This window comes from Halomonas sabkhae, assembly GCF_030409265.1.
Classification (GTDB): domain Bacteria; phylum Pseudomonadota; class Gammaproteobacteria; order Pseudomonadales; family Halomonadaceae; genus Halomonas; species Halomonas halmophila.
Window position 1 is genome coordinate 228,956 of sequence record NZ_JAUFPM010000017.1, and the last position, 55,501, is coordinate 284,456.

Sequence of the window (55,501 nt, forward strand, 5' to 3'; positions counted from 1 at the left end):
TCGTCCAGTGCGGCCGGGCCCAGGCGATGCATGGCCACCGCACGGGGGATGGGCACTGACTCGAAGCCGGCGAGCTGCTCGCCCTCGAGCGCTACCTCGACCACCTGATGCGGGTAGCCGACCTCGCTGAAGTCCAGCGGCAAGGGGCTGCCGCTGTAGCGGATGCGCGCCTCGCCGACCTGCTGGGCGCGATGCAGGTGGCCCAGCGCCACATAGGCGATGTCCGCGGGGAAAAGCGTCGCCGGGATGGACTCCTCGCCGCCGATCACGATGGGGCGCTCGCTGGCTTCCGAGACCGTCGCGCCATGCAGATGGGCATGGCTCATGGCGATCAGCGCCTGGCCGGCCTGCCGGCGCTGACGCGCGGCATCGATCAGTGCCTGATGAACCTGCGAGATACCGACGACATAATCCCGGGCCTCGCCACCGGTGACCTCGGCGGGGCGCAGAAAGGGCAGTGCCAGGCACCAGGCCTGCGTCTCGCCGCTTTTATCATGCAGCGGCACCAGCAGGTGGTCGGCATCCAGCTCGCCGTCGTCGCGCCATGCCACACGCCCCAGCGCATGAGTACGCAGGCGGCGCATCAGGGGCGCCGGCAATTCGATGCGATTGCCGCTGTCGTGATTGCCGGCGATCAATACAATGTCGAGTTGTGGCAGACGCTCATGGGCGTTGACGATGAAGTCGTACAACAGCTCCTGAGCGCGCAGCGAGGGATTGACCACATCGAAGATGTCGCCGGCCACCAGCAGGGCATCAGCATCGCGCTCGACCAGGGTCTCGAGCAGCCAGTCGAGAAAGGCACGATGTTCGGTATGGCGTTCCTGGCCGTGGAAGCTCTGGCCCAGATGCCAGTCAGCGGTATGGATCAGTCTCAACATGGGCGCCCCGGTGGCGGATCGTGAAGCAGTGTCGTCAGGACAAGGGCGCCCAGTCTAACGCGATTGGTGCTGGCGCATCAGGCGCTTATTGTCGGGCAATGCGTCGCTGGCGCCTCGCACCGACGGATCAACAGGACACGGAGGCCTCATGTCGCCAACCGCGCTGCACGACTGGAACCTTGACCCGGGCGAGGCGATCGCCCTGCAGAAGCAGCTGGCCGCCCGGGTCGAGCGTCAGGACCGCCTGGCCGAGGTGACGCGCATTGCCGGCGTGGATATCGGCTTCGAGCAGGGGGGCGAGGTGACCCGCGCGGCGGTGGTGGTACTCGCCTGGCCGCCGGGGGCCGATGGGGCCTTCGAACGGGTCGAGCAGGTGGTGCATCGCGAGCCGACGCGCCTGCCATACATTCCCGGACTTCTATCGTTTCGCGATCTGCCCGCCGCACTGGCCGCCTTCGATAGACTGACGAGCTCGCCGGAGCTGGTCATGGTCGATGGCCAGGGGCTGGCGCATCCGCGTCGGCTGGGGGTGGCGAGCCATCTGGGACTGTGGCTGGATCGGCCGACCATCGGCATCGCCAAGTCACGGCTGTGCGGGCATCACGTCGAGCCGGGCAACGAGCGCGGCGACCGGGTACCTCTGGTACACAAGGAGGAGACCATCGGCGCGGTGCTACGCTCGCGTGCCGGCGTCAAGCCGGTGTTCGTCTCCAGCGGGCATCGCGTCAGCCTGCCCACGGCCCTCGACTGGGTAGTAGCCTGCCTGGGACGCACCAAGCTGCCCGAGCCGACCCGGATGGCTGATCGCCTGGCGTCACGGCGTGGCTGAGCCTGGCAGCTGCTTTACTGGGGACCTTTTCTACCAGCCTTCTTGCGTTGCAGCTGCCCGCGCGATGCCCAGAATCGTTATACTGCTTGTCCCTTTTCCCGCCACCTCCGAGCCCTTCATGTCCGATCCCGTTGATCCCCTCCAGGTGACCCGTGCCTGGGTCGAGTCCTTTGTCGTTGGCCGCGAGGTCTGCCCCTTCGCCGGTCGGGAGGTGGCGCGGGATAGCGTGCGCTACGTGAACATTGAGGCGGCCGAGCCCGAAGCCGCGCTGATGCGCTTGATGGAGGAATGCTGGCACCTGGATGGCCATCCCGAGGACGAGACCACGTTGCTGGTGCTGACGGGGTGTCTGGATGACTTCGATGATTATCTGGATCACCTGGCGCTGGCCGAGACCTTGATGGAGGCGCAGGGCTATGAAGGTATCTACCAGCTGGCGAGCTTTCATCCGGATTATCAGTTCGAGGGCGAGGACGCCGACTCGCCGCGCAACTACACCAATCGCGCACCCTGGCCAATGTGGCACCTGATTCGCGAGGCCGGGCTGGAACGGGCACTGGCGCATTATCCTGACCCGGAGAATATCCCCGAGCGCAATGCCGCCAGCATGCAGGCGCTGGGCACCGAGCGGCTGGCGGCGTCCCTTACGGCATTGCGTGGCACAAGGTGAGCGGGCAAGGCTCCGTCCCTAGCCGACAAGTATCAGCACGCCCAGCGCCACCAACCCCAGGCCCAGCAGGTTGGCCAGCCACTGCCAGGGCGAGATGAGCTTTTCCAGCAGGATGATCAGCGTCAAGGCGGCCATCCAGGCCAGGCTCATCACGCCACCGACGAACATCAGGGCCATGAGCGCCCAGCAGCAACCCGCACAATAGACCCCCAGCCGCATGCCGGCGGTCAGGGTGCGCCAGGCTGTGCCCGGGAAGCCCTCGGCGAGCATGCCCAGCGGGCTGCGACAATAGCGCAGGCAGGCCTGCTTCCAGGGTGTCCACTGGAAGATGCCGGCGGCCGCCAGCATCAAGCCGGCGAGGAGCTCGCTGCGCAGCGCCTGGGCCGGTGTCAGCATGTCCGAGGCATGCAGCCCCCATTGTGCGGCCGTGGCCAGGGCCGAGTAAGCGACCCAGGCCAGCAGGTAGCCGAGCGTGAACAGGTAGGGCAAGAGCGCGGCATGCCGACCCTGGGGACGTGACGCCGCCAGCATCATGATGCCGGGTGCGGCACTCGGCAGCATCATGGCGATCATCATCACCACCCACATGCTCAAGGTGGCCCAGGGGCGAAAGGGCATCGGGGCCTGCATGGACGGCATGCCGTTGGCCATGTGCACCAGATACCACCAGCTGAGTAGTGTCGCCACGCTGAGGCCGGCGAGTAGCCAGCCTTGACCCTGGCGGAATGAGGCTAATGACAGCACGGTCATGGTGAATGTCTCCCGGGCGTATCACGCCGCCTCGTACTGGAAGGCCGAATAGAAGGCGGTGCGTCCCCCGAATTGCCAGTCGAGGCCGTGGCCCTGATGCGAGACATGTTCCGAGCATGCCAGGGTGCCGCTGTTGCCCGGTGCCACGGCGACCGGATGGCCGCTGAGCGTGACCTCGCCACCATTCTGTCCCTCGATGGCCGTCAGTGAAGCACTCGCGACGTCGCCGACGTCGAGCCGGTGATGGCGGCCCTCGATTAGATAGCGCATCGGCAGCGACTCGACGCCCAGGATCTCGCCGACGAAGCCTGCCAGGGTAGCCGGATGGCCGCCCACGGAACCGCCGAAGATCTGTATCAGTGCATCGTGTTGTGGCTGGCTGGCGTCTGCATCGACATAGACCACGACACGCCAGTCGCCGGCCGTCATGTTGCCCGGCACATGCAGGGCCATGGCCAGGTTCAAGCCGTCCAGGGCGAGGTCGTACATATGGCCTTGCGCGATGTGCCAGGCGACCAGCGCATCACAGCTGCCTTCGGTGGGGTCGCCGCCAAACAGGCAGGGGCAGGCCCCCTTGCAGGTGCAGGCCTCGAAATAGGTGCCTGCGACTCGCCATTGGGTAGTCATGATTCGTCCTCCTCGATGAAGGCATGAATGGCGTTGGGCGATCCAGGAGAAACCACTCCCGTGCCCTCTGCTTCAGGTATAGCGCCTGGAGGAGCTGCATTCACGAGGCGTCGATGAGAATTCCATGAGGATTGCTCCGGGTCAGGCGGACCTGGCCTTGCTAATCTGACAGGACACGGCAGGCGGTGAGAGGCGATGACACAACCGGCGGGACTCATCCCGGGCACCAGGGAGCTCATGGTCGGCCGGGATGTCGAACTCGAGCAATTGATGGCACTGCTGGATGAGCAGGGGCCCCGGGTGCTATGGCTGCATGGCGTGGCGGGTATCGGCAAGAGCATGCTGCTGGGACACTTCGTGCAGCAGGTCGGGCAGGCGGATGTGCCATGCCTGTGCCTCGATGGTCGCGAGGTGGAGCCGACACCCGATGGCTTCATGGCGGCCCTGGAAGAGGTGTCGGGGTGCCGGATGGCGGCATCGGGGCGGCTCGATGCGCTGCTCGGAGACGGCCGCAAGGGGCCGCTGATCATCGTCGTGGATGCCATGGAATCCTTGTGCCTGCTGGAGGTGTGGCTCCGCCAGTCGCTGATACCGCGGCTGCCCGAGGGCGTGCGACTGTTGCTGAGTGGCCGTCATCGCCCGGCCACCGGGTGGTTCGATGGCCATGCAGAACCCGTGCGCTGCTTGCACCTGGAGGCGCTGGCCGACGCGGCGGCGGAGGCGTGGTTGCGGCGGCTGGGCTTTTCCGCGGCGCAGGCTGGCCATCTGCGCCAGCGGTTGCATGGGCATCCACTGGCCATCCGGCTGGCCGCCGCACTATTGCCGGCGCACCCGGATGTCCGGCTGCCCGAGGCATCCCTGCAAGAGATCATGGATCAGCTTGCCGAGCTGTATCTGGCCGATATTCCCGAGCACTTCCAGTGTCAATTGCTGGAAGGCGCCAGTCTGGTGCGACGTGTCTCGGAGCCCGTGTTGCAGGCGATGTTTCCCGGCGCCTCGTCCGCTGCCGCCTACGCCAGCCTGCGTTCGCTGGACGTCGTCGAGGCCTGGCCGGATGGCCTGAGGCTGCATGACATGGTGCGCGAAGCGCTCGGTCGCAGCCTTCACGCGCGTGACCCGCAGCGCCACGCCGCTTACCGGGCGCGCGCCTGGCAGGCACTGGTGGCGCAGACGACAGCCTCGGGGCGTCGCGAGCTGTGGCGATGCACGGCGGACCTGCTGTATCTGATCGAGAATCCCGTGGTGCGCGAGGCCTTCTTTCCCTCCGACCGCAACGAGCTGGCGGTGGAGCCCGCCAGGGCCGAGGATGCCACCTCGCTGAAAGCGATCATCGATCGCCACGAGGGACCGCAGGCTGCCCGGGCGCTATGGCACTGGTGGCAGGCGATGCCCGAGGCCTTCCGGGTGGTGCGCGATGCCCGGGGTGAGTGCCAGGGCCTGTGTTGTTGCTTCGACCCGGCGCAGGCGCCGCCCGAGTGTCTGGCCGAGGACCCGGTGACAGCGGCCTGGTGCCAGGCCCTGGAGGAGGATCCGTTGCCCGCTGGGCAGCGGGTACTCTTCATTCGCCGGTGGCTGGGGCGCGAAGAAGGGGAGCGGCCGGGGGAGGTGCAGGCCGCCTGCTGGCTGGCGCTGAAGCGTGACTACATGGCCATGCGGCCGGCATTGCGTCGTGTCCATCTGGTCCTCGCCGATCTCGCGCCCTATGCCGCCGTGGCCGAGACGCTGGGTTTCAGGCGGCTTGCGGAGCGGGTCGTGACGCTTGACGGAATCCCCTATCACTCGGCGGCTCTGGATTTCGGCCCGCGCTCGGTGGATGGCTGGCTGGCACGCCTGGCGGCCGAAGAGCTCGGGGTGCCCCGGGATACGCTGATGCTCGATCGACAGGCGCACGAGCTGGTCCGCCAGGATCGACGCATCCGTTTGACGCCGCTGGAAGCCGGGGTACTGGCCTGTCTGCTCGATCACCCGGGCGAGGCGCTCGCGCGGGAGCGACTGCTGGCCATGGTATGGGGCAGCCGCTACACCGAGGGCAGTAACAAGGTCGATGCCGTGGTGGTCGGATTACGGCGCAAGCTGGGTGACCAGGCAGGGCTTGTCGAGACGGTGCCCGGGGTCGGCTATCGATTTCATCCCTGGTCCGCCGAGTGAGCAAACACCCGACCCGGCGCATGGCAAGCATGGGCACGGCCCGGGGCTGTCAGCCCGGCGCCATCCCACGCATCCTCTCGTTGCGACGACGCAAGAGCTCCAGGGTGGTCAACAGCAGCATCGAGAGCAGCACCAGCAGGGTGGCGACCGCCAGGATGGTCGGACTGATCTGTTCGCGAATCCCTGACCACATCTGAATCGGCATGGTGCGTTGCTCGGCGCCGGCGATGAACAGTACCACCACGATCTCGTCGAAGGACGTGATGAAGGCGAATAACGCCCCGGAGACGACCCCCGGGGTGACGAGCGGCAGGACCACCTTGAAGAAGGTCCGGGTCGGGTTGGCCCCGAGGCCATGTGCGGCGCGGATCAGGGTGGTGTCGAAACTCGACAGTGTCGCCGTCACCGTGATGACCACGAAGGGGATACCCAGTGCGGTGTGCGCGAGCACCACACCCAGGTAGGTCTGGGCCAGGTTGATCTTGGAAAAGAAGAAGAACATGGCGGCCGCCGAGATGATCAGTGGCACGATCATCGGCGAGATCAGCAGTGCCATGATGGCCCCGCGCGCCGGCATGTGGCGACTCGACAGACCCAATGCCGCGATGGTGCCCAGCACGGTGGCCAGAAAGGTCGAGGCAATGCCGATGATGAAGCTGTTCTTGATCGAATTGAGCCATTCGCTCGAGGTGAAGAACTCTTCATACCAGCGCAGCGAGTAGCCCGCCGGGTCCAGGCGCAGCATGGCTTCGGAAAAGGTGAAGTAGGGTTCCGCGTTGAAGGAAAGAGGAATGATGACCAGCAGCGGGCCGACCAGGAACAGAAAGATCAGCGAGCACAGGCCCAGGAACACGTAGTGCCAGATTCTCTCGCCGCGCGTGGCATAGGATGGAATGGCCATGACTTACCCCAGTTTGACCTTGTCGATACCGACCAGTCGGTTGAACACCAGATAGAACACCACCACCACGAACAGCAGGATCGAGGCAATCGCCGCGGCCAGGCCCCAGTTCAGCGAGGTCTGCATGTGATAGGCGATGTAGTTGGTGATGAAGCGCCCGGACTGTCCACCCACCAGCGCCGGGGTGATGTAGTAGCCGATCGACAGAATGAAGACCAGGATGCTGCCGGCGGCAATCCCCGGGATGGTCAAAGGGAAATAGACCCGTCGAAATGACAGGAAGGACTTGCCGCCGAGCGAGCGGGCGGCACGCATGTAACTCGGCGGGATGGTCTTCATTACCGAGTAAAGCGGCAGGATCATGAACGGCAGCAGAATGTGCGTCATGGCGATGATCGTGCCGAGCTTGTTGTGGATCATTTGCCAGCGAGCTTCATCGGCAATGATGCCGATAGCGACCATCATGTCGTTGAGTACGCCCTGCGACTGGAGAATCGCGATCCAGGTCGTGGTGCGCACCAGGAGGGAGGTCCAGAACGGCAGGAGTACCAGGATCATCAACAGGTTGGAGCGTCGCAGGGGCAGGTTGGCGAGCAGGAAGGCAATCGGAAAGCCCAGTGCCAGGGTCGCCAGGGTGATCACGGCACTCATCCAGAAGGTCCGCCAGAACAGCGTGCCGTGAATCTTCATGTAATCGGGAACCGAGACGATTTCACCGCTGGGGGAGTATTTCTTGTCGATCGCTGCCAGGTAGTAGGACAGGGTATAGGGAGAGGATTCGCGCTTGATGATGCGCCAGGTGTCCACATTGCCCCAGTCCTCGTTGACCTCGATCAGTGACTCGCGATACGGCGGCTCGAGGTTGCGCAACCGACGAGCGGTGCGGCTGATCGTCGAACGCATGCCGGATTGTTCGTAATTGAGACGGCTGGATAGCAGTCCCAGGTTGCGCTCGGCCTGGCCTTCACGCAGGTCTTCCGCCAGTGCGGCAAATACGGGTTCGCCGGGCAGTTCACCGCTGTCGCCTTGCCATTCCTGCAAAGCGCTAACGGTCCTGGGCAGCGTCGAGGAAACTTCGGGATTGTCGACGCTGCGCCAGAGCATTTCGAAGATGGGCATGACGAAGGCGATCATCAGGAAAAGCAGCAGGGGGGAAACCAGCAGAAAGGCCCTGATCTTCGAGCGGCGCACCGCCCGCTGCAGGCTTTTCCTGAGTGGCACGCCATCGGCCGTGGTCAGCTCGCTCGCCGGTGACCGGGTGGATGACTCAGCCTGGGTTGAGTCTTCCGATGCAGCGTTGGAAGCAGATGTGGATCGGGACACGCGATACCTCCAGCACATGATGGACAGGATGTCTCGGGACATGCCGGTGGCATGTCCCGAGCGTGTCGATCAGAGGGTTACTGGGCCAGCCAGGCGTTGAAACGCTGGGTCAGCTCGTCGTTATAGTCCGCCCAGAACTCGTCATCCTTGGGAATGGCGGTGGCGAAGTTGGGGCCGTAGGTGGGCATGTGCTCCTTCATCTCGATACCGGTCTCGGCATGGGTCGATACCATGGGGGAGGAAGACTTGCGCGCCGGTCCATAGGAGATGTACTTGGCCTGATCGGCTAGGCGCTGGGTATCGGTGGCGAAGTGCAGGTAGTCCTTCACCTTGTCGAGCTTGCCGGTGGGCACGACCCAACCATCCAGCTCGAAGACCTGAGCATCCCAGATGATCTCGAACGGCTGATCCTCGGTCACCATGGCATTGAAGATACGTCCGTTGTAGGCGGAGCCGAAGGCCACCTCCTGGTCGGCCAGCAGTTGCGGCGGCTGAGCGCCTTCTTCCCACCAGATGACCTCGTCCTTGATGGTGTCGAGCTTGGCGAAGGCGCGCTGGATGCCTTCCTCGGTCTCGAGCACATCATAGACGTCCTCGGGGGCCACGCCGTCCGCGACCAGAGCCCATTCCATGTTGTTGATCGGCTTGCGCATCAGGGTACGCTTGCCGGGGAAGTTCTCCAGGTCGAACACATCGGCGATGCTGCTGGGCTGGTTGTCTTCCGGGAACATCTCGGTGTTGAAGGCGACGATATTGGAGTAGACGATCGAGGCCACGAAACACTCGTCCAGCGCGCCATCGACGAAGTCCTCGCTGGGGGGAGTGCCATCCGGGGCGTCGGCCAGCAGCTCGTCATGATTGAGTGGTTCGATGAGCCCTTCGGCACAGGCGATCAGGGCATCGGCCGGCAGCATGTCGACGATGTCCCAGGTCACGTTGCCGGCCTGGCTCTGGGCGCGCAGTCCCGCCAGGGCATTACCGCTACGGTCGATATTGACGATCTCGTCGCCGGACTTTTCCATCCATGGCTCGTTGTAGGCCTTTTGTTGGCTCATGCTGTAGGCGCCGCCCCAGGAGACGATGTTGAGCGTTTCCGCATGCGCATGAATGGCCAGTGGCAAGGCGGCCAGTCCAGCAATGGCGACACTGGTTCCCTTGAAGATTCGGTTCTTGCTCATGGCAACTTTCTCCGCTTGTTGTTGTGCTTTGCTTGGTTGATGTCGAGCACGACATGACGTTGCTGCTCAGGTTCTCCCAGTGTTGTAGAGGCAATGCCGGGAGGATTTCATGCCCGCCGGGCCACCCTTAGATATCCAGGGCGCGACAGTTGGCTCTCGACCAGCCGACCTGAATGGTCTGCCCGGGACGCAGGTGATCGAATCCTTCGGCGTTCGGCGTCTTGAGGATGAATTCCTCGCTGCCGCACACCGACAGGCGCGTCCGCAGGTGGTCACCGAGATAGATCACTTCCTGGACACTGGCCGTGAACTGGTTGTCGAAGGGAGCAGCGGCATCATCGGCGATGCATACCCGTTCCGGTCGCAGGGAAAGGGTGGTGCGAGTGCCCACCCCCTGGGTGGCAACGGCCTTGGCCAGCACGCTTTCGCCGCTGTCCAGACGAACCGTGCAATCGTCGCCCTGCTGCTCGGTGACTTCTCCCTGTAAGCGGTTGTTCTCGCCGATGAAATACGCCACAAAAGCGTTATTCGGCTGTTCGTAAAGCGTTTCAGGGGAGGCCAGCTGCTGCACGACGCCATCGTTGAAAACGGCAATGCGGTCGGACATGGTCAGGGCCTCGGCCTGATCGTGGGTCACATAGATCATGGTGACGCCGAGTCGCGCATGAATGCGCTTGATCTCGTACTGCATTTCCTCGCGCAGGTTCTTGTCGAGGGCCCCGAGGGGCTCATCCATGAGTACCAGGTTGGGTTCGAACACCAGGGCTCGGGCCAGGGCCACGCGTTGCTGTTGACCGCCGGACAACTGGGCGGGGCGTCGGTCGCCGAAGTCCTCGAGGCGCACCATTTCCAGGGCCTGGTGGACCTTGTGCTTGATGTCGCTCTTGCTCAGATGGCGGACTTCGAGAGGAAAAGCCAGGTTTTCCGCCACCGTCATGTGAGGAAAAAGGGCATAGTTCTGAAAGACCATGCCGATGCCGCGCTTGTGGGGTGGCAGATCGTTGATGGGCTCGCCCTTCAGCAGGATCTGACCGTGGGTGGGCGTCTCGAAGCCGGCCATCATCATCAGGCAGGTGGTCTTCCCGGAGCCTGATGGCCCCAGCAGCGTCACGAACTCCCCTTGCCGTATATCGAGGTTAAAATCCTTGACGACCAATTCGAGGCCGTCATAACTCTTTTGCACGTTGCGAAAGCGCGCAAAGCACGCACTCTCGTCCGCCGCCTCCTGCGGTTCAACTTCGAGACTCTGACTCATGCAAGATTACCTGCGTAGGAATTGTTGTATGCAGCGGTCCTTGCGTTCGGAGCGTACCGGGCAGGTTCGTGTGATCAGCCTGCTTTGTTGTATTTTTCGACGCCCCGAACGTGCTTGACGTGACTCAGCGTCGACACTCCAACTCTTGAGCAAGATGTGGGTTTCTACAAGTCGAGAAGGGATAAATAGCGTTGAAGTACCGGGTTCGTAAAACGGCTCTTGACCCACAAGGCCGGCATCACCGGGCCCGGTGATGGAGAGGGCAATCGGGCCCGGATCAGGCTCGCTCAGCCGCGAAGGTCTCGGGGCGGCTTGCCGGCTTCACCGGGGCCGCTGGGGCGTGACGTCGGGTGCCAGCGCCATCCAGTTCTCGCACAGCCAACGGCCGCCGCGTTCGATGTCGGCGTCACTGGCGCCGGCATAACCGAGTACCAGCCCGGGGCGTCCGGAACCCTGCTGGTAATAAGCGGACAGCGGCGATAACAGCAGGTCGGCCTGCCTGGCGCGTTCGACCAGCTTGCGTTCGAGGGCGTGGCTCTCCAGGAAGGCCACCAGATGCATGCCGGCGTGGCCGGAGGACAGCCGCAGCCCCTGTTGCACGGCAGGGGCCAGGGCGTTGCGCAGCAGGGCCTGACGATGGCGGTAGCACTGGCGCATGCGTGCCACGTGGCGTGCGAAGTGCCCCTCGCTGATGAAGTCGGCCAGCGCGGCCTGGGCCACATACTGGCCCTCGCGATGCAGGCGGGCATTGAGGCGCTGGAAGGGTTCGACCAGAGACGGGGGCAGCACCAGATAACCGAGCCTGAGTCCCGGGTAGAGTACCTTGCTGAAGGTACCGACATAGATGACCGGTGCATTGTCCATCAGTCCCTGCAAGGACGCGATGGGCGCACTGCTGTAGCGGAACTCACTGTCGTAGTCGTCCTCGATGATCCAGGCGTCATGTGCCTGGGCCAGCCCCAGCAGGGCAGTGCGGCGCGCCAGCGAGAGGGTCGAACCGAGCGGATACTGGTGCGAGGGCGTCAGGTAAATCAGTCTGGGGGAGGGCGTTGCATCCGGCAGGGACGCCACATCCATGCCGGCGTCGTCCACCGCCACGGGTTCCAGTTGCAGCCCGGCCGAGGCGAAGCAGGCCTGAGCGCCTCCATAGCCGGGCTCCTCCATCCAGACGCGGTCGCCCTCATCGGCCAGCAGGCGTGCAATCAGTTCGAAGCCCTGTTGAGCGCCCTGGGTGATGAGGATCTGTTCCGGCCGACATTGCACCGAGCGCGAGAGTTGCAGGTAGTCGCACAGGGCGTCGCGCAAGGCGCGCACACCGCCGGCGCTCTGATAATCGAACCACTCGAGCGGGGCGCCTTGTTGATGGCGGCGCAGCAGGCGCTGCCAACGCTCGCGGGGAAACTGGTCCAGGGCCGGCACGCCCGGTGCGAAGGCGGCCGGACGCTCGTCCGTGCGGCCGGCGAAGTCGAGCAATCGCTGGCCGCGACGGGATAGCGACAGCTCGGTGTCGGGAGCGGCGTTGCATGACGGTCTGGGAGCCCACTGCCATTCGGCGACGAAGACCCCCGCGCCCTGACGGGACACCAGAAAGCCCTCGGCAAGCAGCCGGTCGACGGCGCTCAAGACAGTATTGCGGCCGATGCCCAGCTCGGTGGCCAACTGGCGGGAAGAGGGGAGTGCCTGACCGGCGCTCATCCGGCCCTGTTGGATACCGCTTCTCAAGGCATCGTAGAGGCGCTGGCTGAGGGGGCGCGCGTCGCGCGCGGCCAGTTCCAGGTTCAAGGCTTCCTGAATCCACAGGCGGTTGGCGTTGGGATCGGCCACTGGTTCCTTCCAAATGCGGGGTATTGGTTCTTCTTGAGGAACCATTATGGCGGCAGACTGAGGCTCCGTCACCCGAAAAAGCGAGTTGAGACATGATTACCATCGTTGCGGCAACATCCGCGGATCTCGACCAGTTGGTGCCCCTGGTCGATGGATATCGACAGTTCTATCGACAGCCAAGCGACCCGGAGGGTGCGCGCCGTTTCATGGAAGCGCGCTTTATCCAGGGCGACGCCCATGTCCTGATGGCGAAGGATGCGCACCAGCAGGCCGTGGGCTTCGTGCAGATGTTTCCGGTGCCCTCGACCACCGGCCTGTCGCGGCGCTGGCTCCTCAATGATCTCTATGTCAGTCCGGACGCGCGCTGCGAGGGAGCCGGCAGTGCCCTGCTGGAGGCCGCGCGGGCGATGGCCGCCGAACAGGGCGTGCCCCAGTTGATGCTGCGCACCCAGGTGGAAAACGCCCGGGCCAAGTCCCGCTATCACGCCCATGGCTGGCAGCATGACACGGCCTTCGATACCTACCTGCTCGCGACGGGGGCCTGAGAATGTGCAGTGACAGGATGGCATATACGCATAATGACTACGCCCAGCCGGTCGGGCTGGAGGTCGTGGCCTGGTCACCGCCGGATGCACTCGAAGCCTCATCGATCACCGGCCACTATTGTCGACTGGAGCGGCTGGATGCTGGGCGACATGGCGACGACCTCTGGGCGGCCTGGCAGCAGCCGGACTCCGCCATCGCGGCAGATGTGGACGGCCAGGCTCGCTGGACCTATCTGGGTGGGCGACCCTTCGCCGACCTGTCCGGCTGCCGGCGCTGGTTGGCGGAGATGAGCGCCGATTCGGCATTGCAGTGTTTTGCCGTTATCGACCAGGCCGATGAGCGGGCCGTCGGCATGGGCGCCTATCTCAATGATGTACCCGCCGATGGGCGTGTCGAGATCGGCCACTTGAGCTTCTCGTCGCGCATGGCGGGCAGCCGGGTATCCAGCGAAGCCCTGATGCTGATGATGGCCGAAGCCTTCGGCAAGGGCTATCGGCGTCTGGAATGGAAGTGTGATGCCCTCAATGCCGCGTCGCGACGTGCGGCCGAGCGGCTTGGCTTTCGCTACGAGGGCATCTTTCGTCAGCACTGCGTGGTCGCCGGCCGTAACCGGGACACGGCCTGGTATGCCGTGATCGACAGCGAATGGCCGGCGATCGCGGCGGCCCAACGACGCTGGCTGGCCCCTGACAATTTCGATGCGGACGGGCATCAGCGGCAGGGGTTAGCGTCGCTGATGCTGGCCCAAGAACAAGAGGGATGACCATGCACCAGCCATCCAGATTCCGCATGGAGCAGCGCGATGACTGTCATCGGGTTATCGCTGAGGCCCCCTTTGCGACCCTGGTCACCAACCTGGCTGACGGGCAGTTGAGTGCGGATCATCTACCGCTGCTCCTGCAGCCCGCCGAGGATGACCGGAGTCGAGACCGGCTCATTGGTCATGTGGCGCGTGCCAATCCGCTGGTTCCGTGCCTGGAGGCGGGGGATGATGGCGGTGATGCCCTGGCCATCTTTCACGGCCCTCACGCTTATGTCACTCCGGGCTGGTACCCGGCCAAGCGTGAACACGGGAGGGTGGTGCCGACCTGGAATTATCAGGTCGTACATGTCCATGGTCGACTGCGGTTGATCGATGATCCCGACTGGGTGCTGGATATGGTCACTGCGCTGACCGAGCGGTTCGAGGGCGGGCGATCATCGCCCTGGCGGGTCGAGGACGCGCCGGAGGATTATATTGCGGGCATGTGTCGTGCCATTGTCGGGATCGAGTTGACCATTGAACGGATATCCGGCAAGCACAAGGCCAGTCAGCACAAGTCTCCGGAAGAACGCAATGCGATCCGTGAAGGGCTATGCCGGGAATACGGCAGGACCGAGTGGGAAGCGGCCTGCCTGAGCGGTCGGCAGTAAGGCTGGCAAGCCACGTCAGCCCGGAAGCCACTGCTTGAATACCTGCGCCGAACATTGCGGCACTACCGTCGCCATCCCTGGCGACTACCCTGCGGGGCGTCCGGGGGCGCTGCCCATTCGCTGCAGGCGAATCGGGGCGCCAACTCGGACGAAAGTTCGCTTCACGACTCGTTATATGGCTTCTGCGCGGCGACGTGGTTAGTGGTTGCTTAAACCATGTCGAGGGGTTCCTTGGCCACGGCCGACGGGAAGATGCTGTTCAGGCGTGCCAGGATGTCATCGCCCAGGCTGGCATTCAGGGCGGCGGCGTTGTCGCGAACGTGTTGCCGCTGGGCGGCCTTGGGCACGGCGAGGATATTGTGCTGGTCTTCCACTGGACGGATGGTCCAGGCCAGCAGCAGCTGGGCCGGGGTCAGGTCCAGCTCGGCGGCCGTGGCCAAGAGATCCGGATGATCGAGCATGTCACGGCGCAGACGGCCACCCTGGGCGAGCGGGCAGTAGGCGATCACCGGTATGTCGTGAGCACGCTGCCAGGGCGTCAGGCTGTATTCGATGCCACGCGAGCCTAGGTGATACAGCACCTCGTTGGCGGCGCAGGCCTCGCCGCCCGGTCGGTCGATCAGGGCGCGCATGTCCTCGACATCGAAATTGGAGACGCCGAAGCGACGGATCTTGCCGGCATCGCGCAGGCGCTCGAAGGCTTCCAGTGTCTCGTCGATCGGGATGCCGCCCGGCCAGTGCAGCAGATAGAGATCGAGATAATCGGTGCCCAGGCGCTGCAGGCTATCTTCACAGGCCTTCATGGCGGTGTCGCGGCCAGCGTTCCAGGGATACACCTTGGAGGTCACGAAAGCTTCGTCGCGTCGGCCCTTCAGGGCATCCCCGACGACTTTCTCGGCCTGCCCCTCGGCATACATCTCGGCGGTATCGATGAGGGTGAGCCCGTGATCCAGCCCTTCCTTCAAGGCACTGACTTCTTCCTCGTGCGTTGCATATCCCTCGCCCATGAACCAGGTTCCCTGGCCGATGGCGGGGAGCGTAACGGCTGGCTCATGGGCAGTGGCGGCTAGCGTGACTTCGGGACGATTCGACATGTCAGCTCCTGTTGAAAAGCGTGTGCGCTTGAGCGCCGCATTCTGTGTTGCCGTTATTCACGATGCAATGCCCCTTGTGTCTCAGCGGCGTCATCCCCATTGTCTAGACTGCAAGGGCAAGATTGCGACCAACCCAGGATACGAGGAGTCGACATGAGCATCACGAAGAACGGAAACGCTGTCTGGCAAGGTGGTTTGAAGGATGGCAAGGGTACGGTCTCTACGCAAAGTGGCGTGCTCGACGAGGCGTCCTACAGCTTTGCCAAGCGTTTCGAAGGCGAGGGTGGTTCCAACCCCGAAGAACTGATCGGGGCGGCGCACGCCAGCTGCTATTCGATGGCGTTGTCGATGATTCTCGGCGAGGCCGGTTACACGCCGGAGCGCATTGCCACACAGGCCGACGTCTCGCTGGTCGAGGATGAGAGCGGCTTCAGCATCAGCAAGATTCATCTACAGACCCGTGCCAGTGTTCCGGGCGCGGATCAGGCGGCTTTCGAGGATGCGGCCAACAAGGCCAAGGAAGGCTGCCCGGTGTCCAAGCTGTTCAATGCCGAGATCAGTCTGGATGCCAAGCTGGAGGGGTAAAATACTGCCCTGAACCAGGACGTTATCAGGCCACCCCAGGGTGGCCTGTTTCGTGTGTGGAGGTTCAACGGCGTCGTGCGGCATCGACCAGAGCACGAATCAGGCGTTGCTGGGGGCGATTGAAGATCAGCCATTCAGGATGCCACTGCACGCCGATCAGGAAGTCGTGCCGCCGGGATTCGATGCCCTGCACCAGGCCGTCGCGGTCGCGGGCGACGATCTCGATGCCGTCGCCGGCTTCCTGAACCGCCTGGTGATGCAGGCTGTTGATGCGGCACCAGGTGACCTTGAGGATCCGATTGAGCTGGCTGGCGCCGACGATATCCACCGTCTTGCGGGGCAGTACGGTACGCCGCTGCTTGAGGCCTTCGTGTGTGGTGTAGATGTCCGGGTCCAGGGTGCCGCCCAGATAGACATTGATCAGCTGGGCGCCACGGCAGATGCCGAGCACCGGTGTGCCGCCTGGTATGAAGCGTTCCAGCAACTGCAGTTCGAGGTCATCGCGCTGCGGGTCGACCCGCACGTCGAGGTGCATCTCGGCGTCATACAGGTGGGCCTGGATGTCATCGCCACCGCCGATGATCAGGCCGTCGAGGCGTGCCGGCACTTCCCGGGAAGGCGAGAGGCGCAGCGGTCGGCCGCCATGACGCCAGATCGCGAACCAGTCGAACCACCAGGCGATGCGACTCTTGTGATCGGACGTGGTAATGCCGATCAGGGGACGTTCCGACATCAGCGCCCCAACTTGTGTCGCAGCATGTTCCAGCAGCGGCGCGGCCAGCCGGGGCGATGGCGCGCCAGGTACTGCGCACCGCGTTCGGCCAGCGTATCCGGCGCCGCGGCCAGCACCTCGACCTCGAGCCAGCGATTCCACTCCAGGCTGGCGCCCCATTCGGGTTGCGCCAGTTGGGCGTTGGGCAGCCGGTAGTGATAGGTGGGGCGCGGCTTGACCAGATGGTCACCGAGCAGCTCGTGCGGGTGCTCCGGGTCCAGGTAGGCAAAGAGCGGCAGCAGGTCGAGCTCACGATTACGCGTCGGATTGTGTTCCAGGTAATCGTCGATCAGGGTCCGCAAGTCCGGCTCATAGTCCGGGTCCAGCACCTTGAGCGCATAGGCGCGCGTGAAGGGGTTGGCGTGCGGCAGGACCTCACGGGTGATGTCGACGTGGATCTGTTCGCGCAGCCAGCGGGCGGTCAGCAGGTAGGCGCGCAGGCAGTCGAGGATGTCCCGGGTCTCGAGGCTGGCGGCCTCGGGGTTCAAGTGCAGGCCGAAGCCATACAGCAGGCTGGCATCGGTGCCCTTGGCGCCGCGCTGGCGCAAGGCGTCAAACAGGGCATCGAGCTGGTCGAGTTCGTCCCAGGGCACCGGCGGGCAGACGATTTCGGTGGGCACCAGGCCGGTCACCACGTCGCCGATCAGTTCGCGGGTACGGTTATGAAAATCCTGGCGCATGCGCTGCCATTCGCTGTCGGGATCCGACTCCGGGGCGAAGCGCTGTTCAGGGTGGGCGTATTGGGTGTCCAGCTCGATGCCGAAGTCGCCCCAGCGGGTGTTGATCACCTTGAGACGATGCGCGCTGATGGCATCGAGCTCGCCACCGAACAGCGACTGCACCAGTTCGGCGGTATCCTGGGGCGGGATTCCCGCAAACTCGATTTCGACGCCGACCCGGCGTGTCCGGCCGTCGGCATTGCGCGGAGTGGGTGGCGGTTGCGGCGTCATGACGTCATCCTGTTGTCAGGTGGTGGAACCCTAACACACCGTCCTGGCGTATTTATGTCATGATACCCACTTTTACGCCTCATAGTCGCGACTGGAGACCCGATGCTGTTTGCCGCGCGCCCCTGTTTGCTTGTTGTGCTGTTGTGTCTGACATTGCTGGGTTCGTGGAACGTGGCCGCTCAACCGGCACCGCTTTCCGCCCTGGCGGAGGCCCGCCAGGCCGAGAACCTGGATCCGGCCGAGCTGCAGGCCTCGCTGGATCAGGTCATCTCGACGCTGGAGAATGACGCCAAGCGACAGGCGCTGCTGGAAAACCTGGAAGCGTTGCGCAGCGCCAATCAGCCGGCCGCGGAAGAGTCGGGCATTACCTCGCCCCAGGGCCTGCTGGGGGCCCTGGCCGACACCTTCAATCAGTTGGGGGAGCAGGCCGAGGCCGGTGACTCGCCACTGGAAGGCTGGCGACTCAAGCTGACCGAGGGCTGGGAGGACCTGACCGACCTCATCGTCGGCACCGGCAATGCCGAGCTGGTCCGTTTTGCCATCGAGCTGATGGTGCTGGTGGCCATCTGGGCTGGCCTGCTGGTGATCCTGATTGCCCTGGGACGCATGCTGGCCAGGCGACGCGACTGGCCGCTGGACCTGCCGCGCGAGCCGCGTGCCTCCCTGATGGTGATCCATTTTCTGCGCCGCATGCTGCCCTGGGCTCTGGCCTTCGCCATGACCCTGGGTATCGCCCAGCTGGTGCCGGGGAGTGCCGGCCGCACCGCGGCGCTGGTGATTGCCTATGTCGCGCTGTGCGGCCGCGCCCTGTCCGTGGTGGTCGAAACGGTCATCGCCGTATTCACGCGCGGTCATCGCTTCATGGCCGTGCGCATTCTGCAATTCCACGGCCTGCGCCCGCTGTTCATGATCGGCGCCTTGATCGCGCTGGGCGATGCCTTCCAGTCCTCGCGGTTGACCAGTTTCATCGGCCTCGATCTGGCGAGTCTGTTCTCGGTGCTGGCCAATATCCTGGCGGCCGTGCTGAGCGGGCGCTTCATCCTGCGCTTCAAGCGTCCCATCAAGCATCTGATCCGCAACCGGCCCTATTCGCAGCGCCGGGAAAAGAGCAATACCTCCGAGGTGATCCGGGTGGTCGGTGGCCTCTGGCATGTGCCGGCGCTGTTGCTGGTGGGCGGTTCATTGCTGGCGATCTTCGTCACCGGCGGCGATGTGGGCACGGCGCTGGCGCGTTCGATCATTTCGGCGGCCCTGCTGGTGCTGACGCTGGTGGTCGCCGGGGTGCTGCGTCGACATGCCGAAAAACGCACCAAAAAACGTCGACACAGCGAGTATCGCCGCCGCCTGGAACGCTTCGGCTACGCGCTGGGGCATGTGCTGGCCTGGATCGCCTTCGCCGAACTGTCGCTGCAGGTCTGGGGGGCTTCCCTGATCGGCATCGGCACCCAGGGAGTCGCCAGCGTGCGCATCGGCCAGGCGTTATTGGGGATCGGCTTTACCTTCCTACTGGCCTGGCTGGCCTGGATCTTTGCCGACACGGCAATCCAGCGCGCCCTGGTGTCATCGGCCCGCTCGCGGGGGCGGCGGGTCAATCAGGCGCGGGCCCAGACGATCACGCCCATGATCCGCAATGTGATCTTCGCCACCATCGTGATCATCGCCGCCATCGTGGGGCTGGCCAACCTGGGCGTGAACGTCACGCCGCTGCTCGCCGGTGCCGGTGTCATCGGCCTGGCCATCGGCTTCGGGGCCCAGACCCTGGTGCAGGATCTGATCACCGGCATCTTCATTCTCATCGAAGACTCCCTGGCGGTGGACGACTTCGTGCAGATCAATGGCCATATGGGCACCGTGGAAGGGCTCACGCTGCGCACGGTGCGTCTGCGCGACCTGGATGGCATCGTGCACATCATCACCTTCAGTCGCATCGACTCGATTCATAACATGTCGCGGCAGTTCGGCGTGGCCCTGATGAAGATCCGCATCCCCTACGACATGAAGATCGACGATGCCATCACCCTGATGCATGAAACCGCCAGGGCGCTGCGCCAGGACCCGATGATGCGCCATCACATCTGGTCGCCGCTGGAAATGCAGGGCATTCATGCCTTCGAGGATGGCTGTCCGATCCTGCGCATGCGCTTTCGCACCGCACCGGAAATGCAGTGGGATGTGGCGCGTGCCTTCAACCTGCTGCTCAAGCAGTGCATGGAAGAGCAGGAGGTCGATCTCGGCGTGCCACGCCTCAGCGTCAGCATGGAAGGGCGCGGCGGTGGCCGGCTCGACGGCAGCAGCGAGCGCGGCGATGGACGCGACGCCGCCGGCCGGGATGCCGGCGAAGCCGGCGTGGCGGATCCCCAGCGCCAGACCAGCGCGACTGGTAGTTCGCCGGATCCCGGTACCTGATACGTGCCCCGCGTCGTCATGAGCTGAGATGCGACCATGGTGGCACTGAGTAAACGTTTACGTGCATGTCGTAAACCTTTACTTTGTCGTCATGTCGCCACTCTCGATAGTGGTTCCGATAGCCAGGTGAATCGCGCCCGCCGGGGCGTCATCCAGAGGAGCCAATTCATGACGATCAAGGTCACGGTCTGGGGCGAGAACGTCCACGAGCAGACCAACGAGGTAGTTGCCCGCCTCTATCCCGAAGGCATGCACGCCTGCATCGCCGCGGCGCTCAACCAGGATGCGCAGATCGAGGCGCGCGCCGTCACCCTGCAGGACCCCGAGCAGGGGCTGCCCGAGGCGTTGCTCGACGATACCGATGTGTTGCTGTGGTGGGGCCACGCGGCCCATGGCGAGGTCCGCGACGACATCGTTGACCGTGTCCAGGTCCGAGTGCTGCAGGGCATGGGCCTGCTGGCACTGCACTCCGCGCATTACTCGAAGATCTTCAAGCGCCTGATGGGCACCACCTGCTCGCTGCGGTGGCGCGAGGCGGGCGAGCGCGAACGGTTGTGGGTGGTCAATCCCGGCCATCCCATCGTCCAGGGGCTGGGCAGCTATATCGAGTTGCCGCACAGCGAGATGTATAGCGAGCCCTTCGCCGTGCCCAATCCCGATGAGGTGCTGTTCATCAGTGCCTTCGAGGGCGGCGAGGTGTTTCGCTCCGGCCTCACTTACAAGCGCGGCAACGGCAAGATCTTTTACTTCGGCCCCGGCCACGAAACCTATCCGATCTACTACGACGCCCAGATACAGCGAGTGCTCAGAAACGCCGTGAAATGGGCGTGCCCCGAGGGCTCGCGGTGGATCGACAGCTGCCCCAATGTGCCGCCCGACCAGGCGCCCGATCCCGTCGAGGTCAAGGGCGAGAGCCTGCACAAGCCCGGCGAGGAGGGCTTCAAGTGATGCGACTGGCGATCATCGGCGCCGGCGGCATGGCCGGCGAGCATGCCAGGCAGTTTCACGCCCTCGAAGGCGTCGAGCTGGTGGCGGTCTGCGACCTGGATGGCGACAAGGCCCACGCCTTCGCCGACGAGCACGGCATCCCGGCGGTGTATACCGACCTCGAGGCCATGCTGGCTCGCGACGACATCCAGGCGGTGAGCAACGTGACGCCGGATGGCGTCCACCGGGCGACGACACTGGCCGCCGTCGCCGCCGGCAAACACGTCCTCTGCGAGAAGCCGCTGGCCACCAACGCCGCAGACGCCGAGGAAATGGCGGCGGCGGCCCGTGAAGCCGGGGTGATCAACATGGTCAACCTCAGCTACCGCGACGCCCCGGCGATCCAGCTGGCCCGCGAGCTGGTGGCCGAGGGTCGGCTGGGCCGGGTGATGCATGTCGATGCCAGCTACCGTCAGAGCTGGCTGGTGAGCGACGCCTGGGGCCGTTGGGACCAGGACAGCCAGTGGCTGTGGCGCCTCTCCGAGGCCCACGGCAGCAAGGGCGTGCTGGGCGACGTGGGGGTGCATATCCTCGATTTCGCCAGCTTCCCGGTGGGCGACATCGCCGCGGTGACCTGTCGGCTCAAGTGCTTCGACAAGGCGCCGGACAACCGCATCGGCGAGTACACCCTCGACGCCAATGATACCGCCCTGATGCAGGTCGAGTTTGCCGGCGGCGCGCTGGGCACCGTACAGGCCACTCGCTGGGCTACCGGCCATCACAACTCGCTGACGCTCTCGGTCCACGGCGACCGCGGCGCGCTGCGCGTCGACCTCGATGCGGCCCGTGACCGGGTCGAGGTGTGCTTCGGCGAGGATGTGCATCCTGCTCGCTGGAGCGAACTCACGGCGCCGCCGACGCCGAGCATCTACCGGCGCTTCGTCGATAGTGTCGCCAGTGGCATCAACGACCAGCCCGACTTCGCCCGTGGAGCGGCCTTGCAGAAGGTGCTGGATGCCTGCTTCGACTCCGACGCCCGTGGCGGCGTCCTGCGCCTGGAGGAGCAGGGCACCTGAGTCGCACCCAGCGGCTCGATCGGGCACAATCCAGTGGTCGGCGGCAGTAGATGGCGATCGACGTGGCCGGCCACCGGAGACGAGGCAAGTAATGGGCAGAGCAGCGGCGAAGACGGCCAACATTCGGGAAATCGCGCGGCGGGCGGGCGTCTCCATCGCCTCGGTCAGCCGCGCGCTCAACGACAAGCCTGGCATCAGCGAGGCGCTGCGCGAGCGCATCCTCACCATCAGCCGCGACGTCGAGTACCAGCCGAGCGCCGCTGCCCGCCAGCTCATCAGCGGCAAGGCCGCCGTGGTGGGGATCTCGCTGGGACGCCGCGATTTCGAGCTGCGGCCCTACTACATCCTGCTCTACCAGCACCTGACCGTGGCGCTGCATCGCCAGGGCATGGTGCCGATCTTCTTCGCCCACGACCGCACGGCGACCCTGCCCGAACAGGCCGGCGCCGCCATTCTGCTCGGCGAGTTCGCCGACGACCCGCGCCCCGAGCTGATGGCCTCCCATGGCGTGCCCTGCGTGCGCATCGGTCTGGCCGGGGAGGGCTTCTCGGTAGCGCCGGAGGATCGACACGGCATCTACCTGGCCACCCGTCACTTGATCGAGGGCGGACGGCATCGCATCGCCTTCGTCGGTGACGACCTGCAGAGCCCCCACAGCCAGCATCGCCTGAACGGCTATCGCCAGGCGCTCGATGAAGCCGGCCTCGAGCCCGCGCTGATCGACATCCCGCCCAACCTGGACCCGGCGCTGACCGGTTATCGTTGGCTGAGCCGGCGCCTCGAACAGCAGCCGCACGTCTATGATGGTCTGGTCTGCGAGAATGACGAACTCGCCCGAGGCTGCCTGACGGCCCTGCAGGATCATGGCCTGAGCGTGCCCGACGAGGTCGCGGTTACCGGCTTCGACGACCTGCCGAGCCTGGCGGAATCCCTGACCACGGTGCGCCAGGACATCGCCGGCATCGCCGAGATGAGCGTCGAGCTGCTCGGCGAGGCACTGGCGGGCAAGCCACCACGCCATGTCTCGATGCCGGTTGAACTGGTGGTTCGCGAGACGGGATAAAGGGCGAGTCCCGAGGGATGCCGGAGCGACTTATTTTGAGGGCAGGAGGAACACCACATGCGAACCTTGATCCAGACCTTGCTGGCACCGCTGACCTGGGTTTCGAAGAAACTGGGAACGGCCCCTGAAGTAAACCGTGACGCCGCGGCCCAGGCCGAAGTCGACCGTGCCTGTGAAGCCCTGGCGCTCTACCAGTTCTGGAGCTGCCCGTATTGCGTGCGGGTGCGCCGCGAGATCACCCGCCTCGCCCTGAACATCGAGATCCGCGACACCCGCCTCGACCCCGAACATCGCCGCGCTTTGATCGAAGGTGGCGGCAAGGGCCAGGTGCCCTGCCTGCGCATCGAAGAGAATGGAGAAACGCGCTGGCTCTACGAATCCAGTGACATTGTCGACTACCTGCGCCGACGCTTTGCGGAGTAGGGGAGTCGGGTTCGTAGCCAATTACGCAGCCGATTTACCCGTTCCCGACCCAAGTCAACGAAACCCGTATCGAGTCTGGCCCTATGATTGATTTAGTGGCAGTCTGAAATACAAGATGAGCCATCGGGGTATCAGTATCTGGTGTTTTTCGCAGGGTGGAAGTGGGAACACAATGGCCGCTCACGACCCAAAGCAGACGTGACAGCAAAGGCAGCAGGCGCGTGTATTGGTATTATATAGCCACGCCAGCGGAAAAACATCGAAAAAACAATGGTTTGATGTGGCGGCATAAGAATGTTGAACGCGCCCGATCGTTCAAGTCAATCAACGAGCGCGCTGTCTAATACCTGTTAAATTTAGGGAACCTTCAGGTGTCATGAGCAACTGGGCTCCACATGGCAAACGCTTGATCGCATTATCCATGTGCGAGAAGGGAAAATCTTTCATCGGTGCCGCCTTGCTACTTCGAAAGCAAGGCGGTTACGAGTACGTAGTTCTGCACCTTTTATGTCAGGGAATTGAGGTCTTGGGGAAGGGTTACCTCTTGCTCCAGAACTACGATGAGTACGAACCTCAGCTACGAAGCATCGGACACAATTTGGAAAAATTGCTGAGAGAGGTTGAGCAGGTATCTGGAATCAATTTGCGAGCCAGAGGGGTGCAAGCGGAAGTCACAGAACTTAACCAGCTCTATTCTCAACATTTACTGAGGTATGGGTCAGGAATGGACGTTTTTATCGATCCAAAGACTATCTCCTCAAACCGGGTTCTTCGGCGTCTTGCTGCAGTTCTTCGGTATGCAGATCGCACAGGTGCATTAATGTAAACATTTAAAAATTCGCGTCACTCGGACACCCTTTACGGCGCTTCGCTCTATAAAGGCCGCCGGTGCGCTTCGCGTTAGCGCCAGGCAACGTGCCAAAAAGTTAAAGAAGAAGGAAAAATATGAGTCTGAATGCTGCCCTCAATATCTTTCTCGAAGAGTACCCAAAGGCTAAAACACAACCACTGCAGGGAAACTCAGTAGCGGAATTCATAAGAACAGAAATCCCTCAAGCGATCCACCAGGTCATTGGCGAAAACGACAGATATTTAGTTCATGGGAGTCCGGGAAAGGGGAATTGGGCGACAGTGCCTTGGGCTGCAATCTACGATAGGTTTATTACTGAGAGCGCGCAGAGCGGATTCTATATTGTCTACCTCGTCACAGAAGATTTTTCTGGGATATATATATCCTTAAATCAGGGTGTGACAGCTATTCGAAGGCTGTATGGTTCTCAACGAAAGTACGCCTTACGTACGAGAGCATCAGATTACGCCGCTCGTATCGGAAAAGTGGATGCTGACATCGAGCTTGGACCTATTGACCTTAAGGCGTCGAAAGGCTCAAGCCTCTCGGCAGATTACCAGCAGGGCTCCATTTGCGCCAGATACTATGAGCGTGGCGCAATCCCGGGGGATGTCGAGCTGGGAAACGATCTCCAGAGATTTATGGAGTTGTATGTGAATTTGGCAACAAAGGAGCTGGCGCCTCTCGGCTTGGCGTCAGCGGAAGACGATGAAGCTGGCCTTGATACTGAAGATGCTACGCTACTCCGAGAGCATAAGCGAATCGAGAGGAACCGCAAATTGGCTGAGAAGGCTAAGAAAGCCAATGGCTATACTTGCCAGGCCTGCGGGTTCAACTTCGAAGAACATTACGGAGAGATTGGTCGTCGTTTCATCGAGGCACACCATTTGGTACCGGTCCGTAACTTAAAGGGCCAGAAGGTAACGCTAGACCCAAAGAACGATTTTTCTGTTCTGTGCTCTAACTGTCATCGCATGATACATCGTTCGGAATTCGTGGATGAAGTTTCTGAGTTTCGTGCCAAATATGTAACCAAAGGCGAGCGCTAAAAAGCCGCTCAAGCGGGACAGCTTAAAGCGCAGCTCCTTATGTCACCGCGCTTTAAGCTGCCGCTTAGCTCCGCCGTTATGAGTAGGATGGAGTCTGTTAATGAAATTAGAAGGATTAGTCGATCTGTATCGGAGCATGAAGTCTAAAGATATTGATCGATACCGCTTCTCCTACAGGTCCGGGAAAGCACTGTTTGATGTTTTCTTTTTTGTTGATGAAAGCCCTTTTGTTCTTCTTTTTGGGGTGAAGTCTGAAAATTTCAGCTTTGAGATAGTGGTGGAGAGAGGTTTCGATATTGATACTAGGCTTGATCGCGATACCTACAAAGAGCTCTGCCGGGTCCTGGCTTTAGAATACGATCCAGATAGGCCTTTCAGTCCATGGAGCTTCTTTAGAGAATTCAACGAAAATATCCCAAATCAAGCGCTTGCAGCGCAAGAGGCGGCACCACACGAAGTTGCAGACTATCGCTCAGTTTCTGAAGAGGCTGACAAAATTTACTTTCTCGGTTGGCGAGACAATACCAAGCGCGAAGAGCAAGTAGGTGACTTGAATCTTGAAAAAACAAGAAGGCTGTTAGGGGAGAAAGCCTTTGAGAGGTGTAAACAAAAGAATATTAGTAGTTGCTGGACTGATAATAAGAAGATTGCAAAGGATGTTACGTTGCCGTGAAATTTACTCATAACAATTCGCTGTTGCCGGACAATTTTTACACCGCTGCGCAGCTCCAAAATTGCCGCAAAGCCAAGCGTTATATCAGCATGATCTAAACGTCAGCTCTTGGCCGAACGAAGACACCCGTCAGATGACGGTGCCGCCTCTCTCGATCATTTCTTCAGCTGAGTTATGTCCGGCATGCTGGTCCTATGCCTCATGGGACCAGCATGCTGGAGGTGGTAGGCGGCCTTACAGGGTTTCTTCCAGCAGCGTTGCCAGGCGTTTGTAGTGCAGTTCATCGGCTTCGGGGTGGTAGGAGCCGGTGGCGTCCTTGGCGGTGTAGCCGTGGGGGGCGCCCTTGTAGAGTTCGGTTGTGAAGTGCACGCCGGCGTTGGCCAGGGCTTCGTCCAGGCGAGCGATCTGGTCGGCGGGGAGCAGTTCGTCCTTGTCGGCGTGGCCGAAGTAGACACGTGCCTGGATATTGCCCACCACCTGAACGGGGCTGTTGTCGTCGTCGGCTTTGGCCAGGTTGGCGGAGTGGAAGCCGGCCGCGGCGACGATTCGCTCGGGGTGCTCGGCCGCCATGCGCAGTGCGAAGCCGCCGGTCAGGCAGTAGCCGACCACGGCGATGCCGCCGTCGGCGAATTCGGGGGCGGCGTCGATGCCGTCAAGCCAGGCGGTGAAATCGCGGGATTGGGCCTCGGGCGTGAGGTGGCCGGCGTATTCGACCAGGCTCGGCCGGATATCCGGGTCGCGGAAGGACTTGCCTTCCGGCACGATGATGCCGGCCGCGTCGCGGTAGTAGATGTTGGGCATCAGCACGGCGTAACCGTTGTCCGCGATGCGCTGGGCCTTCTCGAGGTAGCAGGGGCGCACGGCGCCGATATCGGAGAGGAGTATCACGGCCGGCAGGGGGCCGTCGGCGTCAGCGGGCGTGACGATGTGGGCGTCGATGGTGCCGTCGGCGGCGGGGATATCGATGACGCGAGACATGGGGGCTCCGTGGGGTCGGTGGTAAGGGGCGAATCTAACGGGAGACAGGCGCGCTTGGCCAGACCATTATGCGCTGGTTCCCATGTTCAGCTTAACCCGTGGGCCGCCAGCTACCTTCACGAATGGCTGGACAACCACTGACGTCGTGGTTGTAGAGATACAGCCAGGCTGGGCCGAAGGCGGTGGCATGAATGGCTCGGTCGTAATCGCCATGGGCCGGCGCGCGGACACGATAGCCTTCCAGACGATCGAGGCCGGTGAAGATGCGGGTGCTGACGCGATACACCTCCACTTCCACGCCGTGGGATGGTTCGGCCTTGGCGCCGGGGCAGTGGCCCAGATCATAGAGCGTGGCGGTGGTCAGTCGGTCCGTGCCTACGAAGGTCGCGCCGTCCAGCCAGTGGTGATTGCGCAGGCCGCGTTTCAGCGTGCCGTAGACGGCGACCAGGGGCGTGCGAGCGATGGCGAGAGCGGGACTCTGCATGAGGTCACTTCCGCGTTACAGGCTGGCCGGCCGGGCCGACCGGCCATGAGATCATCCGTCGAGTTGCAGATTATCGGGGCCAAAGGCGTCCGGCAGCAACTGTTCCAGGGTGTAGCGCTTGAGCAATCGGCCCTCGGCATCGACCACGTGAATGCGTGTCCGGTCGTCGGCGAATTCGCGGATGCGCTGGCGGCAGTCGCCGCAGGGCGTACACAGGTGCTCGCCGGGGCCGATGACATAGACGTCCTGCAGGCGCCGCTCGCCGGCACTGGCCATGGCGGCGATGGCCGAGGCTTCGGCGCACAGCCCCTTGTAGTGCGCCACTTCGACATTGGCGCCGCTGTAGCGGGTGCCGCTCTCGCTGACGATCAGCGCGCCCACCGGATGCCGGGAGTAGGGCACATAGGCGCGGTCGCGCACGGCGACCAGGGCGCTGACGATCTCCGCCTCCACTGATTCGCTCATGCCGCACCTCCGGCGTCATCGCGCAGCACGCTGTCCAGGGCGATACGCATCATGTCATCGAAGGTGGTGGCGCGGTCGTCGCTGGACAGGGAGTCGCCCTTGACGATGTGATCGGAGACGGTGCAGATGGTGGTGGCACGCGCGCCGAACTCGGCGGCGACGCCATACAGGCCGGCGGCTTCCATCTCGACGCCGACGATGCCGTAGCGGCGCATCATCTCGACCATCTCGGGACGCGGGTCATAGAACAGGTCGGCGGAGAAGATGTTGCCGACCTTGACCGGAATGCCGTGATCACGCGCGGCATCGGCGGCGTGGCGGGTCATCTCGAAGTCGGCGATGGCGCCCAGGTCGTTGCCCAGAAAGCGCGTGCGGTTGACCCCGGAGTCAGTGCTGGCACCCATGCCGATGACCACGTCGCGGACGTTGACGTCGTCGCGCACGGCGCCGCAGGAGCCCACGCGGATCAGTCGCTCGACGCCGAACTCGGTGATCAGTTCCTTGGCATAGATGGACACCGAGGGGATGCCCATGCCGTGGCCCATCACCGAGACCTCACGTCCCTGGTAGGTGCCGGTGTAGCCGTACATGTTGCGCACGTCGTTGACCAGGCGCGGGGCTTCGAGGAAGTTCTCGGCGATATAGCGGGCCCGCAGCGGGTCGCCGGGCATCAGCACGGTGTCGGCGAAGTCGCCGCGCTCGGCCTTGATATGAGGGGTAGCCATGAGTCAGTTCTCCGTCAGAAAGGTCTCGCCGTCGTCCATCGGCGCCAGGTCGAAGTAGTCGGCCAGGCTCTGGCCGATATCGGCGAAGCTGGTGCGCGCGCCCAGGGAACCGGCGGAAAGGCCGCCGCCCAGGGCGAGAATCGGGATGTGCTCGCGGGTATGGTCGCTGCCGTGCCAGGTGGGGTCGCAGCCATGATCGGCGGTCAGGATCAGCAGGTCGTCGTCGCGGAGTCGGGCCAGCACTTCCGGCAGGCGCGCATCGAAGTGCTCGAGGGCGGCGGCATAGCCGTCGACGTCGCGACGGTGGCCGTAGACCATATCGAAATCGACGAAGTTGGTCATGATCAGGCTGCGCTCGCCATCCTCGGCCATGGCGTCGAGGGTGGCGTCGAACAGGGCATCGTGGCCACTGGCCTTGATGCTGCGCGAGATGCCGCAGTGGGCATAGATATCGGCGATCTTGCCGATGGCGGTGACCCGGCCGTCGGCCTCGCAGAGCCGCTGCAGCACGGTGGGCGAGGGCGGCTCGACGCTGTAGTCGCGGCGATTGGCGGTGCGCGCGAACGTGGCGGCATCCTCGCCGTTGAAGGGGCGGGCGATGACGCGGCCGATGTTGTAGGGCTCGAGCAGGCGACGGGCGGTCTCGCAGAGGCGGTAGAGGCGCTCGAGGCCGAAGCTGTCCTCATGGGCGGCAATCTGGAAGACTGAGTCGGCCGAGGTATAGACGATCGGCTGGCCGCTGCGCACATGCTCTTCGCCTAGGCGGGCGATGATCTCGGTGCCCGAGGCATGGCAGTTGCCGATCACGCCGGGCAGCTCGGCCTCGGCAATCAGGGCGTCGAGCAGTTCGGCGGGGAAGCTGTCGTCGGGGTCGCTGAAGTAGCCCCAGTCGAAACGCACCGGCACACCGGCGATTTCCCAGTGCCCCGAGGGCGTATCCTTGCCGGAGGACACCTCGCGGGCATGGCCGTAGGCGCCGCTCACGCTCGTCGGTGGCGTCATGCCTTGCGCCCAGTGGCCGGTGCTCTCGTGGTGGGCGTGGAGCAGGCCCAGCTCGGCCAGATTGGGGAGCTGCAGGGCACCACGCTGTGTCGAAGCGGCGCATTCGCGGGCGATATGGCCCAGGGTGTCGGCGCCGGCATCGCCGAATTGCTCGGCGTCAGGCGCGGCGCCGATGCCGAAGGAATCGAGGACGAGCACGATAGCACGTGTCATGGGGCCTCCCGGCGAATGGTGTCGTGAATCAGGGTCGGTGAAGCGGCTGCCTCACCGAGTTCGATGGCGTCGAGCAGCTGGCGCTCGGCACGCTCGGCGTCCTCCTGGCGGCGGGCATGCAGGGTGGCGAGCGGCTGACCGGCTTCCAGGCGGGTGCCCAGCTCGGCGATATCGGCCAGGCCCACGGCATGGTCGATGGCATCGTCCGGGGAGCGTCGTCCGCCGCCCAGTTCGACCACTGCCATGCCCAGGGCGCGGGTATCCATGGCGCGCAGGTAGCCGCTGCGCGGTGCCAGGACCGGGCGGATGACCGGTGCCGTCGGCAGGTACTGATCCGGCGCGCTGACGAAATCCGTCGGCCCGCCCAGACCGGCCACCATGCGGCCGAAGCGCTCGGCGGCGTCGCCGGAGCTCAGGGCCCGCTCGAGCTGTTGCTCGGCACTCGCCTGATCCTGAGCCAGGCCCCCGGCCATCAGCATCTCGATGGCCAGGTGACGGGTCACCTCGAGCAGCCGGCCGGTGCGGCGCTCGCCGGTGAGCACGGCCAGGGCTTCGCGCACTTCCAGGGCATTGCCCGCGCACGGGGCCAGCGGCTGACTCATGTCGGTGAGCACGGCCGTGGTCGAGGTGCCGGCGCGGCTGGCGACCTCGGCAATGGTCTCGGCCAGTTGGCGAGATGCTTCTGGTGTGGGCATGAAGGCGCCACTGCCGACCTTGACGTCCATGACCAGGCCGTCGAGTCCGCAGGCCAGTTTCTTGCCCAGGATGGACGACACGATCAGCGGCAGCGACTCCACGGTGGCGGTGACATCGCGCACCGCGTAGAGGCGCTTGTCGGCCGGCGCCAGATCGGCGGTCTGGCCGATGATGGCCACGCCGACTTCCTTGACCAGTTGCCGAAAGGTGGCGGTATCCGGCGACACGCTGTAGCCCGGGATGGACTCCAGCTTGTCCAGGGTGCCGCCGGTATGGCCGAGGCCGCGGCCGGAGATCATTGGCACATGGCCGCCGCAGGCGGCAATCCAGGGGCCGAGGATCAACGAGACGACGTCGCCCACGCCGCCGGTGGAGTGCTTGTCGATGACCGGGCCGGGCAGGTCCAGCGCCGCCCAGTCGAGCACATCGCCGGAGTCGCGGATGGCCTCGGTCAACGCCACCGTTTCGGTGGCGTTCATGTCATTCAGGAAGATGGCCATGGCCAGTGCGCCGACCTGGGCATCACTGAGGCGACCATCACTGATGCCGGCGACCAGTGCATTGATGGTCGCGGCATCCAGGGCCTGACCATCGCGTTTGGCGCGAATGGCTTCCTGGGGCAGCATCAGTAATCGACCTCCTCGTCATCATCCAGGCCTTCCATGTCGATACCGCCGACCACGCCGATGGTTTCGAGTAGGTTGTCGAGCAGGCCGGAGGCGCCGAAGCGGAAGTGCTGCGGGCTGACCCAGTTGGCGCCCATGATGCGTTCGGCCAGTTGGATGTATGCCTGGGCATCCTCGGCGGTGCGCACCCCGCCGGCGGCCTTGAAGCCGACTTCGCCGCCATGGTCACGAATGACTTCGAGCATGACTTCGGCGGCTTCCAGGGTGGCATTGACCGACACCTTGCCGGTGGAGGTCTTGAGGAAGTCGGCACCGCCATGGATGGCCAGTTCCGAGGCACGACGAATCAGGGCCGCATCGGCCAGCTCGCCGGTTTCCAGGATAACCTTGAGTGTCTTGCCGCCGGCCGCGGCCTTGCACATTTCGACCAGTTCGCGGCCGGTTTCCTCGTCGCCCTGCTGCAGGGCGCGATAGGGGAATACCACATCGACCTCATCGGCGCCCGAGGCGACGGCCTCGCGGGTCTCGCGGGCGGCGCTCATGACATCGCTGCTGCCATGCGGAAAATTGGTGACCGTGGCGATCTTGATGGTGTCGTTCAGGCGATGCGCGGTGAGCGCGCGACGCGCGGGGACGATGAAGCGTGGATAGATGCAGATAGCCGCCGGATTGCCGACCGGTGTCTTGGCGCGTTGACACAGCGACTCGATACGCGCATCGGTGTCGTCGTCGTTCAAGCTCGTCAGGTCCATCAGTGTCAGTGCCTGACGGGCAGTCCGTGTAAGGTCGTTCATGGCGTGCTCTCTTGAAAGGCATGGGAATGAGCCGCAGGGCTCAATGCTACGGGGCATCGATCGGTTCGCACCGGGCGCGGGGAAAGGGGGCCCGGGGCCCCCTTGCAGGACGTGCTCATGCGCCCAGGGCGATGAAGAAGCCGGCCAGTGTCGCCGACATCAGGTTGGACAGGGTACCTGCCAGAACGGCCCGGATGCCAAATTGCGCGATCTCGTGGCGGCGGCTGGGGGCGATGCTGCCCAGGCCGCCCAGCAGGATGGCAATCGACGACAGGTTGGCAAAACCGCACAGGGCGAAGGACAGTACCGCCTTGGTGTGCGTGGTCATGGCCTCGCCGGTGGCGGCCACGACTTCCTCGCCACTGATGTAGGGCGCCAGGTTGATGTAGGCGACGAACTCGTTGACCACCAGCTTCTGGCCAATGAATGAGCCGGCCAGGGTGGCCTCGGACCAGGGGATGCCCAGCAGGAAGGCCAGGGGCGCGAACAGCCAGCCGAGGATCTGCTCGAGGCTGAGGCTTTCCATGCCGAACCAGCCGCCGACACCGCCGAGGATGCCGTTGAGCAGGGCGATCATGCCGATGAAGGCCAGCAGCATGGCGCCCACATTGGCGGCCAGGCGCAGACCGGAGGAGGCGCCGGAAGCGGCGGCGTCCAGCACGTTGCTGGGCTGATCCTCGGCCTCGAGCTCCTGCTCGGCCGTGGACACGCTGTCGTTGGGCGTCTCGGTCTCGGGCATGATCAGCTTGGCGAACAGCAGCCCGCCCGGCGCGGCCATGAAGGAAGCGGCCACCAGGTATTCCATGGGAATGCCCAGGGCGGCATAGCCGGCCAGCACCGAGCCCGCCACGGAGGCCAGGCCGCCGCACATCACCGCGAACAGCTGCGACTTGGTCATGCGGTTGATGAAGGGGCGTACCACCAGCGGCGCCTCGGTCTGGCCGACGAAGATATTGGCGGTGGCCGACAGCGACTCGGTGCGCGAGGTGCCCAGTGCCTTCTGCAGGGCGCCGCCGAGTAGGCGAATGATCCACTGCATGATGCCCAGGTAGTAGAGCACGGCCGTCAGCGAGGAGAAGAAGATGATGACCGGCAGCACCTTGATGGCGAAGACGAAGCCGACTTCGTCGGTGTTGGCGAGCTTGCCGAATAGGAAGTCGATACCGTCATTGGCATAGGTCACCACCTGGCTGACAGCCTCGGAGACGGTGGCCAGCACGGCCTGACCGAAGGGCACATAGAGCACGAAGGCGCCCAGTCCGGCCTGGATGACAAAGGCGCCGACCACGGTGCGCATGCGGATGGCGCGGCGGTTGACGGAAAACAGCAGGGCAATGGCGATCAGTGTCGCCATGCCGACGAGACTCATGATCAAGGTCATGGCAATGTCCTTGTGGTCGTTGGCATGAGGGCGTCATGGCCCTCATGACCGTATGACGGGTGGCGCAGCCGCGTGGCTTACAGGAAATTGTACTTCAGGGTATAGATCATGGCGTTCTGGTAATCATCGGCCGTCCCCAGCTTGTTGTTGGAGTAGCGGTATTGAATACCTGTCGTGACCTCTTCGACCGGATGCCACCACAGGCCGACGGCGCCGTTGGTGCCGGTGCTGCCGGCCGGGCCATTGACGTAGTTCTGCTGCAGGTATTCGTCGTCTCGATCGAAGGTCTGCTCGTGCCAGTTGCTGACGCTGAAGTTGTGGCCCCAGGCCTGGAAGTCGTAACCCAGCACCCAGCCCAGCATGTAGCCGTTCTGACCACTGTAGGCGTTGTCGTCGCTTTCCACCCAGGCCTTGCCGAGGAAGGGCTTGAACCACAGGCCGTTATCGAAGGTATGGCGGTAGCCGAAGCCGGCGATGAGGTCCTGCTCCTTGCTGTCATAACCATGGTCACGGAAGTCGTAGACATGGAAGTACAGCGAGAAGGGGGTGTCACCCAGGTAGATGTGCGAGGTGGCCTTGCCGGCGCCACGGCGGTTGTCGCGACCATCCTCCTCGGACTGATCGTTCTGCGGGTTCTCGAAGTCGTAGAAGGCGTAGAATTCGCCCCAGTCGAAGCCGACGCCACCCTCGAACTCGAGGTAGAAGAAGTCACCCTTGGCGGCGTTGGTCGAGGTGCGGCTCTCGGTGCCGCTCGACCAGTCGAGGTAGTTGACGGAGACATTGCCGAACGACCAGAGCGGCGTGAAGGCCGAGCCCTCTTCGGCGGTGGCCGGCAGAGAGGCGGCGGCGAGGGCGAGGCCGGTCAGTGGAGCGAGTTGTTTCATGGCAGTCGGGCGCGGCATGGTGGTTTCCCTTGAGTATTGTTGTCGTGTGATGCAAGGCAACTGGAAAGTGGTTCATCACTGACAGCGTGGTTGGTTGCCATCGCCCCGTCAGGCTTGAAGGGACGTGACGCCTCTGTTAATACATTAACGCGCGGATGTTATTTTATTAACATCCAGGGTCGCAACCCTGTCCCGCAAACGCGATGTACACGAGGCGGCGAATGCCTCTCGGCTCGTGGGTCGATTGATGTCAGTGAACGGAGAAGGTAGAGTGAATGAACGCAGTGCAGCGCGTCTCGAGCATCTGAGGGCTTCGTTATCCCGGGGAGGCAGCCTGCGTCTGGCCGAGGCGGCAGTGCTGTGCGGGGTTTCCGAGATGACCATTCGGCGCGACCTGGCCGGTGGCGATAGCGGCCTGGTGCTGGTCGGCGGGCTGCTGATGCAAGCCGATGACCCGCGCCATGCGCCGGCATATGATCTGCTGGCCCAGCATGATCGGCATGCCGAGAGCAAGCAGCGCCTGTGTGACAGGGCCCTGGCCATGCTCGAAGAGGGCGACACCCTGTTCATCGATTGCGGTACCACGCTGATGCCGCTGGCGGCCAACCTGCCGTCGGACCTCTCGCTGACCGTGGTGACCTATGCGCTCAACGTGGCCGAGGCAGTGAGTCAGCGGCCCGGTGTGCGCCTGTGGCTGTCGGGAGGGCTCTATCAGTCATCTTCGCGTTCCTTCGAAGGCGAGGAAATGACCGATACCATCACCCGGCTGGGCATCAACAAGGCCTTCATTTCGGCGGCCGGGGTGCATCCGCGCCAGGGGCTGAGCTGCTTCCATTTTCATGAGGTGGCGCCCAAGCAGGCCGCCATCGCCACTGCCCAGCGGCGCATCCTGGTGGTCGATCCCAGCAAGCATGGCATGGTCAGGCCGGCACGCTTCGCTGACCTGGGCGATATCGACGAGGTCATTTCCGAGGCGGATGTCGCATCGGTGTGACAGGGTGCGACAACCTGCCGCAAATCCGCCCTTCCCATTCTGCGCCCGGACCATCAGAATGTGTGCCTCACGGCACCATCTTCCCGCCCGGCGATGTCGCAGCGAGTCGTTGCCGCGGGTAGCGCGCCGTGACTGAGCCCGAAGCACTCTCCACGACGGTCGTGCAGCACTTGTTTCAAGATGTCCGCGACCCGCGCGGGAGAGCGCTTCGGTGCGTGCATTGCCTGCTGAGCTCAAGCGGGTACGCGTTCGCCGCCAAGCCTTGATGAGGTTGAAACATGAGAAGAAATCCCACCCTGCGCATGCTCGGCGTCCTGCTGCTGCTATCGCTGCCACTGCTGTTGGCGGGCTGCAGTTCGGCGCTGCTGGATCCCAAGGGGCAGATAGGGGAAGAACAGCGCACCCTGATTCTGACTGCCTTTGGTCTGATGCAGATCGTTGTCATCCCGGTCATCGTCATGACGCTGTTGTTCGCCTGGCGGTATCGCCGCGGCAACAAGGATGCGACCTATTCGCCTGACTGGTCTCACTCGAACAAGATCGAGGCGGTCGTCTGGTTCATCCCCTGTGTCATCATTCTTTTCCTGGCCGTTCTGACCTGGTACACCTCGCACAGCCTGGACCCTCACAAGGCCATCGCGCCTGACGAGGATCAGCAGGAGCCGATGGAAATCCAGGCCGTCTCGCTGGACTGGAAATGGCTGTTCATCTATCCCGAACAGGGCATCGCCACGGTCAACGAGGTCGCCTTCCCGGAAGATACGCCGGTACGTTTCCGCGTGACGTCGGGTTCGGTAATGAACTCCTTCTTCATTCCGCGCCTGGGCAGCCAGATCTATGCCATGGCCGGCATGGATAACGACGTCCATCTGGTGGCTGATGAGCCGGGCACCTATGCGGGACGCTCGACCAACTACAGTGGTGCGGGCTTCTCGGGGATGACGTTCGAAGCGCAGGTGGGAACTCAGGAAGAATTCGACGCCTGGGTCGAGGAAGTGAAGTCTTCCTCCCAGTCCTTGAACTTCCCGGAAGAGTACTATGAGCTGGTGTCGCCCAGCGCGAACCACGAGGTCGAGTACTTCGGGGACGTGCCTTCTTCTCTCTACGAGCAGATCCTCAAGAGCTTCCATGCCGGCGGCAGCCACGCCGAGCACATGGATGAGTATGTCGATAACAGTGCTCGAGAAGCGATAGGCCATGGTGGTGGCCATGCTGAGTCCGAGTCCCACGGTGACGAGTCTCACAGTGGTGACGAGTCTCACAGTGACGCCGAGTCTCACAATGATGCCGAGTCTCACGGCGAGTCCATGAGCGCGGAGGCAGCGGAGTAAATTATGTTCGGAAAACTCAGTCTTGAGGCGATACCGACACACGATCCGATCATCGTGTCGACCATGATCGCCATCGTCATCGGTGGGGCGGCGCTCTTTGCTGCCATCACCTATTTCCGCAAGTGGGGCTATCTGTGGCGGGAGTGGATCACCTCCGTCGACCACAAGAAGCTCGGCATCATGTACTTCCTCGTCGCACTGGTGATGCTGCTGCGCGGCTTTGCCGATGCCATCATGATGCGCAGCCAGCTGGCCATGGCCTCATCGGGGGCGGAAGGCTTCCTGCCGCCTTCCCACTATGATCAGATCTTTACCGCCCATGGCGTGATCATGATCTTCTTCGTCGCCATGCCCATGGTCATCGGCCTGATGAACCTGGTGGTACCGCTGCAAATCGGTGCCCGGGACGTGGCCTTCCCGTTCCTCAACAACCTCAGCTTCTGGTTGTTCGTGGGCGGCGTCATCCTGGTCAATGTGTCGCTTTTCCTGGGCGAGTTCGCCAAGACGGGGTGGCTGGCGTATGCGCCATTATCGGGGATAGAGTACAGTCCCGGCGTCGGGGTCGATTACTGGATATGGGCGTTGCAGGTATCGGGTATCGGCACGACGCTGACCGGCATCAACTTCTTCGTCACCATCCTGAAGATGCGCACCAAGGGCATGAAGCTCTTCCGCATGCCGATCTTCACCTGGACGTCGCTGTGCGCGAACATCCTGATCATCGCGTCCTTCCCGATCCTGACCGCGACCATCGCGCTGCTGACGCTCGACCGTTACTTGGGTTTCCACTTCTTCACCAATGATTTCGGCGGCAACATGATGATGTACGTCAACCTCATATGGGCCTGGGGCCATCCTGAGGTGTACATTCTCATCCTGCCGGCCTTCGGCGTCTTCTCCGAGGTCATCTCGACCTTTGCGCGCAAGCGGCTGTTCGGTTACGGCACCATGGTCTGGGCGACCGTGGCGATCACCTTCCTGTCGTTCATCGTCTGGCTGCACCACTTCTTCACCATGGGCGCGGGGGCCAACGTCAATGCCTTCTTCGGCATAGCGACGATGATCATCGCCATACCCACGGGCGTGAAGATATTCAACTGGCTGTTCACCATGTATCGCGGGCGTCTGGAATTCACCTCGCCGGTGCTGTGGACGCTGGGCTTCATCATCACCTTTACCCTGGGTGGCATGACCGGTGTGATGCTGGCACTGCCGGCCGCCAACTTCGTGCTGCACAACAGCCTGTTCGTCATTGCTCACTTCCACAATGTGATCATCGGCGGCGTGGTGTTCGGCATGCTGGCCGGCCTGACCTTCTGGTTCCCGAAGGCCTTCGGCTTCAAGCTGGACGAGAAGTGGGGCAAGCGCTCCTTCTGGTGCTGGATCATCGGCTTCTATCTGGCCTTCATGCCGCTCTATGTGCTGAGCTTCTTCGGCGCGGTGCGTCGCATGCAGTCCTACGAGAATGGTGACTGGCAGTCGTGGATGATTCTGGCCTGGGTCGGCGCCGTCGTCATCATGTGCGGTATTGCCTGCACCGTGATCCAGTTCGCCGTCAGCATTCGCGATCGCAAGAAGAACGCGGACGTGACCGGCGATCCATGGGATGGCCGGACGCTCGAGTGGTCCACGTCCTCGCCGGCGCCGTTCTATAACTTCGCCCATGAGCCCGAAGTCAGCGATATCGATGATTTCTGGGACAAGAAGCAGGCCAACGGTGGCACGCCGCCGCGTTCCAAGCCTCCCTATCAGGACATCCACATGCCCAAGGATACCTGGGAAGGGCCGGTCATCGGCTTGCTGGCGACCGTCTTCGGCTTTGCCCTGGTCTGGCACATCTGGTGGCTGGCCATCGTCGGCGGCATCGCAACCTTCGCGGTCTTCATGGCGCGCGTCTTCAGAGAGGACGTGGACTACTATGTCCCGGCGGCTGAAGTCGAGCGCATCGAGCGCGAGCACCAACAACGTGTGGAGATGCAGGCGTAATCATGGCTACCGATACCCTTAGCAACCACGAGGATCATGCCCACGAGCATGATCACCACGACACTGCAGGGACCAAGATCTTCGGCTTCTGGGTCTACCTGATGAGCGACCTGGTGATCTTCGGATCACTGTTCGCCACCTATGCCGTGCTCCTCGGGGGCACGGCCGGGGGCCCGTCCGGTGCGGATATCTTCGAGCTCGATCTGATCCTGATCAGTACCTTCCTGCTGCTGGTGAGTAGTTTCACCTACGGCATGGCGGTGCTGGCGATGAATGCCGACCAGGTCGACAAGGTCAAGAAGTGGCTCGCCATTACCTTCCTGCTGGGGGCGGGCTTCATCGGGATCGAGATCTACGAGTTCCAGCACCTGATCCATCTCGGCTATGGTCCGGACCGCAGTGCCTTCCTGTCGGCGTTCTTCACGCTGGTGGGCACCCACGGTCTGCACGTCTTCTTTGGTCTGATCTGGATCATCGTCATGCTGATCCAGCTGCAGCAGAAGGGCCTGACCGACATGACTCGCCCGCGGATCATGTGCCTGAGCCTGTTCTGGCACTTCCTGGACATCGTCTGGATCTGCGTTTTCTCCTTCGTCTACCTGATGGGAGTCCTTTGACATGAGTGGAAATGCCTCTCACGAAGAACACAGCCATGGTAGCGTCAAGTCCTATGTGACGGGGCTGATCCTGTCCCTGGTGCTGACCATCATTCCCTTCGGGATCGTGATGACCGATGCGCTGGCAACCAGCGCCACGGTACTGATCATCGTGGCAACGGCGGTGGCTCAGTTGCTCGTCCAGCTGGTGTTGTTCATGCACATGAACACCAAGGCGGACGAGGGCTGGAACTTCATGTCGTTCGTCTTCACCGTGTCGATCCTGGTTCTGGTGATCGGAGGTTCCGTATGGATCATGTACAACCTGCATCAGAACATGATGATCGGTTGACTCCGGCGGACAGGATGCACAAGGACTACCTCACCATCACCAAGCCGGGCATCATCGGCGGCAATGTGATCGCAGTACTGGGCGGCTTCTTCCTGGCCGCCCGGGGCGATGTCGATCCCTGGCTGTTGATGGCCACGGTGGCCGGTCTGGCCCTGGTCATCGCCTCGGGCTGCGCGTTCAACAACGTCATCGATCGCGACATCGATGCGATGATGCAACGCACGCAGTCCCGCCCCCTGGTGCAGGGCCGACTCACACCGGCGGCAACACTGCGCTTCGCGACCCTGCTCGGGGTCGCGGGCTTTGCCTTGCTCGGGTTCTTCACCAACTGGGTGACGGTAGGCCTGGCTGCCTTCGGTTTCGCGATTTATGTCGGCGTCTACAGCCTCTACATGAAGCGTCATTCCGAGTACGGCACCCTGGTGGGGAGTCTCTCCGGTGCCATGCCGCCCGTCGTGGGCTATTGCGCGGTGACCGGGCAGTTCGATACGGGGGCGCTGACGCTGCTCGTCATCTTCTGCCTGTGGCAGATGCCGCATTCCTATGCCATCGCGATCTTTCGTCTGCAGGACTATCAGGCGGCGCGGATTCCCGTGCTGCCGGTGGTGCGCGGCATCAGGACGGCCAAGCACTACATCCTCGGCTACATCCTGGCCTTCGTGCTGGCCTCGCTGGCATTGAGCGTGGCGGGGTATGCCGGCTACGGGTACTTCATTGTGGCTCTGCTGATGGGGCTCTACTGGCTGTATCTGGCCGTGCAGGGCTATCGGGCGGATGATGAAGCCCGCTGGGCCAAGCGTGTCTTTGCCTTCTCGATCATCACCATCACGGTGCTCAGCCTGATGATGTCGGTGGATGCCAGTCTGCCGCCCGCCACACCGCTGTGGACCGCCCTGACCTGACGCTGTCGTTCGCTCCAATGCGATGATCCGGGGGCATATTCCCCGGATTCCTGCCTATACTCATACTGACAGATGACGCAGTGGACCGACGGGCCGATCCTGGCCTGTCTCCGGCAGGAGGTAGCGCTATGTTGACACATGTATGGGGTCTGATGGCCCACCCGAACCGCGAGTGGAAACAGATCAAGGAAGAGCGTGAGACACTCACGCATCTCTATGAGCATCATGTCTTGCTGTTGGCGGCCGTTCCGGTCGTCTGCTCCTATATCGGCACGACACAGGTCGGCTGGAGCCTGGGGGGTGGCACCACCATACAACTGGGGTATATGGATGCCCTGGGGGCCGGGGTCGTGTTTTACCTGGTCATACTGGCGGCGGTCTATGCGGTCGGCAAGGTCATCCGATACATGGCCAAGCGATACGCGCATAACCCGCCCAAGCAGAGTCAATGCATCGTCTTTGCCGGCTATGTGGCCACGCCCATGTTTCTCAGCGGCATTGTGTCGATCTATCCGCTGATCTGGCTTTGTCTGCTCGCCGGCACCATCGGACTGTGTTACACCGCCTACCTGCTCTATCTGGGCATTCCGGCCTTCCTGAACATCAGTCGCGAGGAAGCCTTTGTCGTCTCCAGCACGACGCTGGCCTTCGGCGTGCTGATTCTCGAGGTACTGCTCGGCATGACGGTGCTGCTGTGGGGCTACGGCGAACGCATCATCCTGGCGCTGCTGGGCTGACTCTCCTGCCCCCGAGCCGGCGTCGAGACAAGCGCTGGCTCGGCTGTGACGACTCCGGACCAATAAGCGGAACGGGCAACCCTGGGTTGCCCGTTCGCGTTCGGCGTCATGCTCGGCTCAACGGGTCTTGATCATTCCGGGGGCGGAGTGCCTGCAGCATCCGGCGCCGGGGCGACTTGCGCCAGGGCACGCTGCAGAGGCTCCAGGGTGGCGTCGATGTCCGTCAGCTTGTCGATGCCGAACAGGCCGATACGCAGGCTTCTGAAGTGCTCGCCTTCACCGCACATCAGGGGAATGCCGGGGGTCACCTGAACTCCCAGTTCGGCGAGCCTGTCGACCAGCTCCGCATCAGGGGTGTAACGGGTCACCACCGTCGGTGCCCGATAGGCTTCGGCGGCCACTGACTTGAAACCGTGTTCGTCGAGCATCGCCTGTACGCGACGCCCCAGCTCGAACTGCTGATCACGCAGCTTGTCGACGCCATACGCTTCGATTTCCGCCATGCTATCGCGCAGCTGGCGCAGGCCGTCGGTGGGCAGGCTGGCATGATAGGCATGCTCGCCGGCCTCGAAGGTTTCCATGACCGTCAGCCACTGGCGCAGGTCGCAGGCAAAGCTGGTGCTGCGGGTTTCATCGATGATCTCGCGTGCCAGGCGCGACAGCATGACCATGCCGCAGCAGGGCGTACTGCTCCAGCCACCCTGAGGCGTACTGAGCAGGACATCGACGCCGATATCCAGCATGTCCACCCAGGCCGCGCCCGAAGCACTGCTGTCGAGAATGAACAGGCCGTTTTCTTCGTGAATGGCTTCGGCGATGCGCCGCATGTATTCATCGGGCAGAAGGATACCCGACGAGGCATCGACATGAGGGGCGAAGACGATATCCGGCTGCTGGTCGCGAATCGCCTCGATGACCTCTTCGATACGCGGCGGGGCAAAGGGGGATACGGGATCATCCTCGTCCTCGCGGGCCGCCCGGCGAACATTGCGGTCCGCCGGGATACGGCCCTGGTCGAGCATCTGGCTCCAGCGATAGCTGGAGTCCCCGGTGCGGATCACCAGGCAGCGCCGCTCGCTGGCGAACTGGCGTGCCACGGCTTCCATGCCGAAGGTCCCGCTGCCGGGCACGATGACCGCCGAATGCGCGCGATAGACGCGCTTCAGGGTGGCGGCGATGTCGCTCATCACCTGCTGAAAGTGCGGCGACATGGGGTTGAGAGCACGATCCGCGTTGACCACCGAGTATTCGAGCAGTCCATTCGGGTCGGCAGTGGATAACAAGCCGGCCATTATCTTCTCCGTCGTCGTGGGGAGCGTGTTGATGCCTTGAGGATATGCTCATTCACGTCGCTAGACCAGCCCCGCCCTCGGTCGCACTATCCTGTATGGGAGACCAGGAGCCCGATGGCGGAGGCGTGCACCTGGATGGTGCGCAGCGACGTACCGTGGAGCGCTGCCACGGCGCTTCATGGTGCAGGCACCGGCCAGCCCCGGGGATAAATGGGCGGCTGGTGTGAAGTTGGCACGCGGCCTGCAAGGGAAACCCCATATCCATGACACACGCCAGGTATTGCCATGTCGTCTACCGTCACCGCGCCCGATGCGCCGCGCTTGTTGTTCAGTGATCTGGATGGCTCGCTGCTGGATCACGATACCTATGCCTGGTCGCCGGCGGCTGCTTGGCTGACGCGTCTGGCGAGTCTCGGTGTGCCGGTGATTCCGGTGACCAGCAAGACGCGCAGCGAGCTGCTCGGCCTGAGGCGTGAACTCGGGCTCGAGGCATCGCCCTTCGTGGCCGAGAACGGGGCCGTGGTGGGCCTGCCCATGACCTGGCGACATGCTTCCCACTCAGCGGATGCCGATGGGCTGGTGGTGCATACCCTGGGTATCGATATCGGCTTCATCCGACAGCGTCTGGCGGTCTGGCGCGAGCGTCTGGGGGCGTATTTCACGCCGATGAGCGAGATGTCTCTGGAGCGCTTGATCGAGGTGACCGGCCTGACCGAGTCGCAGGCGCGCCTGGCCAGGATGCGCGAGGGCAGTGAGCCGCTGATCTGGGAGGATAGCGAAGAAAAGCTCGAGGCCTTCCATCAGGCGCTGAAGGGTGACGGGCTTCGCAGTGTACGGGGCGGCCGCTTCTGGCATGTGACCGGGGAGGCCGACAAGGGCGATGCCGTCATCTGGTTGATCGCGCGTTTTGCGGCGATGCGGGGCGTCCGGCCGCTGACGTTGGCGCTTGGGGATGGGCCCAATGACGTCCGCATGCTGGAAGCCGTCGACAGCGCGGTGGTGATCCCCGCGCGCCATGGCCTCGCGGTCAGGCCGAACCAGTCGGCCCTGTATGTCAGCCGGGCCGTGGGGCCTGTCGGCTGGGCCGAGGGCGTCACGCACTGGTGGGGCAACGAAGGCGTTGCTCCCCTGGAACCTGCCGCCCCGGGAGGGCGTTCCCATGAGTGATTTTCACCAGAACGGTATCATTACCGACTTCCATAACCTGACCCACCGTTCGGTCGATTCGCTGGAAGCCGACCTGGTGCAGTTTGCCCGGCAGCGGCCGATGAGCCTGATTCTGCCGTCCCTGTACAGTGAACTGGAAGGTCCGGCGCTGAACCACATTGTTCAGGAAATTGCCGCCGCGCCCTATCTGGAGGAGGTGGTCATCGGCCTGGATCGGGCCGATGAGGCGCAGTTTCGCCATGCCCGCGAGTTCTTCGCGCGACTTCCCCAGCGGCATCGCATCCTGTGGAATGATGGCCCCAAGCTGACGGCCCTGGATCGCGAGCTGGAGGCGCGCGGACTCTCTCCCCAGGAGCCCGGCAAGGGGCGCAATGTCTGGTACTGCGCCGGCTATGTACAGGCCTCGGCCCGCAGCCAGGTGGTGGCCCTGCATGACTGTGACATCCTGACCTATGATCGCGGCATGCTGGCCCGGCTGTTCTATCCGGTGGCGCATCCGCACTTCAACTATGAATTCTGCAAGGGCTATTACCCGCGTATCGCCGAGGGCAAGCTCAATGGTCGGGTGTCACGTCTGATGGTCACGCCCCTGCTGCGGGCGCTCAAGGTCATCGCCGGCCCCTTGCCGTACCTGGATTACCTGGACAGCTTCCGCTATCCCTTGTCGGGCGAGTTCGCCATGCGCAGTGACGTCCTCGACGGCATCCGCATCCCCGCCGACTGGGGCCTGGAGATCGGTGTGCTGTCCGAGGTGCAGCGCAATCACTCGACCAACCGTCTGTGTCAGGTGGATCTGGCCGATAGCTACGACCACAAGCATCAGCCGGTCTCGGAAGACGATGCCGCGGCCGGTCTCAATCGCATGAGCCTGGATATCGCCAAGGCGCTGTATCGCAAGCTGGCCACCCAGGGGGTGACCTTCAGCGCCGAGGACTTCCGTACCCTCAAGGCAACCTACTACCGTATGGCGCTGGATCTGATCGAGGCCTACGACCACGACGCCACCATGAACGGCCTGACCCTGGACCGTCATGCCGAGGAACAGGCCGTCGAGCTGTTCGCCCGCAACCTGCTCGACGCCGGCTCGGCCTTCCTCGACAACCCTGGGGAACGCCCCTTCATCGCCAGCTGGAACCGCGTGCGCGCCGCCATCCCGGATGTTCTCGAACGCCTGCACGACGCCGTCGAGGGGGATAATGCTTACGGCTGATTCACCAGCCACAGACTCCGGTAGGGGCCGAGTGTTGCTTCGTGGTTCCAGGGGGCCTGGGCGAGCAGGTCGTGCCACTGGCCGTGGGTCAGTTCCGGGAGTTCGAGTGGCTGGGGCCGGTCGGTGACGTTGTGCACGGCGATCAGGCGGCGGCCGTCAGCGGTCGGGCCGCGTTGCAGGGCGATCAGGCTGGGTGGCGTGTCCAGCACCCGCTGCGGTGCATCGGGATGGAAGCAGGGTTCTTGACGCCGCGCATCCAGCATCCGGGTCAGCGACTTGAAGACTTCCCGGGTCGGGGTGGCGGGCGTTTCGAGCAGCCATTCGAGCTCGTCTCGCTGCCAACGGCGGCGATTGATCGAGCGCAGGCGCCCGCTGCGTTCCACGCCTTCCAGGTCGTTGAGGGTCCCCGTCAGGACATGCAGGTAGATCGCCGGAATGCCGCGCAGGCCGAGCATCAGTTGCTGGCTGCACAGGAAGCGGGGCGTCTGCCAGGCATCCGGTCCGCGACGGTTGCCCTTCATGGCGTCGAACCAGGTGATGTTGAGCTCGTAGGGGGCATCCTCCCCGTCGTCGCGGGTGCGCATGCTGGCGTAGCCGCCGAAGCGGTGCATCAGTTCGACCAGGGCATCGATGTCGTGCTGTGGCAGCCAGCCTTCCAGGGGGCGAACGCCGATGCCGTCGTGGCTTGCCGTGAAATTCAGGAAGCTGCAGCCCGGGGGCAGTTCGGGCAGGCTGCGCAGCCAGGCTGCCAGGGTGCCGGCTTCGCCGCAGGTCAGGGTGTGCAGCAGCAGGGGCGGCAGGGGGAACTGATAGACCAGATGCGCCTCGTCAGGGGACGCGTCGCCCGCGTCGGGGGCCGCCAGTCGATCGAGGCCGAAGTAGCTGATGTTTTCCTCGTGGGGCACATTGGTCTCGGTCAGCAGCAGGGCATCGGGGGCGACATGGTCGATGATGGTGCGCAGCAGGCGCACCACCTCGTGGGTCTGGGGCAAATGTATGCAGGACGTACCCACCTGCTTCCAGAGATAGGCGATGGCATCCAGGCGTATCACTCTGGCGCCCTGGTCGAGATAGAACAGCAGGATGCCGATGAACTCCAGCAGCACATCCGGATTGGCGAAGTTCAGGTCGATCTGGTCTTCCGAGAAGGTCGCCCACAGGTGGCGCACCCCGCGCCGGGTCGGCACCTTGACCAGCAATGGCGAGCTGCGCGGCCGCACGACCGCCGAGAGGTCGGTATCCGGGTCCATCTCGATGAAGTAGTCGCGGCCCGGCTGGCTGCCGGTCAGGTAGTCGGTAAACCACAGCGACTCCCGCGAGACGTGGTTGAGTACCAGGTCGACCCCCAGATCGAAGCGCTGGCCCAGGCGTTGGATGTCATCCCAGTCACCGAGCTCGGCATTGACCTCGCGATAGTGAATGACCGAGAAGCCGTCATCGCTGCTCCAGGGGAAGAAGGGCAGGATATGCACGCCGCTCAGGGTGTCGCCCAGGTGGCGGTTCAGGAAGTCCTCGAGCACCTGCAGGGGCGGCATGTCATCGGCGACCAGGCTGTCGCCGTAGCTGATCAGCCACTGGTCACGCTGGCTCCACAGGGGCACAGGGGCTGTGTCCGGCGTCGATCTGGCCGGGGCCTGGTGAGTCAGCAGGGTTTCCAGGCGGCGCAGGACTTCATCGGCCCGCGGGCCATACAGCATCTCCAGATGCTGGTGGGTGCGGCGCCGAAATTGCGCCGCATCGATCGGTGTGGAATGTGATCTGGGCATCATGGCCGCCACTCTCGCGTCAGGAACCGGAACGTCTCATGCAGATAGCATGCCAGCCCACAGGGTGGATGGCATCCGGCACCCACCAACGCTGGTGTCCGAGAGTGGCGACCTAGACCACCGGGGCTTCAAGCGGTCTGGTCGAGGCCCATCTGCCAGAAGTCGATTTCCAGGCGGGTGGCGTCGCGGAAGATCTCCGCCAGTCGAGCGAAACGCGCCGGCGTCACCTCGGCCAGACGGGCGTCGAGCCAGGCGATCTCGTCGCGCATGGCGGCCTGGAAGTCATCACTCGCGTACATGGCGATCCAGGACTCGAAGGGGTTGGCGTCGCCCCGCAGGGTGCTCGGTCGCGCGTTCAACCAGTTGGCGATCTCGCCGTAACCCACCAGGCAGGGCGCCAGCGCCACGTGCAGGTCGAGCAGGTCGCCGCGGCTGCCGGTGTCCAGCACATAGCGCGTGTAGGCCAGGGTAGCGCGGGCTTCGGGCAGTCTGGCCAGGTCCTCCTCGCTGATGCCCCATTCGCGGCAGAATCCCACATGCAGATCGAGCTCGACGTCGAGGATGGTCTTGAGGCCCTCGAAGGCGTGGCGCAGCTCGGCCAGGTCGTGGCTCTTGTAGGCCGCCAGGGCATAGGCGCGCGAGAAGTGAATCAGGAACAGATAGTCCTGTTGCAGGTAGTGACGAAAGGCCTCGGGGGCCAGGTTGCCATCGCCCAGCGAACGCACGAAGTCGTGCTCGATGTAGGCGCGCCAGTCAGTCTGGCAGGCGTCGGTCAGGTCGTGAAATTGGTAACCCATCATGTCTCCGGTGTCGGGATCCGGCATGTGGGCGCAGCGAAACGAGCGGGCAGGACGACCGGTATAGCGGCACCGGGCGCTGCGCTTGATTCCCTACGCCGGTTCACGGGCGACCATGAGTCGCCGCCACCCGGATCAGGTTCCACGGGATCAACGCTGTGCCCCTGAGGGCGAGCGTCATCTCAGCCGGTGTAACCGGCACCCCGTCAAGCGAGAGCCTCTACTCTAACACCTCGTCGAGGCTTGAACAGGGGGGTCAGGGGCCAGTGGCGGACTCCTTCTTGTTACCCGGTGCCAGTGCCCAGTCGCCGGCAAAGGATTGCAACGGCATGGCGCGGCGGTATTCCGCGGGCGGCGGCGTGAGCTCGGCCGCGTCCTCCAACGGGGCCTGACCGGCCAGGTGGCTCAGCACGGCGGGGACCGAAGTCTCGCTGGGCACCAGCAGCAGGCCGCGTCGGCGCAGGCGTCGTCCGATGGTCAGGCTGCTGCTGAAGCGCACCAGGGGCGCGGCGAGCAGCAGGCCCAGCCAGACGGGCGTCAACCACCAGAAGAAGCCGGGGGTGTACCACCAGGTCACGCCTGCCCAGATGGCGCCCACCAGAGTGCCGGGCCAGGTGTAGCGAACGGCGTCCCGCCAGGGCAGGGCGCGCCCCTCGCGGGACTGGGCATTCCAGGCTACGGTACGGCCGCATAGCACCTCCACCACGAAACGGCTGTGAAAGACCATCATCAGGGGCGCGATCAGGATGGCGAACAGGGCTTCCAGGAGGGCGCTGGCGAGCAGTCGGGCGCGCCCGCCGAACGCTGCCGCCGACTGTCGCCAGACCAGGGCCACGCCCAGCACCTTGGGCATCAGCAGCATCGCCAGGGTGCCGCCCAGCAAGGGCATGATGAGGTTGGGCGGAGAGATCGGCCAGTCCGGAAACAGCTGGGCGTCGGAGGTGAAGAAGTTGGGATCGATCAGTGCATGCAGCAGCGCATCGGCGGTGCTGACGACGAGTATCGCCAGCCATACCAGGGAGGACAGGTAGGCCAGGGCACCGCACAGGAAATGCACCCGGCTGACCATGTGCAGGCCGCTGCCGCCCAGCAATCGCAGATGCTGCAGGTTGCCCTGGACCCAGCGGCGATCGCGCTTGGCGTAGTCGAGGATATGGCTCGGCATTTCCTCGAAGCTGCCGCCCAGGTCGGTGCGCATGCGCACTTCCCAGCCCGCGCGGCGCAGCAGGGCGGCCTCGACGAAGTCGTGGCTGAGGATATCGCCGCCCAGCGGAGGCCGGCCGGGCAATTCGGGCAGGCCGCAATGGGCAGTGAACGCCGCGACGCGCAGGATGGCGTTATGACCGAAGTAGTTGGCGGCATCGGATTGCCAGAAGCTCAGGCCGCTGGCCAGCATGGGCGAGTAGACGGCGGCGGCGAACTGGTTGGCGCGTCCGAACAGGCTGTCCTGGCGAACCGGGATGGGCACGGTCTGCAGCAGGCCGAGGTTCGGGTTGGCTTCCATCTGCGCGATCATCTGGTGGATGGTGTCGCCGCTCATCAGGCTGTCGGCATCGAGTACCAGCATGAAGTCGTAATGGGCGCCCCAGCGCTCGCAGAAGTCCCCGAGGTTGCCCGCCTTGCGTCCGGCATTGCTGTCGCGGTGGCGGTAATGCAGCCGGCAGTGGTCGGCCAGTCGCTGTTGCAGGGCCGCCATGACGGCGTGCTCGCGAGCGATGCTGTCGGCATCCGTGCTGTCGCTGAGCACGAAGGCCTCGATGCGTCGCGCGGCGGTCTGTGGCGGCAGGTCACGGCAGGTGGCCTCGAGGCCCGCCGCCACGCGTTCGACATCCTCGTTGTGGACCGGCATGACCAGGGCCGTGATCGAGTGGGCCGTGTCCGGCGGTCGGGGGTCGCAGGCCCGGGCCAGGCTGAGCGGGTCGCGGCGCATGATCGACAGCGCAAAACCGATCAGGCCACTCCAGAAGGCGACCGCAATCCAGCCGAAGGTCACCGTGAACAGCGCCATCACCGCCAGTTCGAGTGGCGTCAGGCCGCCGACATGGAGGATGCGGAACATGGTCCACAGGCCAAGGATCGTGGTTGCGGCCACCAGCAGCGCGAAAATCAGCCGCCGGGTGCGCCGGAAGGGGACAGGAGCCACCATGGCCCGGGACTCAGCGGCGCTCATCGGGATACCAGACATAATTCCAGGTTTCGGTCAGCGGCTGGCCGCGCAGTGTCAGTTTCAATCGCATGTCGGCCGGCGTGCCTTCCTCCGGGGCGAGCCGGAAGCTGGCGCGCCAGGTCTGGCCATCGGGCAATTGCTGTACCCACTGCTGAATGATGTCGCCATTCGAGGTGGTCAGCTGTGACTCGACCGGCTGGTCGGCCTCGAGTCCCTCCAGGGCGGGGCCCCGGAAATCGACGATGAAGAGCCGCTGGCTGGGCGGCGGCGGGTCGTCCTGTCCCGGTAGTGCCGCCCAGCCCTGACGGCTGCGAATGACGTGGCCGAGCTGCTGGTCGGGTAGCGTGGCGCCGAAGGTTTGCAGCCGATAATGATAGCTGCGCGCTTCGCCGGCTTCGAACGGCTCCTGCGGCACCCAGTAGGCGGTGATGTTGTCGTTGGCTTCACTGTCCGAGGGAATCTCGACCAGCTCGACCTGGCCCTCGCCCCAGTCACTCAGTGGCGTGACCCACTGACTGGGGCGTTTTTCGTAGCGTGCCTCGGCATCCAGGTAGCCCTCGAAGTGGCGCGGTCGCTGTACCAGCCCGAAGCCCTTGGGCGAGGTATCCTGAAAACTCGAGATATGCAGTTTTTCGGGGTTGCTCAAGGGTCGCCAGATGCGCTCGCTCTGGCCGGAGTGCAAGGCCAGACCGCTGGAGTCATGCACGCGCAGGCGGTAATCGTCGGCCGGATAGCCGCCCAGACCACCATGCATGAACATGCTGGTCAGTGGCGCCACGCCGAGCTTGTTGACATCCTCGCGGGCGAACAGCCTGGCGTGCGTGTCGACGATCGTCTGACGGCCGGGCTCGATGTCGAAGCGGTAGGCGCCGGTCACCGAGGGACTGTCGAGCAGGGCCATGACGGTCATCCGGGTGGCGTCCGGCTCGGGTTTTACCAGCCAGAATTCGCGAAAGGCAGGAAACTCCTCGCCCTGGGGTTCCGCGGTGTCGATGGCCAGGCCGCGCGTGGACAGCCCGTAGCCCTGGCCGCGGCCGATCATGCGGAAGTAGGACGCGCCCAGGAAGACCATGAACTCGTCGTGGTATTCGCCGCTGTTCAGTGGGTAGTGCAGCCGAAAGCCGGCATGGCCGAGGTCGTCGAAGTCCCGCTCGGCCAGGTGCTCGACCGCGTCGTCATAGCGAAAACGTGACGTATCGAAGGGCAAGGGCCGTGGCTCGCCGTCGGGTTCGACCAGATGAATGTCGACCGGTTGCTCATAGAGAAAACCGGGGTGAAACAACTGCACCTCGAACAGCCCCTGATCGCGCCAGATGGCGTGCTCCTGGCGGAAGCGTATCTGTCGATACTGATCGTAATCCAGCTCGGCCAGCGCTTCCGGGATCTCCGAGTCGGCGTCTTCATAGGGTTCGCTGGCCAGTGTCTCTGCCCGCTTGGCAATGCGGTCGAACAGCTCGTTGTGTGATGAGGCGGCGGCGTCCAGCGCCACCAGGCTTCCCAGCGCCATGGCCAGGATCTGACTGGGCAACTGCATGTTGCGCATCTCCATGGGGTCCCGCCGGCACTTCCCCGCGCAAGCCGGTCCAGGAGGTGGTGAGCATGCCGGAGCGTTGTTGTGGTGTCCCGGATGTCGTGTTGCGGCTCTACACTGTGTCGGGTCCTGCATCACGCCGACCATGGCGCGCCTGTCGGGCCAAGATCGGTCTTGATGTGCAGGAATGACCGTGAGGATCCAATATTTCGTCACCTTTGTCGACAATATCGCACAAAGGTTCCATTTCCAGGCAGCGTTTCCTGGAGGGTGTTTGCTTAGCGATACAGGCGGAACTGTCGCCACTCCGGCAACTGCTGTTCCTCTTCCGGGGTCTTGCGATAGCGCTTGTATTCCCATTGGTACTGTGCCGGGTCCAGCGCAATGGCTGCCTCGACACTGGCATTGACGCCGGCGGCCGAGCGGCTTTCGTCGCTGTCCTGAACCCGCTCGTCGGCGGCCAGGAAGTGGATGGCGAAACCGCGACCGGGCAGGCGTCGCGCTACCCCGGTCACCACCCTGGCATCGGTACGCGCCACCAGCTTGGGCAGCAGGGTGGCGGTATAGGCCTGTCGACCGAAGAAGGGTGCAAAGACGCCGCTGCCCCAGTCGGGCTCCTGGTCGGGCAGGATCCCCACCGCCTCGCTGCGCTTCAGCGCCTTGAGCAGGGCCGCCACGCCGCGAGGATTGGTGGGCACCAGGCTGGCGCCCTGACGCTCGCGTCCCTGGCGGATGATGGGGTCGAGGGCGGCCAGCTTGGGGGGCTCGTACATGGCGGTGAAGGGAAAGTGGCTGGACAGCCAGAAATTGAGGACTTCCCAGTTGCCGAAGTGCGGAGCCAGCACGATGACGCCTCGCCCTTGCCGACGTGCCTCGTCCAGCAGCTCGCGGCCGTGCACCTCCTGAATCGAGGCGGCGACCCGCTCCGGCGCGCCGCGCCAGGCGAAGCCCAGTTCGAGCATGGTCGCGCTGGAATGGGTCAGGCTATCCCGGGACAGCCGCTGGTACGCTGACTGACTCAGGTCGGGATAGGCCTGGGCGAGGTTGATGCGGGTAACCCGGCGTTCGCGCTTGCTCAGGCGCTCCACCAAGGGCCCCGTCAGGCGGGCCAGGCGCCACAGTGACGCGGGGCGCCAGCCGGACAGGCCCTGCCACAGCGTGGCGATGGCACGGCTCTGCCAGTCGTGACGGGGGGCCGAGTCGTGGGACGGTCTTGGGTCAGCCATGCATCACACCAGCCAGGTATCCACGTTGTCCGGCTGACGTTCCTCCTGGAGTCCCTTGAAGCCCTTGACGCAACGAATGACCAGCCAGATGACGGCCAGCAGCCAGGTCAGAAAGCCGATCAGGATGAAGGTCAGCAGGCCCGAAACGGCGAAATACACCAGGCCCATCCAGAAGGTGCGGATCTGATAACGGTAATGTTCGTCGAGCCATTGCGGCCCCTGGCCGCGATAGACATAGGCCATGACCACGCCGACCAGCGCGGTCAGCCCGCCGGTGACGATGCCCGCCAGCAGCAGCGCATAGATCACCATGGTGATGGTGGTGTCGGGCTTGGGGGAATCTTCAATGACCGTGGGGTCCTGAGCACTGTTGTCGTTCATGCGTCATCCTTGAAGGGGAGTGAATGTAAAAATGTTGCACCATGATACCTGCCAGCTCCAGTGATGCCAGTCGCGTCACCCGGGCCTTCAGCGTACCGGTCGGCAGATTTCCAGCAGGTTGCCATCCGGGTCGCGCAGGTAGAGGGACTCGATCTCGCCGGTGGCGCCCTGGCGCGTGACGGGCCCCAGCTCGATGTCCACCGACAGGGCATGCAGGTGATGCTGGACTTCCTCCAGCGGCAGGCGACTGCGCAGGCAGAGGTCGAGGCTGCCGGGGGTCGGGGTGGCCGCCCGCGGCTCGATATCGGTGGCGGTCCAGTGCAGGCGCAGTGCCATGTTGCCTAGCATCAGGTCGACGCGCTCCTGGTCCCGATAGCGCACATCGAGTCCCAGGACGCGCGTGTAGAAGTCCACGGCTCGCGAAATGTCGGTCACGGTGATGACCAGGTGGTCCAGACCTGACAGCATGAAAGTCTCCTTGAGTGTTGTCCCTGACCAGAGAATACGATGATGCAGACGTGTCCGCTATGCGCTTCTCCCGATACCAGCGGCTATCATCGTGATAAACAACGCGATTATCTGGTCTGTGGACAATGTTCGCTGGTGTTCGTGCCGGCATGGCAACACCTTTCGGCGGCCGAGGAGAAGGCCGTCTATGACCTCCATGACAATCATGGCGCGGATTCCGGGTATCGGCGCTTTCTCGACCGGCTGTGCACGCCGCTGCGGAAACGCCTGCCGGCGCCGGCACGGGGGCTGGATTTCGGCTGCGGGCCGGGGCCGACCCTGTCGCTGATGCTCGAGGAAGCGGGGCATCGAATGACGCTCTATGACCCCTTCTATGCCCCGGACGATGCGGTCTGGCAGTGTCAGTACGATGTCATCACGGCCACGGAAGTCTTCGAACACCTCGCGCAGCCGGGCGCCGAGATCGAACGCCTGGTCGCGCATCTCCATGCCGGTGGCTGGCTGGGGGTGATGACCAAGCGGGTGCGCTCCCGAGAGGCCTTTGCCACCTGGCATTATATCCGCGACCCGACCCATGTGGCCTTCTTCGCCGATGCCACCTTCGAATGGCTCGGGCAACGCTTCGGCCTCAACGTCGAGCTGGTCGATGCCGATGTGGTGCTGATGCAGAAGCCTTGATCGAGTGTCCGCCGGTTATCTCGCGGGCGGGCATCGCGAGGTGAGCGAAATCGATTGGCCGCGGCGAGCGGCAGGCGTATATTGCTTCGCGCTTGAACTCGGCACCCCGGGTTTGTGGTTGCCGCTCTCTTCCTGTTGGCTTGCCTCGAGAACCTCACATGTCACGGCAATTACTGCTCATGGCGCTGGCCCCTCTGCTGGGGCTGTTCATTCTGGCGATCGGCAATGGGGCACTGGTCACCCTGACCACGCTGCGCCTGGATTCCGCCGGTTATTCCCCACAGGTCATCGGCTGGGTGTCCTCGGCCTATTTCCTGGGCCTGGCGCTGGGTGCGCTGCTCAATGATCGCCTGTTGCTGGCGATCGGACACATTCGAGCCTATGGCAGCTTCGCCTCGCTGGTGGCCGTGACCGTGCTGCTGCAGGGCCTGCTGGTCGAGGCCTGGGCCTGGTTCGTGCTGCGCCTGGTTGCCGGCTGGGCCACGGTCGGGGTCTTTCTGGTCATCGAGAACTGGTTGCTGGCGGTCGGTGAGCCGCGCGTGCGAGGCCGGTTGCTGGCGCTCTACGTGATCGCCGTCTATGCCGCCGGCGTCGTCGGCCAGCTGATGCTCGGCGCGACCCTGGCGCTGGGCGAGCTGGCGCCCTTCATGATCATCGGCATGCTGGCGTCGCTGTCGGTGCTGCCGATGGCGATGATCCCGCGCGTCACCCCGTTGCTCGAAAAGGCCGAGCCGCTGTCGCCGGCGCGCCTGATGCGCCTGACGCCGACCGGCGTGATGGGCAGCTTCGGCTCCGGTCTGGCGGTCGCCGCGGTCTATACCCTGCTGCCCCTGTACCTGCAGCGCGTGGGGCATGATGTCGAGCGGGTCGGGCAGTTCATGGCGGTGATGGTGTTGGGCGCCATGCTGCTGCAGTATCCGGTCGGGCGCTGGTCGGATCGCCATGACCGTCAGCTGGTACTGATCCTGCTGGGGGCTTGCTGTGCGCTGATCGCCGGTGTCGTGCTGCTGGTGCCGTTGACATCCTGGGGCCTGGCAGCGGCCCTGTTCTTGCTGGGAGGCGGGATCTTCACGCTCTATCCGGTGTCGGTGGGGCATGCCGCCGACCGGGCCCCGGCCGGCGCCCTGGTGCGCATGAGCCAGGGCTTGCTGTTGATCAATGCCATCGGCTCGACCCTCAGCCCGCCGGTCATCACGCCGGTCATGTCGGTGCTGGGCGATGACGGCCTGTTCTGGTGCCTGGGCGTGCTGGGGCTGAGCCTGGTGGCCTTTTTCAGCTGGCGTCGTCGTGTGCGGCCGGCGCCTCTGCCGGTGGCGCCATTCTCGCCGGCCACACCGCTCAGCGCGGTGGGCGCCGAACTCTTGGTCACCGATGAGTGGGTGCAGGGCGCGCGCGAGCACGAGCATGTGGAGGACCTGTCGCGGGCGGTGGCCGACGTCGCGGTGGCCGAGCCGCTGGT

54 protein-coding genes and 1 riboswitch (2 of these 55 cut by a window edge) are annotated in these 55,501 nt (G+C 63.8%); of the genes, 26 read left to right on the top strand and 28 right to left on the bottom strand.

Annotation, left to right across the window (positions count from 1 at the left end; translation table 11 throughout):
• Positions 1–881 carry the 5' portion of an exonuclease SbcCD subunit D C-terminal domain-containing protein gene (locus QWY79_RS11835; protein WP_290272960.1) on the bottom strand. It extends 349 nt beyond the left edge of the window, so the window shows 881 of its 1,230 coding nt (coding positions 1–881); the start codon lies at positions 879–881; the stop codon falls past the left edge of the window.
• 148 nt (positions 882–1,029) lie between these two features.
• Between QWY79_RS11835 and nfi the strand changes: the two genes are divergently transcribed.
• The gene (gene nfi, locus QWY79_RS11840) at positions 1,030–1,710 is read left to right on the top strand and encodes a deoxyribonuclease V (RefSeq protein ID WP_290272962.1); all 681 of its coding nucleotides are present in this window, start codon (positions 1,030–1,032) and stop codon (positions 1,708–1,710) included.
• A gap of 118 nt (positions 1,711–1,828) precedes the next feature.
• The gene (locus QWY79_RS11845; protein WP_290272965.1) at positions 1,829–2,380 is read left to right on the top strand and encodes a DUF1415 domain-containing protein; all 552 of its coding nucleotides are present in this window, start codon (positions 1,829–1,831) and stop codon (positions 2,378–2,380) included.
• Positions 2,381–2,398: 18 nt separating this feature from the next.
• Here QWY79_RS11845 and QWY79_RS11850 read toward each other — a convergent pair whose 3' ends face one another.
• Both QWY79_RS11850 and QWY79_RS11855 read right to left on the bottom strand, forming a co-directional pair.
• Positions 2,399–3,130 carry a DUF2182 domain-containing protein gene (locus QWY79_RS11850; protein WP_290272967.1) on the bottom strand — a complete coding sequence of 244 codons (732 nt, stop codon included), beginning with the start codon at positions 3,128–3,130 and terminating at the stop codon, positions 2,399–2,401.
• 21 nt (positions 3,131–3,151) lie between these two features.
• The gene (locus tag QWY79_RS11855; RefSeq protein WP_290272969.1) at positions 3,152–3,757 is read right to left on the bottom strand and encodes a DUF1326 domain-containing protein; all 606 of its coding nucleotides are present in this window, start codon (positions 3,755–3,757) and stop codon (positions 3,152–3,154) included.
• A 195-nt stretch (positions 3,758–3,952) separates the two neighbouring features.
• On the opposite strand from QWY79_RS11855, the gene QWY79_RS11860 reads away from it, so the two are divergent.
• Entirely contained in the window at positions 3,953–5,905 is a 1,953-nt protein-coding gene (locus QWY79_RS11860; RefSeq protein ID WP_290272971.1) for a winged helix-turn-helix domain-containing protein, read from the top strand.
• Between the two features lie 49 nt (positions 5,906–5,954).
• On the opposite strand, the gene QWY79_RS11865 is transcribed toward QWY79_RS11860, so the two are convergent.
• The 5 genes from QWY79_RS11865 to pdxR form a co-directional block, all read right to left on the bottom strand.
• The gene (locus QWY79_RS11865) at positions 5,955–6,806 is read right to left on the bottom strand and encodes an ABC transporter permease (protein WP_290272973.1); all 852 of its coding nucleotides are present in this window, start codon (positions 6,804–6,806) and stop codon (positions 5,955–5,957) included.
• A gap of 3 nt (positions 6,807–6,809) precedes the next feature.
• The gene (locus QWY79_RS11870; protein ID WP_290272975.1) at positions 6,810–8,129 is read right to left on the bottom strand and encodes an ABC transporter permease; all 1,320 of its coding nucleotides are present in this window, start codon (positions 8,127–8,129) and stop codon (positions 6,810–6,812) included.
• 77 nt (positions 8,130–8,206) lie between these two features.
• Positions 8,207–9,307, bottom strand: a complete 1,101-nt coding sequence (locus tag QWY79_RS11875) for an extracellular solute-binding protein (protein WP_290272977.1) — start codon at positions 9,305–9,307, stop codon at positions 8,207–8,209.
• Between the two features lie 127 nt (positions 9,308–9,434).
• Positions 9,435–10,562, bottom strand: coding sequence for an ABC transporter ATP-binding protein (locus tag QWY79_RS11880; protein ID WP_290272979.1), 1,128 nt, complete (start codon positions 10,560–10,562; stop codon positions 9,435–9,437).
• A 321-nt stretch (positions 10,563–10,883) separates the two neighbouring features.
• Entirely contained in the window at positions 10,884–12,386 is a 1,503-nt protein-coding gene (gene pdxR, locus QWY79_RS11885) for a MocR-like pyridoxine biosynthesis transcription factor PdxR (protein ID WP_290272981.1), read from the bottom strand.
• A 92-nt stretch (positions 12,387–12,478) separates the two neighbouring features.
• Between pdxR and QWY79_RS11890 the strand changes: the two genes are divergently transcribed.
• Genes QWY79_RS11890 through QWY79_RS11900 form a run of 3 tightly spaced genes read left to right on the top strand, consistent with a single transcriptional unit; the run spans position 12,479 to position 14,345 of the window.
• On the top strand, positions 12,479–12,931 hold the full coding sequence (locus tag QWY79_RS11890) for a GNAT family N-acetyltransferase (RefSeq protein WP_290272983.1): 453 nt from the start codon (positions 12,479–12,481) through the stop codon (positions 12,929–12,931).
• Positions 12,932–12,948: 17 nt separating this feature from the next.
• The gene (locus QWY79_RS11895; RefSeq protein WP_290272985.1) at positions 12,949–13,695 is read left to right on the top strand and encodes a GNAT family N-acetyltransferase; all 747 of its coding nucleotides are present in this window, start codon (positions 12,949–12,951) and stop codon (positions 13,693–13,695) included.
• A 2-nt stretch (positions 13,696–13,697) separates the two neighbouring features.
• Positions 13,698–14,345 (top strand): FMN-binding negative transcriptional regulator, encoded by a 648-nt coding sequence (locus tag QWY79_RS11900; RefSeq protein WP_290272987.1) that lies wholly within the window; start codon positions 13,698–13,700, stop codon positions 14,343–14,345.
• 209 nt (positions 14,346–14,554) lie between these two features.
• Here the strand turns inward: QWY79_RS11900 and QWY79_RS11905 are convergent, their stop codons facing one another.
• Positions 14,555–15,439: an aldo/keto reductase gene (locus QWY79_RS11905; protein WP_290272989.1), complete on the bottom strand. Its 885-nt coding sequence runs from the start codon at positions 15,437–15,439 to the stop codon at positions 14,555–14,557.
• Between the two features lie 153 nt (positions 15,440–15,592).
• Here QWY79_RS11905 and QWY79_RS11910 point away from each other — a divergent pair, with 153 nt between their 5' ends.
• Positions 15,593–16,024, top strand: a complete 432-nt coding sequence (locus QWY79_RS11910; protein WP_290272991.1) for an OsmC family protein — start codon at positions 15,593–15,595, stop codon at positions 16,022–16,024.
• Positions 16,025–16,088: 64 nt separating this feature from the next.
• On the opposite strand, the gene QWY79_RS11915 is transcribed toward QWY79_RS11910, so the two are convergent.
• Complete coding sequence (locus QWY79_RS11915) at positions 16,089–16,757, bottom strand: gamma-glutamyl-gamma-aminobutyrate hydrolase family protein (RefSeq protein WP_290272993.1); 669 nt, start codon at positions 16,755–16,757, stop codon at positions 16,089–16,091.
• The gene (locus QWY79_RS11920; protein ID WP_290272995.1) at positions 16,757–17,746 is read right to left on the bottom strand and encodes an amidoligase family protein; all 990 of its coding nucleotides are present in this window, start codon (positions 17,744–17,746) and stop codon (positions 16,757–16,759) included. Before QWY79_RS11920 ends, QWY79_RS11915 begins: the two co-directional genes overlap by 1 nt.
• 102 nt (positions 17,747–17,848) lie before the next feature.
• Between QWY79_RS11920 and QWY79_RS11925 the strand changes: the two genes are divergently transcribed.
• The 8 genes from QWY79_RS11925 (at position 17,849) to QWY79_RS11960 (ending at position 26,213) form a co-directional block, all read left to right on the top strand.
• Complete coding sequence (locus tag QWY79_RS11925; protein ID WP_290272997.1) at positions 17,849–20,152, top strand: mechanosensitive ion channel family protein; 2,304 nt, start codon at positions 17,849–17,851, stop codon at positions 20,150–20,152.
• A 168-nt stretch (positions 20,153–20,320) separates the two neighbouring features.
• The gene (locus QWY79_RS11930; protein WP_290272999.1) at positions 20,321–21,100 is read left to right on the top strand and encodes a ThuA domain-containing protein; all 780 of its coding nucleotides are present in this window, start codon (positions 20,321–20,323) and stop codon (positions 21,098–21,100) included.
• On the top strand, positions 21,100–22,155 hold the full coding sequence (locus QWY79_RS11935) for a Gfo/Idh/MocA family protein (protein ID WP_290273447.1): 1,056 nt from the start codon (positions 21,100–21,102) through the stop codon (positions 22,153–22,155). The genes QWY79_RS11930 and QWY79_RS11935 overlap by 1 nt, the downstream gene beginning before the upstream one ends.
• Before the next feature lie 91 nt (positions 22,156–22,246).
• Positions 22,247–23,218 (top strand): LacI family DNA-binding transcriptional regulator, encoded by a 972-nt coding sequence (locus QWY79_RS11940; protein WP_290273000.1) that lies wholly within the window; start codon positions 22,247–22,249, stop codon positions 23,216–23,218.
• Between the two features lie 57 nt (positions 23,219–23,275).
• Complete coding sequence (locus tag QWY79_RS11945; protein WP_290273002.1) at positions 23,276–23,641, top strand: glutaredoxin family protein; 366 nt, start codon at positions 23,276–23,278, stop codon at positions 23,639–23,641.
• A 376-nt stretch (positions 23,642–24,017) separates the two neighbouring features.
• Positions 24,018–24,467 carry a hypothetical protein gene (locus QWY79_RS11950; protein ID WP_290273003.1) on the top strand — a complete coding sequence of 150 codons (450 nt, stop codon included), beginning with the start codon at positions 24,018–24,020 and terminating at the stop codon, positions 24,465–24,467.
• Positions 24,468–24,586: 119 nt separating this feature from the next.
• Positions 24,587–25,540, top strand: coding sequence for an MrcB family domain-containing protein (locus tag QWY79_RS11955; RefSeq protein ID WP_290273005.1), 954 nt, complete (start codon positions 24,587–24,589; stop codon positions 25,538–25,540).
• A gap of 100 nt (positions 25,541–25,640) precedes the next feature.
• A complete protein-coding gene (locus QWY79_RS11960; protein ID WP_290273007.1) occupies positions 25,641–26,213 on the top strand; it encodes a DUF6037 family protein in 573 nt (190 codons plus the stop codon).
• 234 nt (positions 26,214–26,447) lie between these two features.
• Here QWY79_RS11960 and QWY79_RS11965 read toward each other — a convergent pair whose 3' ends face one another.
• The 9 genes from QWY79_RS11965 to QWY79_RS12005 form a co-directional block, all read right to left on the bottom strand.
• A complete protein-coding gene (locus QWY79_RS11965) occupies positions 26,448–27,191 on the bottom strand; it encodes a dienelactone hydrolase family protein (protein ID WP_290273009.1) in 744 nt (247 codons plus the stop codon).
• 91 nt (positions 27,192–27,282) lie between these two features.
• Positions 27,283–27,675 (bottom strand): gamma-glutamylcyclotransferase family protein, encoded by a 393-nt coding sequence (locus QWY79_RS11970; RefSeq protein ID WP_290273011.1) that lies wholly within the window; start codon positions 27,673–27,675, stop codon positions 27,283–27,285.
• Between the two features lie 51 nt (positions 27,676–27,726).
• Positions 27,727–28,140 carry a cytidine deaminase gene (gene cdd, locus QWY79_RS11975; RefSeq protein ID WP_290273013.1) on the bottom strand — a complete coding sequence of 138 codons (414 nt, stop codon included), beginning with the start codon at positions 28,138–28,140 and terminating at the stop codon, positions 27,727–27,729.
• Positions 28,137–28,865: a purine-nucleoside phosphorylase gene (gene deoD / locus QWY79_RS11980; RefSeq protein ID WP_290273015.1), complete on the bottom strand. Its 729-nt coding sequence runs from the start codon at positions 28,863–28,865 to the stop codon at positions 28,137–28,139. Before deoD ends, cdd begins: the two co-directional genes overlap by 4 nt.
• Before the next feature lie 3 nt (positions 28,866–28,868).
• The gene (locus tag QWY79_RS11985) at positions 28,869–30,080 is read right to left on the bottom strand and encodes a phosphopentomutase (RefSeq protein ID WP_290273017.1); all 1,212 of its coding nucleotides are present in this window, start codon (positions 30,078–30,080) and stop codon (positions 28,869–28,871) included.
• A complete protein-coding gene (deoA, locus tag QWY79_RS11990; protein WP_290273019.1) occupies positions 30,077–31,402 on the bottom strand; it encodes a thymidine phosphorylase in 1,326 nt (441 codons plus the stop codon). The genes QWY79_RS11985 and deoA overlap by 4 nt, the downstream gene beginning before the upstream one ends.
• Positions 31,402–32,196 carry a deoxyribose-phosphate aldolase gene (deoC, locus tag QWY79_RS11995; RefSeq protein WP_141317646.1) on the bottom strand — a complete coding sequence of 265 codons (795 nt, stop codon included), beginning with the start codon at positions 32,194–32,196 and terminating at the stop codon, positions 31,402–31,404. The genes deoA and deoC overlap by 1 nt, the downstream gene beginning before the upstream one ends.
• Positions 32,197–32,311: 115 nt before the next feature.
• Entirely contained in the window at positions 32,312–33,577 is a 1,266-nt protein-coding gene (locus tag QWY79_RS12000; RefSeq protein WP_290273021.1) for a NupC/NupG family nucleoside CNT transporter, read from the bottom strand.
• A 77-nt stretch (positions 33,578–33,654) separates the two neighbouring features.
• Positions 33,655–34,479, bottom strand: a complete 825-nt coding sequence (locus QWY79_RS12005) for an outer membrane protein OmpK (RefSeq protein WP_290273023.1) — start codon at positions 34,477–34,479, stop codon at positions 33,655–33,657.
• Positions 34,480–34,732: 253 nt separating this feature from the next.
• On the opposite strand from QWY79_RS12005, the gene QWY79_RS12010 reads away from it, so the two are divergent.
• The 7 genes from QWY79_RS12010 to QWY79_RS12040 all read left to right on the top strand — a co-directional run bounded on the left by QWY79_RS12010 (position 34,733) and on the right by QWY79_RS12040 (position 41,359).
• Positions 34,733–35,455: a DeoR family transcriptional regulator gene (locus tag QWY79_RS12010; RefSeq protein WP_290273025.1), complete on the top strand. Its 723-nt coding sequence runs from the start codon at positions 34,733–34,735 to the stop codon at positions 35,453–35,455.
• 278 nt (positions 35,456–35,733) lie between these two features.
• Positions 35,734–36,786, top strand: coding sequence for a ubiquinol oxidase subunit II (cyoA, locus tag QWY79_RS12015; RefSeq protein ID WP_290273027.1), 1,053 nt, complete (start codon positions 35,734–35,736; stop codon positions 36,784–36,786).
• A gap of 3 nt (positions 36,787–36,789) precedes the next feature.
• Positions 36,790–38,772, top strand: a complete 1,983-nt coding sequence (gene cyoB / locus QWY79_RS12020) for a cytochrome o ubiquinol oxidase subunit I (protein WP_290273029.1) — start codon at positions 36,790–36,792, stop codon at positions 38,770–38,772.
• 2 nt (positions 38,773–38,774) lie between these two features.
• Positions 38,775–39,389 (top strand): cytochrome o ubiquinol oxidase subunit III, encoded by a 615-nt coding sequence (gene cyoC, locus QWY79_RS12025; RefSeq protein WP_290273030.1) that lies wholly within the window; start codon positions 38,775–38,777, stop codon positions 39,387–39,389.
• Position 39,390: 1 nt separating this feature from the next.
• Positions 39,391–39,720, top strand: a complete 330-nt coding sequence (cyoD, locus tag QWY79_RS12030) for a cytochrome o ubiquinol oxidase subunit IV (protein WP_290273032.1) — start codon at positions 39,391–39,393, stop codon at positions 39,718–39,720.
• A gap of 14 nt (positions 39,721–39,734) precedes the next feature.
• Positions 39,735–40,622, top strand: a complete 888-nt coding sequence (gene cyoE, locus QWY79_RS12035; protein WP_290273033.1) for a heme o synthase — start codon at positions 39,735–39,737, stop codon at positions 40,620–40,622.
• A gap of 128 nt (positions 40,623–40,750) precedes the next feature.
• Entirely contained in the window at positions 40,751–41,359 is a 609-nt protein-coding gene (locus QWY79_RS12040) for a Yip1 family protein (protein ID WP_290273037.1), read from the top strand.
• A gap of 131 nt (positions 41,360–41,490) precedes the next feature.
• Here QWY79_RS12040 and QWY79_RS12045 read toward each other — a convergent pair whose 3' ends face one another.
• Positions 41,491–42,651 carry a pyridoxal-phosphate-dependent aminotransferase family protein gene (locus QWY79_RS12045; RefSeq protein WP_290273039.1) on the bottom strand — a complete coding sequence of 387 codons (1,161 nt, stop codon included), beginning with the start codon at positions 42,649–42,651 and terminating at the stop codon, positions 41,491–41,493.
• Between the two features lie 285 nt (positions 42,652–42,936).
• Between QWY79_RS12045 and QWY79_RS12050 the strand changes: the two genes are divergently transcribed.
• Positions 42,937–43,818, top strand: a complete 882-nt coding sequence (locus QWY79_RS12050) for an HAD-IIB family hydrolase (RefSeq protein WP_290273041.1) — start codon at positions 42,937–42,939, stop codon at positions 43,816–43,818.
• Positions 43,811–45,028, top strand: a complete 1,218-nt coding sequence (locus QWY79_RS12055) for a glycosyltransferase family protein (protein WP_290273042.1) — start codon at positions 43,811–43,813, stop codon at positions 45,026–45,028. The genes QWY79_RS12050 and QWY79_RS12055 overlap by 8 nt, the downstream gene beginning before the upstream one ends.
• Here QWY79_RS12055 and QWY79_RS12060 read toward each other — a convergent pair.
• The 7 genes from QWY79_RS12060 to QWY79_RS12090 form a co-directional block, all read right to left on the bottom strand.
• On the bottom strand, positions 45,019–46,794 hold the full coding sequence (locus QWY79_RS12060) for a sugar phosphorylase (RefSeq protein ID WP_290273449.1): 1,776 nt from the start codon (positions 46,792–46,794) through the stop codon (positions 45,019–45,021). The two genes, QWY79_RS12055 and QWY79_RS12060, sit on opposite strands and share 10 nt — an antisense overlap.
• A gap of 128 nt (positions 46,795–46,922) precedes the next feature.
• Positions 46,923–47,591, bottom strand: a complete 669-nt coding sequence (tenA, locus tag QWY79_RS12065) for a thiaminase II (protein WP_290273044.1) — start codon at positions 47,589–47,591, stop codon at positions 46,923–46,925.
• A 72-nt stretch (positions 47,592–47,663) separates the two neighbouring features.
• A riboswitch (TPP riboswitch) is annotated at positions 47,664–47,807 on the bottom strand.
• A 40-nt stretch (positions 47,808–47,847) separates the two neighbouring features.
• Positions 47,848–49,737 (bottom strand): glucans biosynthesis glucosyltransferase MdoH, encoded by a 1,890-nt coding sequence (gene mdoH / locus QWY79_RS12070; protein ID WP_290273045.1) that lies wholly within the window; start codon positions 49,735–49,737, stop codon positions 47,848–47,850.
• 10 nt (positions 49,738–49,747) lie between these two features.
• Positions 49,748–51,292, bottom strand: coding sequence for an OpgD/OpgG family glucan biosynthesis protein (locus QWY79_RS12075; RefSeq protein ID WP_290273047.1), 1,545 nt, complete (start codon positions 51,290–51,292; stop codon positions 49,748–49,750).
• 275 nt (positions 51,293–51,567) lie between these two features.
• Positions 51,568–52,515, bottom strand: a complete 948-nt coding sequence (locus tag QWY79_RS12080) for a lysophospholipid acyltransferase family protein (RefSeq protein WP_290273049.1) — start codon at positions 52,513–52,515, stop codon at positions 51,568–51,570.
• A 3-nt stretch (positions 52,516–52,518) separates the two neighbouring features.
• The gene (locus QWY79_RS12085; protein WP_290273051.1) at positions 52,519–52,896 is read right to left on the bottom strand and encodes a DUF4870 family protein; all 378 of its coding nucleotides are present in this window, start codon (positions 52,894–52,896) and stop codon (positions 52,519–52,521) included.
• An 87-nt stretch (positions 52,897–52,983) separates the two neighbouring features.
• On the bottom strand, positions 52,984–53,364 hold the full coding sequence (locus QWY79_RS12090) for a VOC family protein (RefSeq protein WP_290273053.1): 381 nt from the start codon (positions 53,362–53,364) through the stop codon (positions 52,984–52,986).
• A gap of 39 nt (positions 53,365–53,403) precedes the next feature.
• Here QWY79_RS12090 and QWY79_RS12095 point away from each other — a divergent pair, with 39 nt between their 5' ends.
• On the top strand, positions 53,404–54,042 hold the full coding sequence (locus QWY79_RS12095; protein ID WP_290273054.1) for a class I SAM-dependent methyltransferase: 639 nt from the start codon (positions 53,404–53,406) through the stop codon (positions 54,040–54,042).
• Positions 54,043–54,200: 158 nt separating this feature from the next.
• On the top strand, positions 54,201–55,501 hold the 5' portion of the coding sequence (locus QWY79_RS12100) for an MFS transporter (RefSeq protein ID WP_290273056.1). Its footprint extends 79 nt past the window's final position; 1,301 of the gene's 1,380 nt are visible here — the first part of the coding sequence; it begins with the start codon at positions 54,201–54,203; its stop codon lies beyond the right edge, outside the window.

Bases quoted from the DNA above. Each gene is read 5' to 3' on its own strand.
- nfi (WP_290272962.1), top strand. From the start codon at position 1,030: ATGTCGCCAACCGCGCTGCACGACTGGAACCTTGACCCGGGCGAGGCG.
- QWY79_RS11845 (WP_290272965.1), top strand. From the start codon at position 1,829: ATGTCCGATCCCGTTGATCCCCTCCAGGTGACCCGTGCCTGGGTCGAG.
- QWY79_RS11850 (WP_290272967.1), bottom strand. From the start codon at position 3,130: ATGACCGTGCTGTCATTAGCCTCATTCCGCCAGGGTCAAGGCTGGCTA.
- QWY79_RS11855 (WP_290272969.1), bottom strand. From the start codon at position 3,757: ATGACTACCCAATGGCGAGTCGCAGGCACCTATTTCGAGGCCTGCACC.
- QWY79_RS11860 (WP_290272971.1), top strand. From the start codon at position 3,953: ATGACACAACCGGCGGGACTCATCCCGGGCACCAGGGAGCTCATGGTC.
- QWY79_RS11865 (WP_290272973.1), bottom strand. From the start codon at position 6,806: ATGGCCATTCCATCCTATGCCACGCGCGGCGAGAGAATCTGGCACTAC.
- QWY79_RS11875 (WP_290272977.1), bottom strand. From the start codon at position 9,307: ATGAGCAAGAACCGAATCTTCAAGGGAACCAGTGTCGCCATTGCTGGA.
- QWY79_RS11880 (WP_290272979.1), bottom strand. From the start codon at position 10,562: ATGAGTCAGAGTCTCGAAGTTGAACCGCAGGAGGCGGCGGACGAGAGT.
- QWY79_RS11890 (WP_290272983.1), top strand. From the start codon at position 12,479: ATGATTACCATCGTTGCGGCAACATCCGCGGATCTCGACCAGTTGGTG.
- QWY79_RS11895 (WP_290272985.1), top strand. From the start codon at position 12,949: ATGGCATATACGCATAATGACTACGCCCAGCCGGTCGGGCTGGAGGTC.
- QWY79_RS11900 (WP_290272987.1), top strand. From the start codon at position 13,698: ATGCACCAGCCATCCAGATTCCGCATGGAGCAGCGCGATGACTGTCAT.
- QWY79_RS11905 (WP_290272989.1), bottom strand. From the start codon at position 15,439: ATGTCGAATCGTCCCGAAGTCACGCTAGCCGCCACTGCCCATGAGCCA.
- QWY79_RS11910 (WP_290272991.1), top strand. From the start codon at position 15,593: ATGAGCATCACGAAGAACGGAAACGCTGTCTGGCAAGGTGGTTTGAAG.
- QWY79_RS11915 (WP_290272993.1), bottom strand. From the start codon at position 16,757: ATGTCGGAACGTCCCCTGATCGGCATTACCACGTCCGATCACAAGAGT.
- QWY79_RS11920 (WP_290272995.1), bottom strand. From the start codon at position 17,746: ATGACGCCGCAACCGCCACCCACTCCGCGCAATGCCGACGGCCGGACA.
- QWY79_RS11925 (WP_290272997.1), top strand. From the start codon at position 17,849: ATGCTGTTTGCCGCGCGCCCCTGTTTGCTTGTTGTGCTGTTGTGTCTG.
- QWY79_RS11930 (WP_290272999.1), top strand. From the start codon at position 20,321: ATGACGATCAAGGTCACGGTCTGGGGCGAGAACGTCCACGAGCAGACC.
- QWY79_RS11935 (WP_290273447.1), top strand. From the start codon at position 21,100: ATGCGACTGGCGATCATCGGCGCCGGCGGCATGGCCGGCGAGCATGCC.
- QWY79_RS11940 (WP_290273000.1), top strand. From the start codon at position 22,247: ATGGGCAGAGCAGCGGCGAAGACGGCCAACATTCGGGAAATCGCGCGG.
- QWY79_RS11945 (WP_290273002.1), top strand. From the start codon at position 23,276: ATGCGAACCTTGATCCAGACCTTGCTGGCACCGCTGACCTGGGTTTCG.
- QWY79_RS11950 (WP_290273003.1), top strand. From the start codon at position 24,018: ATGAGCAACTGGGCTCCACATGGCAAACGCTTGATCGCATTATCCATG.
- QWY79_RS11955 (WP_290273005.1), top strand. From the start codon at position 24,587: ATGAGTCTGAATGCTGCCCTCAATATCTTTCTCGAAGAGTACCCAAAG.
- QWY79_RS11960 (WP_290273007.1), top strand. From the start codon at position 25,641: ATGAAATTAGAAGGATTAGTCGATCTGTATCGGAGCATGAAGTCTAAA.
- QWY79_RS11965 (WP_290273009.1), bottom strand. From the start codon at position 27,191: ATGTCTCGCGTCATCGATATCCCCGCCGCCGACGGCACCATCGACGCC.
- QWY79_RS11970 (WP_290273011.1), bottom strand. From the start codon at position 27,675: ATGCAGAGTCCCGCTCTCGCCATCGCTCGCACGCCCCTGGTCGCCGTC.
- cdd (WP_290273013.1), bottom strand. From the start codon at position 28,140: ATGAGCGAATCAGTGGAGGCGGAGATCGTCAGCGCCCTGGTCGCCGTG.
- deoD (WP_290273015.1), bottom strand. From the start codon at position 28,865: ATGGCTACCCCTCATATCAAGGCCGAGCGCGGCGACTTCGCCGACACC.
- QWY79_RS11985 (WP_290273017.1), bottom strand. From the start codon at position 30,080: ATGACACGTGCTATCGTGCTCGTCCTCGATTCCTTCGGCATCGGCGCC.
- deoA (WP_290273019.1), bottom strand. From the start codon at position 31,402: ATGCTGCCCCAGGAAGCCATTCGCGCCAAACGCGATGGTCAGGCCCTG.
- deoC (WP_141317646.1), bottom strand. From the start codon at position 32,196: ATGAACGACCTTACACGGACTGCCCGTCAGGCACTGACACTGATGGAC.
- QWY79_RS12000 (WP_290273021.1), bottom strand. From the start codon at position 33,577: ATGACCTTGATCATGAGTCTCGTCGGCATGGCGACACTGATCGCCATT.
- QWY79_RS12005 (WP_290273023.1), bottom strand. From the start codon at position 34,479: ATGCCGCGCCCGACTGCCATGAAACAACTCGCTCCACTGACCGGCCTC.
- cyoA (WP_290273027.1), top strand. From the start codon at position 35,734: ATGAGAAGAAATCCCACCCTGCGCATGCTCGGCGTCCTGCTGCTGCTA.
- cyoB (WP_290273029.1), top strand. From the start codon at position 36,790: ATGTTCGGAAAACTCAGTCTTGAGGCGATACCGACACACGATCCGATC.
- cyoC (WP_290273030.1), top strand. From the start codon at position 38,775: ATGGCTACCGATACCCTTAGCAACCACGAGGATCATGCCCACGAGCAT.
- cyoD (WP_290273032.1), top strand. From the start codon at position 39,391: ATGAGTGGAAATGCCTCTCACGAAGAACACAGCCATGGTAGCGTCAAG.
- cyoE (WP_290273033.1), top strand. From the start codon at position 39,735: ATGCACAAGGACTACCTCACCATCACCAAGCCGGGCATCATCGGCGGC.
- QWY79_RS12040 (WP_290273037.1), top strand. From the start codon at position 40,751: ATGTTGACACATGTATGGGGTCTGATGGCCCACCCGAACCGCGAGTGG.
- QWY79_RS12045 (WP_290273039.1), bottom strand. From the start codon at position 42,651: ATGGCCGGCTTGTTATCCACTGCCGACCCGAATGGACTGCTCGAATAC.
- QWY79_RS12050 (WP_290273041.1), top strand. From the start codon at position 42,937: ATGTCGTCTACCGTCACCGCGCCCGATGCGCCGCGCTTGTTGTTCAGT.
- QWY79_RS12055 (WP_290273042.1), top strand. From the start codon at position 43,811: ATGAGTGATTTTCACCAGAACGGTATCATTACCGACTTCCATAACCTG.
- QWY79_RS12060 (WP_290273449.1), bottom strand. From the start codon at position 46,794: ATGCCCAGATCACATTCCACACCGATCGATGCGGCGCAATTTCGGCGC.
- tenA (WP_290273044.1), bottom strand. From the start codon at position 47,591: ATGGGTTACCAATTTCACGACCTGACCGACGCCTGCCAGACTGACTGG.
- mdoH (WP_290273045.1), bottom strand. From the start codon at position 49,737: ATGGTGGCTCCTGTCCCCTTCCGGCGCACCCGGCGGCTGATTTTCGCG.
- QWY79_RS12075 (WP_290273047.1), bottom strand. From the start codon at position 51,292: ATGCAGTTGCCCAGTCAGATCCTGGCCATGGCGCTGGGAAGCCTGGTG.
- QWY79_RS12080 (WP_290273049.1), bottom strand. From the start codon at position 52,515: ATGGCTGACCCAAGACCGTCCCACGACTCGGCCCCCCGTCACGACTGG.
- QWY79_RS12085 (WP_290273051.1), bottom strand. From the start codon at position 52,896: ATGAACGACAACAGTGCTCAGGACCCCACGGTCATTGAAGATTCCCCC.
- QWY79_RS12090 (WP_290273053.1), bottom strand. From the start codon at position 53,364: ATGCTGTCAGGTCTGGACCACCTGGTCATCACCGTGACCGACATTTCG.
- QWY79_RS12095 (WP_290273054.1), top strand. From the start codon at position 53,404: ATGATGCAGACGTGTCCGCTATGCGCTTCTCCCGATACCAGCGGCTAT.